We start from the raw sequence: 56,492 nt of genomic DNA, 5'->3' as shown, positions 1-56,492 counted from the left end.
CCTGCAACCGGGCGACCTGCAACTGTTCAAGGGGCGCTACTCGCTGCACCGGGTGAGCCCGGTACGCGGCGGGATCGCGCGCCACTCCGCGATCTTCGCCTACAGCGAGCGCCCCGGCGTCATCGGGAGCGTGGAACGGACCCGGCAGCTCTTCGGCCGCGTGCTGCCCGAGCACCTGGCGGCCGAGGGCCGGGCGGTCCGCGGCGACCAGCTCCTCGACTAGCGAGAACGCGTAGTCGCCCCAGGCCGTTTCCCCCTGCGCGATCCCACCGAGGAGTAAGCCCCGTGCGTTTCGACGTGACCGGAAAAGTCTCACTCGACCACATCTACGACCAGCCCGATCCGCGCACCTACTTCACCGCGCTGCGCCCGCTCGACTACGGCGTCCCGCAGCAGGCCAAGCCCTACTTCGCCAAGATCATCACCGAGTACCGGGAGTCCCGGCACGTCGCGGTACCGAAGGTGCTGGACATCGGCTGCTCGTACGGGATCAACGCCGCCCTGCTGAAGTACGACGCCACCATGGACGAGCTGTACGCGCGCTACGGCGACGAGGAGCGCGCGGGTGACAGCCGCGCGGCCCTGCTGGCCCGCGACCGCGAACTGGCCCGGTCACGCAGGCCCGCGCGGGCGACCCGCTTCGTCGGCCTCGACACCTCCGGCAGCGCGCTCTCCTACGCCCTCGAGGCCGGGTTCCTCGACGACGCGGTGCACGCCGACCTGGAGGAGCACGAGCCCACCCCGCGACAGCGTGCCCAGCTCTCGGGCACGGACCTGGTGATCTCGACGGGCTGCGTCGGCTACGTCACCGAGCGGACGCTCACGCGCGTCGTCCGGGCGCAGGGCGTCCACCGGCCCTGGATGGCGCACTTCGTGCTGCGGATGTTCCCGTTCGACCCCGTCGAGCGCGCGCTGGCGGATCTGGGCTACCGGACCGTCCGCGTCGACGAGGTGTTCAGACAGCGGCGGTTCGCCTCCCCGCAGGAGCAGGCGCTCGTGCTCGACGGCATGTCGGCCGCGGGGGTGGATCCGCAGGGCCTGGAGGCGGAAGGCTGGCTCTACGCACAGCTCTACCTTTCCCGGCCGTACGACATCACAGGTACCGACGATCCGAATCGAGAACAGAGTTGAAGACCAGTCAGGATGCGTCAGGCAACGCGACCTTCGCCCAGGAGGACAGCCTCCCGCGCGTGCCGCTGCCCACGCTGGAGGCGAGCTGCGAGAGGTTCCTCGCCTGGTGCACGCCGCTGCTGACCGCCGAGGAGCGGTCGGCGACCGAGGCGGAGGTCGCCGCGTTCCTCCGGCCCGGCGGCCCCGGCCGGGTACTGCACGCCGCGCTGGAGGAGTACGACTCCACGGAGGGCGTGCACAGCTGGCTCGACACCTTCTGGCCGTACCGATACCTCGGCCGCCGGGACCGGATCGCCCTCAACGCCAACTTCTTCTTCCTGTTCCAGGACTCCGGCCAGGCACAGGTGGAGCGGGCGGCCGGGCTCGTCGCCGGGGCCCTCAACTACAAGCGGCAGCTCGATCAGGGACTGATCGCACCGGTGGCGCAGCGCGGAGCGCCCCAGTCGATGGTGCAGAACAAGTTCCTGTTCTCCACCACGCGCATCCCCGGCGCGCAGCAGGACACCGTCCGCGCCCCCTACACCGAGGAGTGGCCCGGCCCGTCCGAGGCCCGGCACGTCGTGGTGTTCTTCCGGGGCGGCATGTTCCGGCTGGACGTACTGGGGCCGGACGGTGTCCCGCACAGCCTGGACGACATCGAGGCGGGACTGCGCGCCGTGACGAAGGCCGACCCGGCCGGCACGGACACCTCGGTGGGCCACCTCACCACCATGGCCCGCGCGGAGTGGGCGGCCGCCCGGGAGTCCCTCCTCGCCTGCCACCCCCGCAACGCCGACGCCCTCGACGACGTCGAGACCGCGCTGTTCTGCGTCGCCCTGGAGGACTTCGCCCCCGCGGACGTCCAGGACGCCTGTGACCAGCTGCTGTACGGCGACCGCGGCAACCGCTGGTTCGACAAGGCCGTGACCTTCGTCGTCTTCGCCGACGGACGGGCGGGCATCAACGTCGAGCACTGCGAGCTGGACGGGACGACGATCCTGACCTTCACCGACGCGCTGCTGAACACCCCTGCCGAGGAGCAGTCCCGGCAGTCCGGAGCCCGCTCCCAGGGGCTGCCGGCGCTGGAACCGATCGTGTTCGAACTGGACGACGCGCTGCGGGAGAAGGCGCGCTCCGCCGCCGAGGCGTTCGCGGCGTACGGGGAGAACACCGCGACCAGCACCCTGTCGTTCACGGACTTCGGCAGCGGCGCGGCCAAGGCGCTGGGGGTCTCGCCGGACGCGTTCGTCCAGGCCGCCTACCAGCTCGCCCACCAGCGCGCCAAGGGGCACCTGGGCGCCACGTACGAGTCGATCGCCACCCGGCAGTACCGGCACGGGCGGACCGAGGCGATGCGTGTCGTCACCCCCGAGATGCCGGCTTTCGTGGCGGCGATGGAGGACCCGGCGGCGGACGCGGACACCCGGCGCGCGGCGTTCCGGGCAGCCACGGACGCCCATGTGGCGCGCGCGAAGGCCTGCCAGGCCGGACAGGCGCCGGAGCAGCACCTGTGGGAGCTGGAGCTGATCCAGCGCCGGCGCGGAGCCGAGCTCGGGGTGAGCGAGCAGCCCGCGCTGTACCGGACGCCGGGCTGGCTGACCATGCGGGACGACTACCTGAGCACGAGCTCGGCGCCGTCCGTCAACATCCAGTACTTCGGCTTCGGGTCGACCAGCAGCCAGTGCATCGGCATCGCCTACGTACTGCTTCCCGAGCGGTTCAACCTCTACCTGAGCACGCCGGAACCGGTCGCCGCGCAGATGCGGACGTTCGCCGACCGGCTCCGGGAGGCGATGGACGAACTCCGGGAGCTCCTGGCCTCCGGGCGGTCCGAGGACTGAACGGCCGGGGGCTGCCGACAGGCGCGGCAGCCCCCGGGCTCACCCCTCGTGCGACGCCTGGGGCGGCACTCCTTCGAGCAGGACGTCCCGCAGCGCGGCCACCAGCTCCAGACCCCGTGCGCGGACCGCCGACGACGGCTCCTCGTGGCGCCGGTCGGTGATGACGGCGAGAGCCGCCGCGGCCTGACGGGCGAACAGCGCGAGGAGGTCGAGTTCGGAGAGGCTGGACCTGGACTGCTGGGCGGGGTCGAGGACTTCGAGGACGCCGAGCACCCGGTCACGGTGGGCGAGAGGCGCCGCCATCAGCGCGTCCGGCACGTACCCCGTCGCCTTCGCGACGTCCTTGGCGAACATGCCCTGCTCCCGCAGGTCGTCCGCGATCATGGGCTCGCCCGAGACCAGCACCCAGCCCGCCAGGCCCCGGGCGGCGGGGAACCGCGACCCCACGAGGGACTCCTCGCCCTCCCCGGCCACGGCCTGGAAGACCAGCTCGTCGGTGTCCCGGTCGTGCAGCAGCACGGAGCTGGCCGCGGCGCCGAAGATGGCCCGCGCGGTGTCGACGACGGACTGCAGCAGATCGTGCTCCGCGCTGCCGGCGCGTGTCACGGCGCCCCCGTCGGTGGCGGGGACGAGGCCGGGGGACTGGGTCATCGGATTCCTCCGTGGATACTCCGCCCTTCAGGGCGGAGGGGAAACGGACTCCTGCGGAGCAGGGCGAAGAGCTGCGATCCGCTGCCGGGGCGGATCGCAGTGCTGTGGACAGCAGGTTTGATCGGCCCCTGATACCGGGCTAATTTGCGGACATGCCCAAGTACGTGAAGCGGGCGTACAGGTACCGCTTCTACCCGACGGACGCGCAGGCGGATGAGCTGTCGCGGACGTTCGGGTGTGTGCGCAAGGTCTACAACATGGCGCTCGCCGCTCGTACCGAGGCATGGGCGCAGCAGGAACGACTGAACTACAACGCCACGTCGGCGATGCTGACAGCTTGGAAGAAGACCGAGGAACTGGCCTACCTCAACGAGGTCTTGTCGGTTCCGCTGCAGCAGTGTCTGCGGCACCTGCAGACCGCGTTCACGAACTTCTTCGGCAAACGGGCGAAGTACCCCAGGTTTAAGTCGCGTAAGAAGTCCCGCAGAAGCGCGGAGTACACCACCAGCGGATTCCGGTTCCATGACGGGAAGCTGACACTGGCCAAGATGGCGGAGCCGCTGGACATCGTCTGGTCGCGTCTCCTGCCAAAAGGTATGAACCCGTCGACGGTGACCGTGTCCCAGGACGCGGTCGGCCGCTGGTTCGTCTCTCTCCTGGTCGAGGATCCGACCGTAGAGCCACTGCCCGCCACGGACACGGCGGTGGGGATTGACGTCGGCTTGATCCACCTGCTGACCCTGTCCACCGGTCAGAAGATCGCCAACCCGAGACACGAGTGTCGTGATCGGGCCCGGCTCGCGCTCGCCCAGCGCCGCCTGGCGAAGAAGGCGAAGGGCGACGGCGCCAACCGGGCCAAGGCCCGCCGCAATGTTGCCAAGATCCATGCCCGCATCGCAGACCGGCGCCGCGACCACCTGCACCAGCTGACCACCCGACTCGTGCGCGAAAACCAAACGCTCGTGATCGAGGACCTCACCGTCCGCAACATGGTCAAGAACCGGAGACTGGCCCGCGCAATCAGCGATGCCGCGTGGTCGGGGTTCCGGAACATGCTCGAATACAAAGCCGCCTGGTACGGAAGACGCCTGGTCGTGGTCGACCGCTTCTTCTCTTCCACCTGGCTGTGCTCCCACTGTGGCACCCGAGCTGAGAAGCTGTCGTTGGACGTTCGTGAATGGACGTGTGGTTGCGGCACGGTCCATGACCGGGACGTGAACGCGGCGAAGAATCTGCTGGCCGCCGGACTGGCGGTGACAGCCTGTGGAGCTGATGTAAGACCTCAACGGGAGTCCTCCCGGACGGGCGGTCGGCGATGAAGCAGGAAGACCTACGGCGCGAGCCATAGGAATCCCCTTCTTCAGGAGGGGGAGGACGTCAAGAGTCACCTCTGATTCCTGGTTCGCCGATGCGCACGTTCGCGGCGGAGAGGTAGAGCGCGTGTTTGATCTGGAACGGCGTCAGCTTCGGGCGGGTGCCGAGCAGGCGTGCGCACATCCCGCTGATGAACGGGGTGGCGAAGCTGTTGCCCGTCGTACGGATGGTCCTGCCGCCCGTCCAGGCCACCTGCACGTTCTGGCCGGGTGCGAAGAACTCCACGGGTGGCGCGGGGTTGTACAGGAAGAGACCGGAGTCGTCCTCGCGGTGCGTCCCGACCGAGATGACCGACGAGAACCGCCAGGGGAAGCTCTCCACCGGTGTGTTGTGGGCGGACGCCACCAGCGTGGTCCCGGTGAAGAACGCCTGGTCGGCCAGCGCCCGCAGGGTTTCGAGGAACTTCGGCCGTGTCGTCGACAGACTGAGGTTGACCACGTCGAAACCCTGGTCGACGGCCCACCGCAGCCCGGTGAGCAGGGCCTCGCCGCTGCCCGTGAAGCCCTCGCCCAGCACCCGCACGCTGTACAGCTCACAGCCCGGCGCCTGGCGCCGGACGATGCCGGCGCACGCCGTTCCGTGCCCGCAGGCGTCACCCGCCCCGTCCGGCAGCGGGCCGCTGTCGACGACGCGCAGGGTTCCGTCGGGGCCGGGGGTCACCTCGTAGGAGCCCTGGACGGCGCCGACCGAGGGGTGGCCGCACTCCACGCCGGTGTCGACCACGCACACCCGCACCCCGCCGCCGTCCGACCACGCCGAGGGGTCGGCGGGCAGGTCCGGCACCGTGTCGGCGAGCATCGTGAGGTCTTCGGGGGAGCGGTCGCGCAGGCTCCAGGTGAGCCCTCCCGCAGTTCCTGTGGTCATCCGGTCCTGCCTTCCCGTCCGGCCGGGCGTTGCCCGCCCCGGGCCGTGGCCGTCGTCTCGTCGGCGAACGCGGACGCGCGGTCCGCGCCCGGCCGGTGCCCCTTGGCGGCGAAGTGCCCCCGAGCCGTACGCGCCGCGCGCGCGGCCTCCGCGGTCTGACCGAGCGTGCGCAGCGTGTGAGCCAGGTCGAGGGCCGCGGTGCCCCGGACGACCGGGGAGTCCGTCTCGTCCGCCGCCGCCACGGCCCGGCTCGCGCAGGCACGCGCGAGTCCGGGCTCGCCGGCCAGTGCCAGGGCGCGGGCCCGCAGTCCGCAGGCGTCGGCGGATTCGGCCGGAGGCAGGACGGACCGCTCGGGGTCCGGCAGGGCCAGTGCCTCCGCCGGCTCTCCGCGGTCCAGCAGGATGCGGGCCCGCTCCCGGGCGATGCCGGGCAGGGCGCCACCGGCGCCGAGTCCGCGGCCGGCGCGGGCCGCCTCCTCCAGCAGGGCGAGGCCCCGGGACGGTGTACCGCTCAGCGCCTCGACCTCCGCGGCGAACAGCGGGACGAACAGCGCGCTCTCGGCGTAGCCGAGGCCGCGGGCCAGGCGCGCCGCCTCGTCCAACCGCTCGTGCGCCTCGGTCCGGCGGCCCTGCAGGGCCAGGAGCACGGCCAGCGGGCAGCCCAGCGCGGCCCGGACGGTCGGCCGGCCGGCGCCGTGGGCCGTCAGCAGTTCCTCGCAGCGGGCCACGGCCCGGGCGACCGGGGTGGGACCGCGCCACAGGGAGATGCCGACCGCGCCGAGGGCCAGCGCCCGTTCGGGTTCGGCGTCGGCGCGGTCGGCGTGGTCCAGGGCCCGATGGAGCAGTTCCTCGGCCTCGGCGTGCCGTCCGCGCCGCTGCCGGTCCTGGGCGATACGGACACAGGCACGGGCGATGCCCTGCTCGTCGCCCGCCCGCGTGAACAGCGGCAGCGCGGCCTCGGCCACCTCGGCCACGGATCCGTGCCGGGGGTCGAGCGCGGTCAGCGCGAGCCGGGCGTGGGCGGCGCCCAGCGGATCACCGGCCCGGTCCGCCGCGTCGAGCGCCCGTGCCAGCAGTTCCCGGCCGCGGTCCGGCTCGCCGCGGGCGACCTTCGTCTCGCCGAGCCGGCGTGCGGCCTCGCCGGCGGCGCTCTCGCCCGGAGCGGCCAGGCCGAGGGCCTGGGTGAGCAGGTCGTCGGCCCACGGCAGGTCGGAGCGGGCCAGGGCGGCCGCTCCGGCCCGGGTGAGCAGGTGGGCGGCGCGGGACCGCAGCGTGTCGGTGTCGCCGTCGTGGACACCCAGTTCGGTGAGGAGCCGGTGGGCGTGGGCCAGATGGGAGCCGACGGCGGCATCACCGGCGTCGTGCCGGACGAGGACCTCGGCGGCGTGCTCGTGCCGCCGGGCACGGACCTTCTTGGCCATCCCGCGGTACGCGGTCTCCTGCACCAGGCCGCTGCCGAAGCGGAGCACGGGGCCGGTGGACCGGGCGCGGCCACCGGCCTCGATGAGCCGGCGTCGGACCAGGCCGCGCAGCAGACCGCCGGGGGAGCGTGCCGGGTCCGCGGGCTCCTCGGCGCCGGCCAGTTCGGTCAGGTCGGCGCGCCGGAACTCCCGGCCCAGGACGGCGGCCACCTGCAGCAGGCTCCGCTCCTCGGGCGGCAGCGCGTCGATGCGGGCGCCGAGCAGGGCGTGCACGGTCAGCGGGAGATCGTCGCCCTCGGCGGCCATGGCCGTCAGATGTTCCAGGTACAGCGGATTGCCCTCGGCGCGGTCGAGTACGCCCTCCAGCACGCCGTGGCGGTGGGCCGCCACCTCGACCAGTTCCCCGGCGAGAGCGGCGGCCTCCTCCCGGGTGAGCGGTGCGAGCAGCAGCGAGGCCGACCGCATCCGACCGCTGCCCCAGCCCGGACGGGTCTCCAGCAGTTCGGGCCGTGCGATGCACACGAGGGCCACGGGGGAGCGGTCGAGCTCGTCCAGCAGCCGGTCGGCCATGTCGAGCAGCGGTCCGGACGCCCAGTGGCAGTCGTCGAGGACCAGCACGACGGGCCGCTCGCGGGAGAGCGCGTCGAGCAGGCAGGCCAGGGCCATGAGCGTGTCGTCGGCCGAGGGACTGGGGGTGCCGTCCGCGAGGAGACCGGACCGCAGCAGACGCAGCGCCTGTTCGGCCTCCGTCCGCTCGGGGGCGGGCAGTCGGGCGAGGGCCGCGTCCGCGCCGACGGCCGCGAGCACCTGGCGCACCGCTTCGGCGAGCGGCGACAGGGAGCCGGTCTCGCCGTAGGGGCGGCACCGGCCTTCTCCGTACGCCGGGTGGTTCCGCAGCCACTCGCGCAGCAGCCGGGTCTTGCCGAGACCCGCCTCGCCGTACACGGTCACGAGGTGTGAGCGTTGATCGTTCTCCAACTTGCGTGACAGCAGGCGGAGTTCGGCCAGTTCCTGCTCGCGCCCGATGAACGGCGTGTCGAACCGGCGCACCCGTTCCGGGTCGTCCTCGTGCAGGGCGATGAGGCGGTGGGCCGGGAAGGGGGGCGTGACTCCTTTGAGGGACAGTGATCCCGCGGACTCGGTGACCGCCGTGGGACCGGCGGCGTCCAGCGTGGCCGGGCCGACGAGGACGTCCCCCGCGCCCGCGTGCTGTTCGAGCCGGGCTGCGATGTTGACGACCTCGCCGGAGACCAGGGCCTGCCGGGCCGCCGGGTAGACACCGACCACCACCTCGCCGGTGTTCACACCGATGCGGACGGCGAGCCGCACGCCGTGTTCCCGCTCCAGCTCGGCGTTGAGCCCGTCGAGGCCGGTGACCATGCCGCGCGCGGCGGCCAGCGCCCGGTGGGCGTCGTCCTCGTGGCGCACGGGCACGCCGAACACCGCCATCACGGCGTCGCCGATGAACTTCTCCACCGTGCCGCCGTGCTCCTCGATCCGCGCCCGCATCAGCGCGAAGTACCGGAGGGTGACCGTGCGCAGGGTCTCCGGGTCGAGCCGCCCGGACAGGGCCGTCGACCCGACGAGGTCGCAGAAGAGCACGGTCACCACCCGGCGCTCCTCGGCCGCGTCGGTGTCGCCGGCGGCCACGCATGCCGTTCCGCACCGGGGGCAGAACGCCGCTCCCTCCGGCGGGGGTTCGGGACACCGGGGGCACTTCATGCGCGCGCCGCCGGTCAGCACGCCGGTCATCAGAACAGCGCTCCGCCGGCGATCTCGCTGTGCGCCTGCACCTCCGGCTCGGCCGCGTCCAGCCGCTCCTTCAGACCCAGCAGCAGGGTCAGCTCCTGCGCGCTGAGGTCCTGGAGCACCTCCCGCTGTTCGGGGGAGAGGCTGTGCAGCGGGAACCCGGCGTCCTCCAGCGCGCGGAGGCGGTCACGGTCGGGTGCGGGGTCATTCATGCGGGCTCTCCCCTTCGGTTGGTGCCGCGGTGATGCGCTCGAACAGCTCGGTGAGGGCGGCGACCGTGTGCAGTGCGCTGACGGCGACCAGGGAACGCTGTGCGGCGTCCAGCGGCAGGCGGTCGATCAGCAGGTCCAGGTCCGTGCTGTGCCCGTCGTCGAGATCCGCGTGGAGGCGTACGGTCTCGAAGGCGGCCCGCGGCAGCCCGGTCTCCCGTGCCAGCCAGCCGGCCAGCCCCGGCGCGGGCGCGTTGCCCTCCAGCACCGCGATGTAGCCGAGCAGGGCCACCGGGTGGCTGTGCTCCAGCCAGTAGTACTGCGCCCCCACCAGTGCGGCCACGGGGGCCGGGGGCACGGTGCCGGTCAGCTCGCCCGGCGCCGTCCCGGTCGCCGCCGCGTCGGCGAGCAGCCAGTCGTCGTGGCCCCGTTCCTCCTCGGCGTGCGCCCGCAGGTAGCGTGCGAGCGGCCCCGCCACCGGGTCCCCGGGCAGCGCCTCGCAGCGCCCGGCGGCCCGCTCCATCAGCGGAACGGAGGCGCGGATCACCTGGTGCATGGCGCGCAGGTAGCGCCGGTAGCGGTCGGGGAGCCCGGGGCCGGAGTGCCACATGCGGGCGGTCGCGGTCCGCAGCACGGGCTGTACGAGGGTGAGTTCGAGGCGTAGGCGTGCGAGGGCCGACGGGCTCACGCGGGCACCTCCCCGTCCCCGGGACCGCCCAGCAGGACGAGCGGTGCGTACCGGTCGCTTCCGTACCGGCGCAGCAGCGAGGCGGCTCCCGCGTCGTGCTGGAGCCGGGCGCCGAGCGTGTCCATCGCGCCGGCCGCGGGGCGCGCGCCGGACCGTTCGGCAGCGTCCAGGGCCGCGGGCCGGCGGGCCAGGGCACGGCAGTCCGCGCACGAGCCGACTCCGGCGGTACGGATGGTGCGCAGGACGGGCGAGTCCTGGCAGCGGCGGCGTATCGCGGCCCAGTCGTCCTGGGCGATGTGCCCGAGACGCAGGTGCTCCGGCACGGGGCGGGCGTCCACCACCCGCTGGTTGCAGCAGGCCGCGACGGTGCCGTCGAAGGCCACCGTCGGCCAGGCCGCCATCGCGCACGGGGTCGGGGGTGCCTCGGCGGGACCGTCGTACACGGCGTCCCGGAGCGGGACCGTTCGGGCGGCGGCCCAGCCCGCCGCCCGTCCCACCGGCCGGATGTGATTGACGAGTACGGCCGCCTGGTCCCGGAATTCGGTACGAATGGACGTGGTGACGTCCGCGAGATAGGCGTCGTCCGACGCGGTTCCCGCCACGTGGAAACTCACGTCGATTCCGCTGTCCATGATGCGGTGCATAGCGCGAAAGACGGCCGCGCGCGGAATCTCGCGTTCGTGGAACACGTCGATGCTCGCCGAGAAGTGGGCGACGTGCCGCAGCGCGCCCATGACGCGGGCCGGCACCCGGCCCTCGGCCGCGAAGAACATGCCGCTCAGGACCGACGTCCGTGTCCCGGCCGCCTCGGCGCGGGCCGCGAGGTCCGCCACGAGCGCGGGGCGCAGCAGCGGCTCACCACCCGTGAGCATGAGGACCTCCGGACGGTCCGCGGAGGTGAAGCCGCCGACGAAGCGGCGCAGCGCCCCGGCCGGGGTGTCCTCGCCGCGCGGCCCCGACGAGGTGGAGCAGTGGGCGCAGCTCAGCGGGCAGCGCCTGGTGAGGGTGGCCAGCAGCCCGGCCGCCGGCACCGGACGCAGCGCGATGATCTCCGCCAGTCGCATCTCGTCACCTCCGTAGGCCACCGGGACATGCGGGCTCAGCGTGCGCGGCACCGGTTCGGTCGCGGTTGGCGGGCGGTTCGAGGCCGGTACGCGGTGCGGGGCCGACCAGCCGAAGGACGGAAAGGGTCACGGGTGGTCGATTCACGACCGTTTGCGAGCATGGTCGCTCTTTGTCCCGGCGGGTGCGTTGCTGCATGCACCTTGAGCCATCCTCGAGTCCATGGCCCCCGAACCGGTGCGTGCGCATGCTGTGAAGGCCGAAGGAATTCCACAGAATTCCCGAAGGGTTCACGGCTCCTCGCGGATTCCCTCACCCCCTGCCGCTCCACGGAGGCTTTCGTGCACAGAATTCTTTCCCCCTGCTGTCAGAATTCCGACGACACCGGCTGGGGAAGGGGCTGAGAGGGCGAGATGGCCAACTCGCTCACGGAAAACCGCGGCGTGGCGTCGGATCCCGCGATTCCACGAGAGCCCGCGGTCGAAATCGGCGGCGAAAGCGCCACCGCCACTCTTCTGCGATTGGACGTACTCGGTCCTTTACGGGCCTCCCGCGGCGGTCGGCCCCTGGCACTCGGGCCGCTGAAGCAGCGTCTCGTCCTGGCGGTCCTGCTCACCCGCCCGAACACGCCGGTGTCCGTGGAGGAACTGACCGACGCCGTCTGGCCGGACGACCCGCCCCGTACCGCCCGCAAGAACCTCCAGGCGTACGTGTCCACCCTGCGCCGGGTCCTCGACCCCGACGACCTGGGCCGGCTGCGCCACGGCCCCGGCGGCTACGTCCTGCACCTCACCGCGGAGGAATGCGACACCCTGCGCTTCGAGGAACTGGCCCGGCGCGGCGACAGCGAGGCACGCGCGGGCGCGCCGAGCCGCGCGGCCCGGACGTACCGTAAGGCGCTGGACCTGTGGCGGCACGACCCCTTCAGCGACCTGGCCCCCCGTGCCGACGTGCTGCGCGCCGCCGTCGAACGGCAGCACACCCGGCGGCTGGCCGTCTACGAGGCCTGGGCGGAGGCCCAGTTGGAGATCGGGGATCCGGGCCCGGTCGCGGACACCGTGGACGAGATGGTGCACCGCCATCCGCTGCGCGAGCGGCTGCGTGCCGCCCAGCTCACCGCGCTGCACCAGGTCGGCCGCACGACGGAGGCGCTGGCCTCCTACGACGACTGCCGCCAGCGGCTGTCCCGGGAACTGGGCCTGGAACCCGGAGCGGCGCTGCACAGTGCCCACCGCTCCCTGCTCGACGGCATGGCCCCGTCCCGGCCGCGCGGCGGCCCCACCGGGGCACGGCTGCTTCCGCCGGACCTTGCCGACTTCACCGGGCGAACCGGGGAACTGGACCTCGTGGCAGCGCACTTGGACATCGAGGGCGGGCCCCCGGTCCTCGTCACCGGCGCGGTCGGCGCCGGCAAGACGGCCTTCGCCGTCCACGTCGCGCACCGCCTCGCCGCGCGCTACCCCGACGGCGTGGTCGCCACCCGGCTCTGCGCCGAGGACGGCTCGACACGCCCCTGGGCCTCGGTACTGGCGGAGCTGGCCCGCGCCCTCGGCCGCACCGAGCGACTGCCCGCCGACCGGGAGGAGGCCGCCACCGCCTGGCGCTCCTGGCTGTCCGGGCGCCGGATCCTGCTGCTCCTGGACGACGCGCCCGACACCACCGCCCTCGCCCCGCTGCTCCCGCCGTCGGGTACCGCCGCCGCGCTGGTCACCTCCCGAGGCCGGCTGCCCGGTCTGGAGCCCGCGCACCGGGTGGAACTTCCGCCGCTGTCCCCGAGGGAGGCACTGGACCTGCTCGGGGGAATCATCGGGCGGACCCGGCTGACCGCCGAGCACACCGCCGCCGTACGCATCGCCCGAGCCACCGGGCACCTCCCGTTCGCCCTGCGCGCGGCCGGAAACCGCCTGTCCGTGCTGCGCCACATGCCGCTCGGCCAGTACGCGGACCGTCTCGAACATCCCCTGGAGGCCCTGGACGAACTCGCGTCCGGCGGCCTCGGGGTCCGCGCCCGCCTCGCCGGGGCCTGGACCCGGCTGCCCGCTCCCGTCCGCGACTCCCTCCGGGCACTGGCCGCGCTGCCGGACGTCTCCTTCACCCTCCCCGCCGCCGCCCGCGCCCTGGGCAGGAACGGGCGGGACGCGCAGCGCGCCCTGGAGGAACTGATCGACGTCGGTGTCCTGCCACCGCCGTCCCCGCCCGAGGTGACCGCGCACACGGCCGCGGCCCCGGAGGCGATGCGCTACGAACTGCCCTGGCTGTCCCTGCTCCTGGCGCGGGAGCAGGCGGCCGCGCCGGAAGAGCGGTGCTAGAGCGTGTCCGTACGACAAGGCTCCACGCACCGCCCGCCCCGGCGGGGGACGCCCCGCCCACTCATGCCCACGGGCAGGCCCTGGTGCCGTGCCCGCCCCGGGCGGTCCCGTCGCACCCGGTGCCCGGGCCGCCTGCCGGGGCCGGACGGGGTCCCGGGGCAGGGCGAGATCCGGCCGAGGAGGTGCTCCCGGCGCTCTCAGGCGCCGCCCGCGGCCGCCGAGGCCGGACCGGAGGACTGCACGCGGGCCAGATACCCGGCCTGGAAGCGGCTGGCCGCGCCCAACTGCTCCATGATCTCGGCGATGTGCTTGCGACAGGTACGCAGCGACATCCCCAGCCGCCGGGCCACCATCTCGTCCTTCATGCCCTCGGCCAGCAGCCGCACGATGGCCTGCTTCACCTCGTCCCGGGCCGAACTCTCCGTCCACGCCGGGTGGTAGGGCTCGGCCAGGGACCAGGCGTGGTCGAAGGTCGCGCAGAGGTAGGAGACCGTGGACGGATCCTGGATGACGATGGCCGCGTCCAGGTCGTCCTGGTGCGGGATGAACACCGTCTCCCCGTCGAAGGCGACCATGCGGCCGAACAGTTCGCTCAGCGTCCTGATCTCGGCGCCCTCGTCGGTCATCCGCCGCGCGTACTCCTGGGTGGGCAGGTGGTAGCGGGCCGTGTGCTGGTACAGAGTGCGCATCCGTATGCCCCGCCGCAGCATGTCGCGGTCCTGCACGAACGCCTGCTCCAGCAGCGCCGGGGAGCGGCCGCCGCCGGGGTGACAGGTGCGGACCTCCTTGCGGCACCGCATGGTCGCCTCGGTGATCATTCCCACGACGGTCTTCAGGTCCGTGATCTCCGTCAGCGGCGCCCGCCCCTGCCGCCGGCCTTCCGCGTAGAACGGCGCCAGGAGGGAAAGCTCTGCCCGCAGCCGGTCGATCTCGGCGAGCTGCCGGCGCAGTCCCGCCTCCCGCGGCGCGACCAGTGCGGCGAGGGCCGCGTCCGGTGCCATGGCCACGAACTGGTCGGGGTTCCCGGGCAGTCGGCGCAGCAGCAGGAGTTCGGTCAGCGTCGCCACCGCCGCGGCCGCGCGGCTCTCCGGCAGCCCCAGCGTCGCGCCCAGCGTCACCGCGTCGCACGCCCCCTGGTCGCTCACCCACCGGAACACCCGGACGGCGTCCTCGGACAACCGCGCCTCGTGCGCCGGCCACCCCGCCGCCGTACGAACGTCCGGAATCCGGCCGTTCTCACCGATGCCGCCCACCCAACCCCCTCATCGGCCAGATGACCTCAACAGCCGCTGCCGTGGCCATTGTTCAGATGTGCGATGGAGTTTCCCAGACCCGCCCGGAAGGAATCACTGTGAAACAGGCCAAAGGAGCATTCGTCCTGCTCTTCGAGCGCTTCACCGTCCTCGGCCACCGGGTGCGGGCCCGGCAGCGCCGGCCCGGCGGTGACGGAGCCGCGGCCCGCGAGGTCCTCGACCAGCCGCCGCGCCCGGTGCGCGAGGGCGACGACGACGCGCCGACCGTCCCCACCCCGCACTGGTGACCGTCCGGTGACGCCGACCGCACGCCCGCCGAGCGGCCCGTTCCGCGTCGCGGTGGAGCGTATTCCCGTCCCGGCATTCCATGGGCACGGGACGGCGGGTTAGGGTCGGGTTCCGCGAGGATCTTGCACGGAGGTGTCCGGGGATGGAGAAGAGCGCGCCGGCACGGCGGGGACGTCCCCCGGGCGTACAGACCGTCGAAGGCGAGCTGACCGCCCGCCAGGCGGCCATCGTCCGGTACATCACGGAGTCCGTCGCCCGGCAGGGCTACCCGCCGTCGATGCGGGAGATCGGCCAGGCCGTGCAGCTCTCCAGCACCAGCTCGGTCGCCCATCAGCTGGGCGCACTGGAACACAAGGGCGTTCTCTACCGCGACCCCCACCGTCCCCGCGCCTACCGCGTGCGCCCTTCCTGGGCCCCCGATCTCGGCGCACGGAGTTCGGCTCCGGCCGAGGTGCCGCTCGTCGGACGGATCGCCGCCGGCGCGCCCCTGCTCGCCGACGAGATGGTCGAGGACGTCTACTCCCTGCCCCGACAGGTCGTCGGCGAGGGCGAGCTGTTCGCCTTGACCGTGTCCGGCGACAGCATGATCGAGGCGGCCATCTGCGACGGCGACATCGTGACCGTCCGCAAGCAGGACAGCGCCGAACACGGCGACATCGTCGCCGCCCTCCTGGAGGACGAGGCCACCGTCAAGGTCCTGCACCGGCAGGACGGACAGGTGTGGCTGATGCCCCGCAACCCGGCCTTCGCCCCGATCCCCGGTGACGGCGCCCGCATTCTCGGCAAGGTCGTCGGCGTGCTGCGCCTGCTGTAGAGCAGGGCTCCCGGTACCGGGCCGTGCGAGGCGCCCGGCAAGGCACCCTGGACTCAAGCACCCTGGACTCAAGGCGCCCGAATTCAGGGCACCCCGGACTCACGGCACCAGAACCACCTTGCCGAGGTTCCGGCGGGACTCGATGACCTCGTGGGCGCGCGCCGCTTCGGCGAGCGGGATCTCGGCGCACACCCGAGGGCGCAGCGTGCCCTCGCGATGGAGCTCCCACAGCTCGTCGAGCCAACGCGCGTACACGTCCGGCTCGTCCCTGGCGACGGCGGCCATCTGGAAGCCGATGACCGAGGCGCCGCGGACGAGCAGTTCGTACGCGTCGACGGTGCCGCCGCCGGAGCTGAAGGCGACCAGACGGCCGCCGGGGGCCAGGGAGCGCACCGCGGGACCGAGCAGTTCCCCGCCGACGCCGTCGAGGACGACATCGACGGGATCGCCCCATGACGCGTCCCCGTAGAGCACGACCTCGTCCGCGCCGAGGGCGCGGACGAACTGCGCCTTGTCCGCGCTGCTGACGGCCGCGACCACGCGGGAGGCCCCGCCCGCCTTCGCGTACTGCAGGGCAAGGGTGCCGATCGCGCTGGCCGCCGCGGTGACCAGGACCGCGTCGCCGGGACGCGGTCGGCCGGCCGCGTGGGCACCGCGTGCCACCAGCCCGCTGCGGACCAGGGCCACCGCGTCGACCGCGGTGGCCCGGTCGGGGATGCGGGAGGCCATCTTCTCCTGGACGACGGCCAGTTCGGCATAGGCGTGCGAGAAGCAGAGACCCGTGACACGGTCGCCCACGGCGTATCCGGTGACGCCTTCGCCGACGGCGGCGACGACGCCCGCCACCTCGCCGCCGAGAGGGACGGGCCCGGTGCCCTCGCGCACCTTGCGCACGGCCGGCAGCGTGACACCGACCGCTTCGGCCCGGACGAGCAACTCTCCCGGGCCGGGCTCGGGGACGGGGACCTCCTCGAGGAGAAGAACCCCGGGGCCGCCGCCGGCCTCATGGCGGACACGACGCATGGACACCTCCAGCTGTGGCATGGACGCGAAGAGAATCGTTGGGATTCCCTACGGATGTCAGCCTAGGTGGATACCGTTGGGAAGTCCAACGAGTTCGGGATACGGTGCTCCCATGACGCGTATCGAGGGCACGGGAGCCCTGGCACACATCCAGTCACTGCCGAGCTGGCTGGTCGGCCGGGTGGCGGCGCGCGGCCGGAGCCTGGTCGCCGAGGCGATCGCCGAGGAAGGACTGAGACTGCCGCAGCACGCCGTGCTCGCGGCGGTCGCCGAGTACGGCCCGGTGGCCCAGGCGGATCTGGTGCGCCGACTGGGCTTCGACGCCAAGGACGTGGTTCTGCTGCTCAACCACCTGGAGGAGGCGGGACTCGCGGTACGGCAACCCGATCCGCGGGACCGCCGCAAGAACGCGGTGACGGTGACGTCGGCGGGCGTGCGGACGCTGGAGCGCTGCGCGGAGCTGGCGGAACGGGCCAACGCCGAGCTGCTGGCGCCGCTCGGCGAGGCGGAGGCCAGGCAGCTGATGGAACTGCTGGGCCGGGTGCATCAGGCGTAGTTCCGCCCTGCGCCTCCTCACCGGAGCGTCTGGCGTTCGAGGAGGGGGAGGGCGCCCTGGGAGGCCGGGCGCCAGCCCAGTTCGGGTGCGATCAGGTGCCGCGTGTCGTGCAGGATCTGTTCGTACTCCTCCCGGTGGAACTCGTACGGCAGCTCCAGGCGCAGCTCCGACACCTGAGCGAGGACCGGGTCGGCACTCAGGTGTTCCAGGATCTGCTCGGCGGTACCCACCACGTCGGGAGCGAACAAGGTGCGCTTCGGGCCCTGGGGAGACAGGGTCCGGGCGTGCCGGGCGGCCGCGTAGGCGCGGTAGCGGGCCCGTCCGGCCGCGTCCGCGCTGTCGAAGGGCACGATCACCCGGCCCAGCGCCACCCGTGCCGGACGCTCCGCGCCCTGCGGGGACAGCGCCCGGTGGTACTCGGCCAGCAGATTCAGCTGGGCCGTGGTGAAATCGTCGGTTCCCTCACCGGTGACGATGTTGCCGGACAGCAGGCCGAGGCCGCTCTCCGCGGCCCAGCGGGCCGAGCGCAGGCTCCCGCCGCCGTACCAGATGCGCCGGGCCAGACCGGGACTGTGCGGCTGCAGACGGGGGCGCTGGACGTTGCCCGGCGAGTGGATCACCGTGTCCGGGCCGCCGAGGCGGTCGCCGCGCAGGTTGTCCAGGACGCGGGTGATCCTGCCGTACGACAGGTCGAAGCGGCGCCAGTCCCCGTCGTACACGAGGTCGCCGAGCAGGTCGGCGTGCGGCATGCCGGTGCTGAAGCCGATCTGGAGCCGGCCCCGGGACAGCACGTCGGCGAGCGCCAGATCCTCGGCGAGGCGGAACGGACTCTCGTAGCCGATCGGTATGACGGCGGTGCCGAGTTCGATCCGCTCGGTGCGCTGGCCCGCCGCGGCGAGGAACACGGCCGCCGAGCCGACGCCGTGTTCGAGGTGCCGCTGCCTGATCCAGGCCCCGTCGAACCCCGACCGTTCGCCGTACTCGAAGAGCTGGAGCGTCTCCTCCAGACCGGTGTACGGGTCGTCGTCGGCGAAGTTGCCCGGGGTGAGGAAGGCCAGGGAAGTGATCGTGGGAGTGCTCATGTGACGCCGGCCCTTCGGCTCGTGATGGTGGCGGTGGCGGTCGAGGTAACGGTGGAGGTGGAGAGGACCCGCCTGCCGGGGATCGCCGCGGGCAGTCCGCGGGAGTACTCGTGGCGGGGGCGGGCGGAAAGGCCCCCTCGCGGGGCCCGTCTCACGCGGCCCCGCGCCGTGACCACCAGGCACTGCGCCCGGTCGGCGGCGACCCCGCGGTCGTGGGTCACCAGCGGGATCCCCGTGCCCGACTTCTCGTTCTCGGCGAGCTGCTGGAGACGGTCGGCCACCGTTCAGGAACCGCCGCGTTCGCGCGGGATCTTCAGGCCCGCCTCGATCGCCACCGGCAGCCGGTTCTCCGCCGGGGGGAGCGGGCAGGTGGCCAGGTCCGTGTAGGCGCACGGCAGGTTCGCGGCGCGGTTGAAGTCCAGGACGACCGTGCCGTCGGCGGCGGGCGGTTCGACGGCCAGGGACCGGTTGGCGGCGTAGGTGGTGACACCGGACGTCGCGTCGGTGAACAGCACGGTCAGCCCGCCTAGACCGTGCCCGGGGAACGCGGTCAGCGCCAGCCGGTGCCCGTCCAGCTCGAACTCGATCCGGCCGGGGGCCTCGTACACGTGCTCAAGACCCTCGACCGCGGCGCCCACGGTGGTGGGGCGCGGCGCGTCGAACGGGACGTAACGGCCCGTCACCGCCCAGCGCGGGTCGGGGGCGTAGGCGGGCGTTCCGGTGAAGGCCGTACGCAGCGGCGCGTCCGGGTGCCGGGGGCGCACGATGTCATGGCCGCCCCGCTTGGCGACCTCGATGACGGCGTCCTTCCAGATCGCGTCGACGCCACCGCGTTCGGGCAGCACGCCGAACCGGTGCTCACCGCGCACCGGCGTTCCGCCGACGACCAGTTCCTCGCCGTCGTCGAGGGTGACGACGACCCCGTCGCGGCCGGTGTACCAGGTGCCGGGCGCGTCGGGGAAGCGCTGCGGCCGGTCGTCGAGCCAGTGCAGGCCGGTGATCGCCAGGAACCCGTGCGGGTGGGCGAGTCGGGCCTCCTGGGCGCGGTACCACTCCAGCCACCGCTCGGTGAAGGCATGGAGGTCCGCTGAGGTCGCCTCGGTGGTCATGAATGCTCCTTCGGTGTACGAGGACCGCCCCCGCGCGGGGACGCGGGGACGCGGGGACGCGGGGACGCGGGGACGCGGGGACGCGGGGACGCGGGGACGCGGGGACGCGGGGACGCGGGGACGCGGGGATTACGGGATGCAGGAATGCGGAAACGGGGGACTGCGAGGGGAGGACGGGGCTCAGCCGGCCAGTGCGCCGAGGAGTGCCCAGGTGCGGCGCCGGTCCGCCGCCCCCGCCAACGCGGTTCCCGAGAAGACGACCTCGGTGGCCCCGGCGTCGCGGTAACGCCGTACCTCGGCCTCGACCGCCTTCTCGTCGCCGATCACGGCCAGGTCCGCGGCGCGCCGGCCGCCGGAGAGTTCGATGACCCGGGCGTAGGACGGGATCTGTTCGTAGAAGGCGAGGTTCTCGGTCGCCTTGGCTCGCACGGCGTCCACGTCGTCCGTGACCACGCCGGGCACGAGTGCCACGATCCGGGGCGCGGGCCGTCCGGCGGACTCGGCCGCCGCGGTCAGGGCGGGCACGATGTGTTCCGCGAGGGCGCGCGGTCCGGCGAGGTAGGGCAGGATCCCGTCCGCCAGTTCACCGCTGACCCGCAGCGCCTGCGGGCCCATCGCGGCGACGAGCAGCGGAACACCTGTCTCCGCGCCCGGTACGCGTGCGGGGAACGGGGTGGAGGCGGTGAGCAGTTCACCGTGGAAGTCGGCCGTGCCGGTGTCGGTCAACTGGCGCAGTGCGGTGAGGAATTCGCGCAGGCGGGCGACGGGCCGCTCGAAGGGCAGGCCGAAGCCGGTCTCCGTCAGCAGTTTCGTGCCCAGGGCCAGTCCGAGGTGGTAGCGGCCGTGGGTGGCGGCCTGGGCGGTCTGGGCCTGGCTCGAGACCAGCAGCGGGTGGCGGCCGAACACGGGGATCGCGGAGGTGCCCACCTGCAGTTCCGGTACCGCGCGTCCGACGATCGCGGCGAGCTGCGGTGAGTCCGCGCCGAAGGTCTGGCCGAACCACACGGACCGCAGACCGGCGGCCGCGGCCTCCCCGGCCAGTTCCACACTGGCGTCGACCTGGTTCCGCGCGTCGGATGCGTCGAGTGCTACTCCAACAGTCATGTCAGGGGGAACGGGCGGTCGGTGAGCCCGCATTCCGTTCGTGTGTGACGGCTGGATGTCAGTCGTGTGATGCCGGTCCGCCGGACGGAGCCGTTCGGGCCCCGGGACGGGATCCGGTCCGAAAGCGGCCGGGGTCCGGCTTGTGGCGGCCGGGGCCCGACCCGAAAGCGGCCGGGGTCCGACCCCGAACCCGTCGCCGGTCTGCGCGACTTGGAGGCAGCAGGCTGTACGGATCAGGACGTTAGCCACCGGTGGTGTCGGGGCCCCTGTACGCCGTCGGTGGTCGGCCGAGGAGTCTTTTGAACGCGGCCGTGTAGGCGGCCGGGTTGTCGTAGCCCAGCATGGCCGCGATGCGCGTGACGGGCGTTCCCGTGGCGAGGTGCTGCACGGAATGCAGGACGCAGGCGCGTTGCCGCCACTGCGCATAACTCAGACCGGTGCCGCGCCGGAACAGGCGGGCAAGGGTTCTTTCGCTGATGTTGAGGACAGCGCACCAGCGTGCGGGAGGGGCGTGGATGTCCGGCTTCCGCAGGAACGCCTCGCACAGGCCGCGCAGTCGGGGATCGGACGGCAGCGGCACATCGAGGGGCAGCGGGGTGAGGCTCTTGAGCTCGTGGAGGAGGAGGGTGACGACCGCCGCGTCGCGGCTGTGCTCGGGGTAGCGCGGCTCCATTCCGACGGCTTCCAGAATCAGGGCCCGGAGCAGGGCGGAGACGTCGACGGCCGTGCAGCGGGCGGGAAACCACGGCACGGCGGCCGGTTCGATGTAGAGGCTGCGGGTGCTGACGGCTGTCATCGTGACCTGATGTCTGGTCATGGGCGGGATCAGTACCGCACGGGCCGTGGGGATCGTCCAGCTGCCGTCCGCCGTTTCGACCCGCATGACGCCGCTGGCCGCGTACAGGACCTGGGCGCGGCGGTGCTCGTGCCAGACGAGCAGGTGGTCACGGGGGTAGTCGGTGCCGATGGCCAGGACGGCGCGATCGAGGCCGTCCACCTCCGCGACCGGGATGTTGCGCATCCCGCGAGGGTACGCGGGACCGTGCGACCTGTCTGCTGCGCGTAGGAGGACGGCAGTTCATCGATTGCCCGACAGGCCTCATGATCTCTAGCGTCTTGCCCGTGCTCACCTCGTTCCTCACCCTCTTGTCGTTCGGGTGCCTGACCGGCATCACGACCGTGCTCTTCGGCTTCGGCGGCGGCTTCATCGCGGTGCCCGTCGTTTACGGCGTCCTGAGCGCCGCGGCGCGTCCCGGGGCGGACGCCATGCACGTCGCGGTGGCGACCTCGGCGGCGGTCATGGTCGTCAACGCCGTGACAGCGGCGCTGGCCCAGTGGCGTCAGGGCCGGCTGCATCGCGCGTACGTCTGGCCGCTGGCGGCGTTCATCACGATCGGCGCCGCTGCCGGATCGTTCGCGGCCACCTTCGTCGGCGGTACGGCGCTGCGCGTGCTGTTCGTCGCCTACCTGCTGGTGACGATCACCGACAGCCTGCTCCGGAAGGGCTTCCTCTCCGTGGCCGATCAGACGCCTCCCGAGCCCCTGGGGCGGGGCGTCACCACCCTCGGCGGAATGGGCATCGGCCTGGTGGCCGCCGGTCTGGGGGTGGGCGGCAGCGTCATGACGGTCCCGCTCCTGCGACGCAGGGGCCTTCCCATGGCCGAGGCGACCGCCATGGCCAACCCCCTCAGCGTCCCCGTCGCCCTGGCCGGGACCCTCGTCTACGCCCTCGCCCCCGACGCTCCCGTGGGCACAGGACAGTTCGGTTACGTCGATCTCACGGCGGGCGCCGCCCTGCTCATCGGATCGCTGCCCACCATCGCCGTGGCGAGGCGAGTCGCCGGCCGTGTCCCGGACCGCGTCCACTCCGCCGCGTACGTCCTCCTGCTCCTGGCCGTCCTGATCGTGATGACGGTCACGGGAGCCTGGCGCAGTGACCTCCCCGGCCCGGGGTCGTGAGCCCGGCGCAGCGATGAGAAATCGCGGTGCCGCCGTCCGGTCGAGCCGCCTGTGGTGCTCCGGTGAAAGATCGCGAACTGATGGCCGGCGGAGTGAACCAGGTCGTCCGGGAAGGAGATCGCGCCCCGCATCCCGGTGACATCCGCACCGCCCCGGCCGCACCAGGATCGTCCCGGTCACCTGGGACGGCGCCACCGCCCGCCCCGTCGGCGGCCACCGCCCCGCCTTCCTGCACGGCGCGGCTCTCGCGGACGCTCTCGCCGCCGTGGCCCCCGACTGGCAGCCCGGACAGCCGACTCCGCTGATCCCGCTCGCGCGGTGAACGCGTTCGTGGCTCAGGGGCACAGCAGCCAGGAGATCTCCGCCCCGGGCGGATCCGACGCACGCCGACCGTCCTGAAACTAGGTGTAATTTGGTTCACTTGAGAGTCCACTGAAATGTACTCTCGGGGCATGACTGATCACGAACGCACGCGCGCAGTACGACTGTTGGAGGCCCAGGCGAAGGCCGAGCGGCTCTTCGCGGAGATCGAGGCGCGCGGGCTGGTCGCGCCGGGCAAGGGAGAGCGGGCGGTCAGCGACGAGGTCCGGGACCTGGCGAACGAGATGTTCGGCACCACCCGGCACTGGCACAAGCGGATCGTGCGCTCGGGGCCGAACACGCTGAAGCCGTACCGGGAGAACCCGCCGGACCGGGTGATCGGCGCGGACGACATCGTGTTCGCCGACTTCGGGCCGATCTTCGAGGAGTACGAGGCCGACTTCGGACGGACCTTCGTCCTCGGCGACGATCCGGTCAAGCGCCGACTGCGGGACGACCTGCCGCAGATCTTCGCCGCCGGCAAGCGGTTCTTCGCCGACGCCCCCGACATCACGGGCAAGCAGCTGTACGCCGAGGTCGAGCGGCTGGCCGCCGACGCGGGGTGGGAGCTGGGCGGCTGGCACGCCGGGCACCTGGTCGGCGAGTTCCCGCACGAGTCGATCGACGGGGCGGACACCGAGTCGTACGTCGCGCCCGCCAACGGCACCCCGCTGCGCCGCACCGACAAGGCGGGCTGCGTCTGCCACTGGATCCTGGAGATTCATCTCATCGACCGCGAGCGGGAGTTCGGCGGCTTCCACGAGGAACTGCTCACCCTCTGACCCGCGACGACCGCGGTGACGCGCCGGCCGATGTGGCGGACGGTGTCGTCGAGGACGCGGGTGCCGCTGACGCCGAATCCGGAGCACTGACCCGGAGCACTGACCCGGAGCACTGACCCGGAGCACTGACCCGGCGCAGGAAGCCGGTGGCGGCGCGGCCCCGCATTGTCGGCCAACTCACTTCAGTGGAAGCCCTGTTGTGTTCTCGGTCACGGTCGCCTGGGTTCCATGGAGTCCGAAACCGACGCTCGGAAGCCGGGGTTCTCGACGCCGGGCGGTGATGCAGGCGGCCCACAGGCCCGGCCCGGTCACGCTCCAGCGGCTTTGATCCCAACCGGCTTGCCACACAGGGCCGTTCGGCCCCACGCCGACGGCCCTTCGGCATCGGGCGTCCGATGACGCCCGGGACGACAGTGAGACACGTCAGGCAACGACCCGACTCTCTCGAGGGGATTCCCACGATGGCCGTTCACGAACACGCGCACCGCGGTTCCGGCTTCCGTCTGTCCGCCTTCTTCCGCGGGCACCGGACCGTCTCCGCCTCCGGGACCTCCGTTGCGGCGGACACCGTCCCGGCCTACGCCCTCGCCTCCCTGCGACTGCTCACCGGATTCGTCTTCCTGTGGGCCTTCCTCGACAAGACCTTCGGCCTCGGCTACGCGACCCCGTCCGGCAGGGGCTGGGCCGACGGCGGCTCGCCGACCAAGGGATTCCTCAGCACGGTCGCCGCCGGACCGATGGAGTCGACGTTCCACGCGTGGGCCGGCGCCGCCTGGGCCGACTGGCTGTTCATGCTCGGTCTGCTCGGCATCGGTGTGGCCCTGGTCGGCGGGGTCGCGATGCGGCTCGCCGCCGTCGCCGGTACCGCCATGACGGCCCTGATGTGGATGGCCGAATGGCCGCCCGCCCGGCATCTCTCGGACGGTGCCCCGAGCATGTCGACGAACCCGTTCGCCGACTACCACCTCGTCTACGCCGCAGTCCTGATCGTCCTGGCCGCCACCGCCGCAGGCGACACCCTGGGCGCGGGCCGGCTCTGGGCCCGGCTGCCGTTCGTCCGCGACCACCGCTGGCTGCGCTGAACCTCTCGACCGGAGCCCCGGGGCGGGGCGGGGCCGGTCGGCGCCGACGGGAGGGCCGACCGGCCCCGGGGCGGCCCGTACAGCCCATGGGCCTGCGCCCCGTTCCGCCGGACGATCGAAGTACCGAGTCATGGGAGGAGATCCGCGATGACGGACGACCTGCTCGAACGGCACCCCGTCCACGCCCTGCTCGCCGACGGCACCACCGCACGCATCCGGCCGGCGCTCCCGGGCGACCACGACCGGCTGCGTGGCTTCTACGAGGAGATGGCCCCGGAGAACCTCCGGCTGAGGTTCTTCTCGGCCGGCCGCCGCTCGGGCACCCTGGCCGCGGACCGGGCCTGCGCCCCCGTCCGTCCGGGCCACCGCGCCCTGCTGGCCGAGGCGGACGGCCGGGTGATCGGGCTCGCCGAGTACGACACCGGCGGAGCCGGAGACACCGGGGAGAAGGGGGCCGGAGACACCGGGAAGAAGGCGGAGGCGGAGATCTCCGTCGCCGTCGCCGACGGCCTTCACCACCGGGGCGTGGGCACCCTGCTCGTCGAGCATCTCGTCTCGGCCGCCCGGTGCGAAGGCATCACCACCTTCACCGCCGACGCGCTCAGCGAGAACCACGAGATCCTCCGGCTCTTCGCCGACCTCGGCCTGCGCACCACCCGCCGCTTCGAGGGGCCGGAGGTGCGCTGCACCATCCACCTCGACCAGGACAACGCCTATCTGACCGCGGTCGAGGCCCGCGGCCGCGCCGCCGACGTGGCCAGTCTGGTGCCCCTCCTGCGGCCCTCCACGATCGCCGTGGTCGGAGCGGGACGCACGCCGGGGTCGGTGGGCCGGGCCGTCCTGCACCACCTGCGCACCGGTGGCTTCACCGGCCGCCTCTTCGCCGTGAACCCCCACGTCACCTCGGTGCTCGGGGTGCCGTCCCACCCGTCGGTCGCGGCGCTGCCGAAGACACCCGATCTCGTGGTCGTGGCCGTACCGGCCGCCGGGGTGCCCGCCGTCGCCGAGGAGTGCGGCACGTCCGGGGTCCGCGCTCTCGTCGTGATCACCGTCGGCCTCGACCGCGCCCAGGCGCAGGCCCTGCTGACCGCCTGCCGTACCTACGGCATGCGGCTGGTCGGCCCCAACTGTCTCGGTGTCTCCAACACGGACCCGGAACTGAGCCTCGACGCCACCTTCGCCGCCGAGCATCCCCGCCCGGGGACGGCCGGTGTCGCCGTGCAGTCCGGCGGGGTGGGCATCGCCCTGCTCGACGGACTCTCCCGGCTGGGCATCGGGGTCTCCTCGTTCGCCTCGCTGGGCGACAAGTTCGACGTCAGCGGCAACGACATGCTCCAGTGGTGGGAGAGCGACGGCCGCACCGGCCTCGCCCTGCTGCACCTGGAGTCCTTCGGCAACCCGCGCGCCTTCTCCCGCACCGCCCGCCGGGTGACCCGCCGCATCCCGGTACTGACCGTCGACGCCGGCCGCACCGACGCGGGCCGCAGGGCGGCCGCCTCCCACACGGCCGCCGCCGCCACCCGCACCATGACCCGACAGGCCCTGTTCACCCAGGCGGGCATCACCGCGACACGCTCGGTCGGCGAACTCCTCGAGACCGCCGCCCTGCTGCACTCCCAGCCGCTGTCCGAAGGCCCTCGCGTCGCCGTCGTCACCAACGCGGGCGGTGCCGGGGTGCTCACCGCGGACGCCTGCGCGGAGGCCGGGCTCGTCCTTCCCCCGCTCACCCCGGCGGTGATCGACGAACTCCTCGCCGTCCTGCCCGACGGCGCCACCGCCGGCAACCCGGTCGACGCGACCGCCGCGGTGTCCGAGGAACAGCTCACCGAGTGCGTCGACCGCCTCGTCCGGTGCCCCGGCATCGACACCGTCGTCGTGGCGCTCGTCCCCACCGCGGTCGCCGCGGCCACCGGCGACGACCTGGTCCGGGCCCTCACCAGGGCTCCCGGGCGAAGGGCCCGCCCGGTGATCGTCGTACGTCTGGAGCAGGACCGGCCCGTGCGGCTGCTGCCCGCCGACGGCGGCGGCACCGTCCCCTCGTACGCCGAACCGCAGTCGGCGGCCCGCGCCCTGGCCCACGCCGCCCGGCGCGCCGCCTGGCTCGCCCGGCCTGCCGGGACCGTCCCCGCCTTGGACGGCATCGAGTCCGAACGGGCCCGCACGGTCGTCGAGGACCACCTCGCCGCCCACCCCGACGGCGGCCGGCTCGACCCGCGCACCTGCGCCGAGCTGCTCGCCTGCTACGGCGTCCCGCAGATCCCGTGGGCCTGGGCCGAGACCGAGGACGACGCCGTGCTCGCCGCCGACCGGCTGCGCGGCTTCGACGGCAGGGTGGTCATGAAGGCCCACTGGCCGGGCCTCCTGCACAAGACGCAGCAGCACGCCGTCCACCTCGACCTGCGCGGCGACGCCCAGATCAGGGCCGCGTTCCGCGATCTGGAGACCCGTTTCGCGGGCCTCATGACCGGTGTCGTCCTGCAGCCCCTCGCCGACCGCGGCACCGAACTCCTCGCGGGCGTCGTCCAGGACGAGGTCTTCGGCCCGCTCGTCCTGTTCGGACTCGGCGGTACGGCGGCGGAGGTGCTCGCCGACCACGCCGCCCGCCTCGCCCCGCTCACCGACCGGGACGTCCACGAACTGATCACCTCTCCCCGGTGCGCCCCGCTGCTGCTGGGCGCGAACGGGCACACCCCCGTCGACCTCGAACGGCTGGAACAGCTGCTGCTGCGGCTGTCCCGGATGGCTGCGGACCTTCCGCAGCTCGCCGAGGTCGATCTCGATCCCGTCCTGGCGACACCGGGCGGCGTCACCGTGCTCGACGCACGGGTACGGCTGCTGCCGCGCCGCCCCCAGGACCCGTACCTGCGCAGACTGCGCTGAGGAGGAACGGCCATGCGGTACGACAAGATCGGCTCCGTGATGACCACGGACGTGGTCCGCGCCGGGTACGGCACACCGTTCAAGGAAGTGGCCCGGCTGCTCGCCGCGCACCGGATCAGCGGACTGCCGGTGGTGGACGAGGACGACAAGGTCATCGGTGTCCTGTCGGAGACGGACCTGCTGATGCACCAGGCGACCACGCCGGACCCGTACGAGCCGGAGCACCATCTGAGGTTCGCCGGCCTCACGCCCGGTGCCCGGCGTCAGGCCGCCAAGAACAAGGCCCGTACCGCCGGTGGACTGATGACGGCACCGGCCGTGACCGTGCACGCCGACGACACCATCGTCCAGGCCGCCCGCACCATGGCCCAGAAGCACGTGGAACGGCTCCCCGTCCTCGACGAGGAGGACCGGCTCGTCGGGATCGTCACCCGCCGCGACCTCCTCCAGGTCTTCCTGCGGCCGGACGAGGAGATACGACGCGAGGTGATCGACGAGGTGCTGGTGGGCTCGCTGTGGCTGTCGCCCCGCAGCATCGAGGTCTCCGTGACGGAGGGCGTCGTCACGCTCGCCGGGAGCATGGAGCGCAAGAGCGAGACCGAGATCGCCGTGTCCATGACGCGCCGGATCGACGGTGTGGTCGACGTGGTCTCCCACCTCACCCACCGGTTGGACGACGCGTATCTGCGCCCCGACGATCGCGCACCGCACGGCGTGGCCGAGGACTGGCTGCGCCGGTTGTGAAAGGAGGCGGACCGTCATGACCGGCACCGTGTTGGTCACCTACGGAACGACGAACGGATCCACGGCGGAGATCGCCGAAGCGGTCGCCGACACCCTGCGGGGAGACGGGCTGACCGTCCGGGCCCTGCCGGCCCGGTCCGTGACGAGCGTGGCACCCTACGACGCCGTCGTGGTCGGCGGCGGGCTCTACGCGGGACGCTGGCACAAGGACGCGCGGCGGTTCGTACGCCGCAATCGAGATGTACTCGCGGAGCGTCCGGTGTGGTTCTTCAGCAGCGGCCCGCTCGACGCCTCCGCCGGCGACCGGGACATCCCGCCGGTGCCCGGGGTGCGGCGGGCAATGACCCGGCTGGACGCCCGGGGCCACGTCACCTTCGGCGGATGCCTGAAGGAAGGAGCCAAGGGGCGGATCGCCAAGATGATCGTCAGCTCCGGGAAAGGCGGCGACTTCCGGGACTTCGACGCGGTCGAGCGGTGGGCGAAGGGCATCGCGGCATCGCTGACCCGCGTGTAGGAGGAAGGAGCGGCAAGCGGACCCGGCCTGCCGGCCCCGGGCTTTCGGGCCCGGCCCCGGGCCGGGCCCGTACGGCGACTCCACCTTGCTTTCGGGTAGGGTGCCCGGTCCTTCAGGGCCGGGGTGAATGCCCGCTCCCGCAAAGCGGGTTAGAGGAAGCCGAATCGCCGTCAGGGCAGTTCGGCGTCTCGGGAGAGACGGTGGTGAGGCCGGCCTCAAGCCGGTGCGGCAGCTCGGAGCCAACGGTGGCTGACTGACTGGTGGTCAGTGGCTGGGAAGGGTCGCTCGCACGGGTGGTGTCGGTCGATGGTGTGGGCGGTCAGGGAACGCGCGGGCTAGGTTCACGGTCGTGGCGCGGTTTCGGATGTATCCGACGGGTGAGCAGGCGGGTGTCATGCTCGGTCACTGCGCGCATGCCCGGTATGTCTGGAACCTGGCCGTCGAGCAGCACACGCACTGGTACAAGGGGCGCAGGGCGACGCCCGGTTTTGCCGAGCAGTGCCGTCAGCTCACCGAAGCTCGGCGTGAGAACGTCTGGCTGGCCGCGGGCAACGCGGATGTGCAGCAGCAGGCGCTGAAGGACTTTGCCGCGGCGAAGAGCGCCCGCTTCGCGTCCGGGTTCGGTGAGCCGACCTGGCGCAGGAAGCACGTGCACGAGGGCTTTCGTGTCATCGGCACCGACCGTGTTCCGGAGTTTGAGGCGGATGGCTCACCGCAACTGAACGCAAAGACCGGAAAGCAGATCATGGGCCGGTCCGTGGTGGTGCAGAGGCTCAACCGCAGGTGGGCGCGGGTGAAGGTGCCCGGCTGCGGCTGGGTCCGCTTCCGGCTCAGCCGCAACGGCAAGGGCTCCCAGCTGCCGAAGGCCAAGACTTTCCGCGTCACCTTCCGTAACGGTCGATGGCACGTGGCGTTCGCCGTCGTCCCCGCCCCCGTGGATGGCCCCGGCACGGGTGAGGTCATCGGTATCGACCGGGGCGTGGCCATCACCGCCGCCCTCTCCGACGGACGGAAGCTGAACTGCCCGCAGCTCACCGTCAAAGAACGCGCCCGGATCCGCAAACACCAGCGCCGGGCCGCCCGCGCCCCCAAGGGAAGCGAGCAAAAGAGCACCGAGTACGCCAAGGTGGCCAGGCTCAAGGCCCGTGAGGCGGACCGGCGCAAGGACTGGTGCGAGAAGACCAGCACCATGCTCGCCCGCACCTACGACCTGGTGCGATTCGAGAAACTGAACATCAGGAACATGACCGCCTCCGCGAAGGGAACGGTCGAACAACCCGGCAAGAACGTCCGGGCCAAGGCCGGGCTGAACCGGGCGGTCCTCGCCCAGGGCTGGGGCCTGCTGCGGCAGCGCACCGGGCACAAGGCACCCGGCCGCATCCAGGACGTCCCCGCCCCCTACACCAGTCTGCGCTGCAGTGCCTGCTGGGGGCACCTCCCACGCCCTTAAGGCAGTGGGGGAGGATCGACAAGAACTCGCGCAAGAGCCAAGCCGAGTTCGTCTGCTCCTCCTGCGGCTTCACCTGCAACGCCGACACCAACGCAGCAAACAATGTCGCGGCAGGACAGGGCGGGATCCCCCGCCCCCGGCGAACAGCCGGTGCCGGAGGGGTGACAACGGCCACCGGCCGCTCGAACACCCGTGAACCCCAACCCACACGGGCTGAAATCCCCCTCATTTAAGAGGGGGAGGATGTCAACGAGGTGTCCGCGTCGCCCGCGAGACGATGGCGGGCCTTGCGCGCCACGGCCGCCGCCGCGGCCCCCGAGCCGACCGGAAAGGTCTACGCGGTGCGCCGGGACAGGGGCGGCGACGCCCGTACGCCGAAGTTCCCCGTCGCCGCGTCGGCGGGCAAGGAGGTCCCGCGGGGCGGGCGGTTCGTCCGGTCGGGGGTGCGCATGCGACTGCCGAGGGCCACCCCCAGCTGAAAGCGGTTGTCGACGCCGAGCCTGTCCATGAGCGAGCGCAGGATGTTCGTCACCGTCCGGGGGCTGACACCGAGTCTGCCGGCGGCACTCGCGTCGGTGTGTCCCGCGAGCAGCAGCGCGACGAGTTTCCGCTGGCGTTCGTCGAGCGGCATGACGGCGGCGAGCCGGTCCTCGACGCTCGGCCGCACAGGGGCGGGCCGCTGTTCGCCTGCGGGTGTCCGAAGACCGCCGCGGCGCAAAGATATGGGGTTCGGTGAGGTCAGCACGGGACTCCCCTGGTCGATGTGATCTGGCGTGACGTGCGGTGGCAGAGCGCGCCGCGCGGGGGCCGTGGCCGCACCGCTCGGCGTGGCTGGGACACCGAAAGAGCTAAAGGCGGGGTCCGGGGTCCCGGAGTGGAACCGAGCCCCGGAAACGGTCATTCATGCCCTTTCGAGCGTTCGGTGGTTGACAGCAGGAGTGACTGCGGTCAATAACTCGTGCCCGCCGGGGTCAAAACTGCTGAAAGCGGAATCCGACCGCCGGCGTGAGGTAGCGCTCCCACGGTCGGGGTGAACCCCTCGACCCGTGTGTCCAGCTGCTGTGATGGTCATCGCGGTGGTTTCGGGCGGGGAAGGAATGGCCGCCCGCCGGATGTGTGGCTCGTGAAGACAGTTCACCGTCGGGCAATGGTTTGAGCTAAACTTGACTGATCGGTAATACCCGTCAAGTTGGCGAGGAGCAGGTGTGAAGATCTCGGGTGAAGTCGGTACGCGTATCCGACGCCTGCGCCGATCCGCCGGAATGTCCCAGGCCGACCTCGCGGGCGGAGATCTGTCCGCGAGCTACATCTCGCTGCTGGAGGCCGGCAAGCGGACGCCGTCGGCGGAAGTGCTCGCACAGCTGGCCAAGCGGCTGGACTGCGACCTGTCCGATCTGACCGGCGCCCCTTCCGAGGTCCCGGTCAAAGAGCTCGAGGTGGAACTGAACTACGCCGAGATGGCCCTGAACAACGGGGACCCGAACGCGGCGTTCGAGGCGTACCGGGTCGTCCAGGAGAAGGTGACGGTCTCCGCCCAGCCCGAGGTCTGGTACAGGGCGGAGCACGGAATGGCCCGCTCCCTGGAGCACGGAGGCCGGCTCGAGGAGGCGGTCGCCCGCCTCGAGGCGCTGCATTCCGCCTCCCTGGAGCGTCCCGACCTGGTGCCCCGGCTCACCACCGTGATCGCGTTGTGCCGCTGCTACCGCGAGCTGGGCGACCTGTCCCACTCCATAGAGGTGGCCGAGGCCACCCTCGCGGAACTGGAGAAGCTGGAACTCGGTCCGACGGTCATCGGGGTCGAGCTGCTGTCCACCCTGGTGGGTGTGTACATGGAGCGCGGTGACATGCACCGGGCGTCGTACCTGGCCACCCGGGCGATCGAGCAGGCGGGCGCGATCACGGACTCCCGCGCGCTCGGCGCCGCGTACTGGAACGCCAGCGTGGTCATGCACCGCAACGGGAACACCGCGGACGCGCTGACGCTGATCGAGAAGGCGCTGGCCATCTACGCCGAGGGCGACGACCAGCGGGCCCTGGCGCGGCTGCGCAACGCCTACGCCATGGTGCTGCTGCAGTCGGAGACGGCGCAGCCGGAGGTCGCCCGCGACGTCCTCGGCCAGAGCCTCGCGAGCCTGCGCGACGTCGGCAGCAGTGTGGATGTCGCGTACTGCCTCTCGGCCCTGGCGCAGGCCGAGTTGCGCCTCGGGAACGGCGCCGCCGCCATCGAGCACGCCGAACACGCGCTGGAACTGCTGGGCCCCGATCATCGTCTGCAGAGCGCCCGCAACCATCTGGTGCTGGCCGCGGCCCGACTGGCCCGGGGGGAGAGGAAATCCGCCCAGGACGCCTATGAGCGGGGTGCCCTGATGCTGGAGGCGTCGGAGTCGAACCGCCAGGCGGCGTTCGCCTGGGCCGAGTTGGCCGAGATTCTGAAGCTCTGCGGCGAGGACGAGCGTGCGGTGTGGGCGTACCGGCAGAGCATGCGGTGCATGGGGCACCGGGAGACCTTTCTGACGGGGCAGAAGCTGACGTCGCGCACGTAGCGCCGGCGCTGGGCCGAGGGCGACCGCCGTGGGGGCGGCGGGAGGATGCCACCACCACCCCCACGTGGTGCGGACGGGACTGTCAGCAGCACAGGGGGATGTCCGTGTCCGTCTTCTCGTTCGGCTCGCCGGTCGAGGACGTGGCGACCACGCGGGTGGTGCCGGTCCGTGCTCCGGAGTGACCCGGCTGTGCGGCCTGGGCGGTGACGGCCCCCAGGGCGGCCGCACACAGCAATACCACAGCGGCTGTCGAAAAGCGCCTTGAGTGAATCATTCCTGCTTCTCCCCGTCGTATCTCTCACGAGTGGCTGAAGTGGTCGGCTTCAGCCAGTGACTCGTTTTGTGACTGACTTGACTGGCTCGGTGGAAAGATGCTGACACGCCATGACTGCGCCGGTCAACACGGAGATCAGGTGGAGCGAAATGTGCGTGTCGCACTATCAGACACCTTTGCGGCTTTTCTGTAAGGGTGTAAAACGGAACGATTCGGCAGAAAATTCAGCTCGCGAAAAACCTGGATGCGGCAAATTGAGGGGCGTGACTAATATTTGTGACAGCTGGTCAAGTTCCGTAAAGGTGAAAGCGGGGGGTGGTGCGAGTGCGCGGGAGCGTGCCGCAGGGAGGGCCGGCCGGGGCGGATGTCCTGGCCGCTTCGGCGTTCGCCGAATGCCTGGTCGGACTCGGTTACGGCCGACGGCCGCCCGGCCCCCTGCTCGCCGAGGACGGCGGCGCCACCCTCTTCACCTCCGTCGCGTCGCCGGCCTGGCGGAGATCCCTGACCGGCCATCCGAGGCCGGAACCGGGCGGCGCCGTCGTCCTCCAGTGGGTGCTGAACACCAGCCGGCTGCTGGCCCTGCCGCCCGCCTCACCGCCCAGCGCCGGGCGCACGGTGGGGGCCGTCTGGACGGGTGCGCGTGATTACGAGGAGGCGCTTCACGACGTGCTGGAGGCGTTGCGGGAGGCCGGTACCGGACCCGGTGACCTGACGTTCCTGCTCCGTGCGCACGCGCAGGACGCGGCCCGGGTGACAACCGCCCTGAGACGGCTGGGCGTCGGACCGGAGCGCATGGCGCACGGCCCGCGACTGCCGGACACCCCGGTGCGCATGGACGCCGAGCTGGGGCCGTGCCTCACCCTGCGGAGCCCGTCCTGGGGGCCCGCGTTCGCCCACTGCGACGGCCGGTGCGCGTGCGGCTGTCATGTCTCCGTTGCGCACATCCAGTTCGTGGAGCGCCGGCGGACGGCGGGACGCGTGGTGCCGCTGCGGCACCCGCTGTTCGAGACGATCGTCTCCGAGCACGCGCTGACCCACGGCCCGCGTGCGGGATCCCCGGCGCCGGCCGATCCGGCGCTGCCTGCCTCGCCGCCGTTGCTGAGGCCGCTGATCGCGGGCATCTCCGAGCTGCTGGTCGGGGCGAGCGCATCGCAAGGCCCGAGTCCGGTCTTCCTCGCGGACCTGTCGAGCGCCGCTTCGCTGCTGCTCGGAGAGGGGTTGGCCCCGGGGCCACGGGGCGGTCCCCACGTCCTGCGCCGGCTCCTTCGCACCATCGGTACCGAACTGGCGGTGCACGGTCTTCCGCCGGCGCTGCTGACCTCGGTCGTGGCCGCCGCGGAACTCGTCTACCGGGCCCCTCTCGGCTTTCCCCGGATGTCCGCCGGCTCCTGGGTGCACATGGCGGACGAACGGGACGCCTTCCTCAGGGTGTTGAGCAGGGGACGCAGTCAGGTGATGCGGCCCGGAGTCCTCTCGGACCGGCCCTGGGAGACGGCGGGGCAGCTGATGAGGCTCCGCTCGGAGCGGGGCGTGCCGCTCGCGCTGTCGCTGCGCTGGTGCCGGGAAGCGGGGATGGAACTGCCCCTGGTGCATCTGGCGCTCGCGGACCTCTGGGACACCCGGGCGCCCGCGCTGCCGCCCGGCGTCCGGGTGTGACCTCCGGCCGGCCGGGGCCGGAACGCGGCGGGAGAAGCGCGGCGGCACCCTCGGCCGGGGAAGGGGGGTGGTTCCGGCCGAAGGTGCCGCCGCAGCCTGGGGGTGCGCCCCGCACCGGGGGCGCGCCGCGCGGTGGGGTTGCGCCGCGCACCGGGGTTGCGCGCCGTGGTGGGGCGCGCCGCGTGGCAGGGCTGTGCAGTGTGGAGGGGTGCGCCGCGTGGCGCACCCCCGGTCAGGGCCCGTGCTGCGGACTCGTGGTGAGGGCCGGGTCCGTGAGCGCCACGGGGGCGAGGACGGCGTCCACGGCCTCCCTGAGATCGTCGTCCAGGACGACGTCGCAGGCCGCGGCGTTGGCGGTGATCTGCTCGGGTCTGCTGGCCCCGATGACGGCGCCCGCCACGTTCGGTTCGCCGAGGACCCAGGACAGGGCCAGGACGGGCAGCGCGATGCCGGCCGCCTCGGCCAGGGGCAGCAACCGCTGGACGCGGTCGAGGATCTCGTCGCGCAGCACCTTCTCCATGAAGTGCCCCCCGAACCCCTTGGTGTCTCTCGCCCGTGACGAGGGCGGCGGCGGCCGGCCCGGCACGTACTTTCCGGTGAGGACGCCCTGAGCCAGCGGGGAGAAGGCGAGCTGGCTCAGGCCCAGTTCCCGGCAGGCGGGTATCACCTCGGCCTCGATCACACGGTGAAGCGCCGAATAGCGGGACTGGTTGGACACCAGCGGCACCCGCAGCTCCCGGGCGAGGGCCTGTGCGGCGCGTATCTCCTCCGCCCGCCACTCCGAGACCCCGATGTAGAGGGCCTTGCCCGAGCGGACGACGTCGGCGAACGCGGTCATCGTCTCTTCCAGCGGGGTGCCGTGGTCGAAACGGTGGGCCTGGTAGAGGTCCACGTAGTCGGTGCCGAGCCGCCGCAGCGAGACGTCGATCGTCTCCAAGATGTGCTTGCGGGACAGACCCCGGTCGTTCGGCCCGGGGCCGACCGGCCAGTACACCTTGGTGAAGATCTCGACGCCGGAGCGGCGCTCGCCCGCCAGCGCGCGGCCGAGGATCTCCTCACCGGCGCCGAACGCGTAGCCGTCGGCCGTGTCGAAACTGGTCACACCACAGTCCAGCGCGGCCCGCACGCAGGCGAGCGCCGCGTCCGTGTCGATCTGCCCGCCGTGAGTGATCCAGTTCCCGTACGCGATCTCGCTGACGTGCAGACCGCTGCGGCCCAGCCGGCGATGCCTCACCGTCGGTCTCCCTTCACGCCGGGCCGTCCTTCGCCGGGTCGGTCCAGAAGTGGACGGTGACGGTCTTGCGCAGGACGTGCGCCGGGGCGTGCACGGCGGACACCCCGTGCAGCGAGCGGGCCGTCGTCTCGATGAGGACACTGCGGTTGAACGCGGGCAGGATCCGCACCGGGGACCGGCCGTGTACCGGCTCGCCCAGTTCCAGCCAGCCGCCGTCCTCCGGGCGCCAGCCCTCGCTGAGGTAGGTGAACAGCGAGTACCGGCGCAGCCGGCCGGTCTCCGGGTGGCGGTTGGAGCCGACATGGGCATGATGGACGGCGCCCCGACCGGCGAGGCGGTAACTGCCCCAGTCCCCGTCGGGCTCCGTGCGCAGGCCGTGCACGCCCGTCACCTTCGAGAGGAATGCGGCGAGGTCGTCCCCGAGCAGTGCCGTGCACAGCTCCCGCAGGGCGGGCCCGGCCAGGCCGCGGTCCTGCGAGTGCCAGCGGGGGATGCCCGGTTTCGCCGTCATCACGGAGGTGTCCGGGAAGGCCCGCGCGGCGGCGCGCAGGGCCTCGGCGGGGAGGATCTCGTCCCACACGTGGTGCGGGAAGGGTTCGGCGCGAAAGCAGGGCGCGTGCCCCGTGGCCGCCCCGGACGCGTGCGCCGCTCGCGAGTCCGGCTCGTGCGCCGCGTTCGAGCCCGGCTCGTGCGCCGCGTTCGAGCCCGGCTCGTGTGCGGTGTCCGTGCCGGGCCCGTGCGCCACGTGCGCGACCGGTTCGTGCGCCGCGTTCAACTGCCGTTCCATGGCCGCGTAGTTGATCAATTCCGTTCCTGCCTTTCTTCAGGACGCCGGGAGGGCGTCCGAGAGGGTGTCCGAGGGGGCGTCCGGGGCCGGTGCCTCCGGCGGGCCCTCCGCAGGGCCCGCCGGAGCGATGTCGAGCCGTGCGCGGCCGTTGGAGCAGGTGCCGTCCGGCAGGGCGAAACGCCAGCCGTGCTGGGGGCAGACCACCGCCCCCAGCGCCGGGTCGTAGTCCTGCGGACCGAGCCGCGCGCCCAGGTGGGGGCAGGTGTCGGACACGAGGTGGGCCCCCGTGGCCGTCTCCAGCCGGAACGTGCCGGGCTCGCGGTCACGGGCCGTCCGTACCAGGTACTCGGCCAGGTCGTCGGGCGCGCTGCAGCGCAGCACCGACATGAGCTCCTCGTTGTAGGCCCCGATGCCGGGACGCCAGGCCCGGAAGCGGAAGGAGAAGAAGAACTCCTCCCAGCTCGTCCCGCCGCCGAGGATGTCCGGGAGGAACCGTGACGGCAGGGTGAAGCGGTAGTCGTACGTGTCCGTCCCGGACCCGGTTCCCTCGCGGACCTCGAGAGACCGGAAGTCGACGAGCCAGAAGCCCCCGCCGGAGCCGGTGATGTCGAAGGCGACGACGGCGTCGACGGCCCGGCACAGGCTTTCCCCCGCCGCGAACAGTGCCGCGAAGTGGGCGGCGAAGTCCCCGAAGAGACTGCTCCGCGGTTCCGGGTGGCGGGCCAGCACCTCGGCGATCGCGGGTGCCCGTCTGCGGGCGTAGTCCTCCACGTAGGCGGGCAGGTCCGCCCAGTCGAACTCCTCGCGGATCTTCGGATCGGGGCTCAAGTGGCCCGTTTCCACGTCGAGTTCGTCGCCCGGAAGTGGAGCCACGGTGCGCTCCGCCAGATCGGGGTGCTCCTGGCGCAGCCAGGCCGTCAGTTCGGGCGGTGTCGTGAACACCGAGGAGTCCGCGAAGAAGTGCGGGGTGAGCTCCGGGTCGAGCAGAGCCGGCGGCCCGGCGAACGCGACGGCGCTGCGCGGGTTGAGCGCCTGCATGTAACGGGTCCACCGGCGCATGGAGTTGACCTTCTTCCGCTCCGCCGCGTCCACCTGTTCCTCCTTGGTGAACGAGTACGCGAACGGGAACCACGTGGCGCCGGAGAACTGGGCCATCACGACGTCGATGCGCGGGTGCAGCCGGCGGATGGCGCGCAACTGGTCGCGGTCGACCTGGCAGTCGTTGAGGTTGACCACGACCTGCCCGGTGGAGGTGTCCTCGATGACCAGGGCCGAGTCCTGGTGCCGCGGCGTGGGGGAGTGGACCATCCGCAGGCGGAGCGGACCGGCCTGGTGGACCTCCTGGTCGCCGAGCAGGACGGGGGCCGGACCGCGCATCGCCGCGACCAGCCGTTTCCAGCTGGGCAGCGGGTAGTCGGGCATCAGCAGGGTGACCGACGGGTCGAGTGCGTTCAGCACGTCGGCGTCGAAGTGGTCCTGGTGGTCGTGCGAGACGTACACATGCGTCGCGTCGTACGCGAGCGGCTCGTACGGGCTGTTGTCGGGGAGCTGGTGCCAGCCCGAGAGGAAGGCGCCGCCCCGGGAGAACCACGGATCGCAGACCAGCTTCACGCCGTCGGCCTCCACTAGGGCACCGGCGTGCCCCAGGAACGTGATCTTCATGGCTGCCTCCTGGCATGCGGGCGGGGAGTGGAGTACGGCTTGCGGGCCGCGACGAGATGCCGCGCGAGGTTGGGATCGGCGGAGCCGGCGAACGGCCGCCCCCGCACGCACACGTCGAGTCCGGCCGCAGCGAGATGGGCGGTGATCTGTTCGGCGGTCGGCACGTGCAGGACGGAGTGGAAGACTTCGGGCGGCGGGCCGTCGCTGCCGTCGGACACCGCGATGATCCGGTGGCCGAGCAGCGCACCGCCCGCGGCGACGAACCCCTCGCTGAGCAGCAGGTGCGGGCCGTCCCGGAACACCGATCCGCCCCGGCGCCGATGCACTCGGCGTCCCTCGTCGAACCCGGCGGTGCCGTCCTCGGCGAGCCGCAGATCGAGGACGGCGGTACCGCCCTCGCGGAGGTTTCGCGCGAGCGGGCCGAGCAGCGCCCGCAGAGCGTGCGGTGCGAAGAAGTTGGCCGCGTCGTAGGTGAGCAGCAGGGTGTCGTACTCCTGATCGGCCGTCAGAAGTGCCGTGTCCGCGGCGTCCGCGAGCAGGAAGCGGGTGTCGTCCTGGCCGGCGAACCGGCGCCGGGCGTGGTCGACGACGGCGGGACCGGCGTCGACACCGACGTAGGAGGTCAGGCCGTGCTCGCGCAGGGCGGCCGTGTAGTTCCCCGGACCGCACAGCGGATGGTGCACCCGGCCCGCCCGCCAGTTGGGCAATGCCGCGCCCAGCCAGGCGAGTTGACGCGCCACGACGGCCGGGGGGCGGGAGGAGTCCGTCGTCGTGGCGTTGGTCTGCTCCCGGAGCAGACGGCCGCTGAACGCGAGGTCGCCGTAAGGCAGCGGCGGAAGCGCGGCGATGTCGTCCGGGTCCATGCCGGCGATGTCGGGCAGGTCCGGCCGGAGGGACCGGGCGCCGTGCTCGAGGAATTCCGCGGTGATTTCCCGCGGTGTTCTGTCGACGAGTTCCATACTGACTCCATAGCCTGCGGAACGTGCCCGCCCCGCGCTCCATTTCGCGTTCAGGTTCTGTGCGCGGGATCGCCGTGGTCAACGAATGTGCGGATAACCGCGAATTCTTGGACTCCGCCGCCCGGCCCCGGCATGATGCGCGGCATGTTTGCCCATTCATGCACCGTTGTTCTGGATCTGGTTCCTCATTGCGCCTCCTCCCCGCGTGAGCGGTGGAGCGGTGACGACGACCTGCGACCACTGAGCGAGGAGGGAATGCGGCAGGCGGACGTCCTCGGCGAGGTCTTCGAGCAAGGGGTCGACGCCGTGTACAGCAGTCCCGCGCTGCGCTGCGGCCAGTCGGTCGCCCCGCTGGCGGCGGCCCGCGGAGTTCCCGTCGTGACCGACGACCGGTTGCGCGAGGCCCGGGGGTTCGCGCAGCCGGCGGCCTGGATCCAGGGCGTGTTCGAACCCATCGGCCCGTCGCTCGGCGGCGCGTGGGCGGCAGGCCGCGCCCTCGGTGCCCTGGTGGAGATCGCCGGCCGTCACCAGGGCGGCCACGTGGTCGCCTGCTCCCACGGCGACACCATTCCCGCCGTCCTGGCGTACCTGGCGGCCGCGTACGACTGCGAACTGCCGCGGATCGTCGGGCGGGGCAGCTGGTTCCGGCTGCGGCTGGAGGACGGCCGGCTGTCCATGACCGGCCTGCGCCCCACCGACCTCGCCTGACCGGCTCACACCCGACGGATCCCGTCCGGCCGGCCTCGTCCTGCGAGGTCGGCCACGGGTCCCGTAAGGCCGAGTCGCGAAGTGGGCCCCGTACGGCCAGGGCGGTCAGGCGGGGCCGTACGACACGGGGCACGCCGGCGTCCTCACCCGCCCGCCGGGCCCCGCAGGTCCGGTTGCGCCCGCTCCACCAGCGCCGCCATGACGGCGACGCGCCGCCGCGTGTCCGGGGCCTCGGCCGCCTCGCCCCGGGACCTGGCGTCCAGGGCGAGCAGCCGGTCCGCGACCCGGACCAGCGGGAGTCCGAAGTGGTACGCGGCCACGAGCCGGAACGCGAGCGCCACGGCCCCCGGATCGCACGGACCACCCGCTGCCGCCATCCCCGTGTGATGGCGCTCGGCGGCCGCGGCACCGAGCGCGAGGACGGCGTCGGGCTCCAGGTCCGCGGCCGCCGCCGACGACAGGGTGAGGGTGGCCAGGTCCTCGCCGGCCGGCCCCAGCCCCACCTGACCCCAGTCGATCGCGACCGTGCGCCCGGCGGTCCGGAACAGGTTGCGGGGGGTCAGATCCCGGTGCACCAGGGAGGCCGGCAGCGCCCGCAGTGTGCGTACGGCGTCGTCGTGACGCTGCGCCAGCACCCGCAGTGCCGCGGCGGTCTCCCGGGGGAACAGCCGGCGCACCGCCGGGTCCGCGCTCGTGGCGGCCTCCGCGACCCGGTCGATCAGCGCGAACCGCTCGTGCAGCGCGGCCTGTTCCAGGAACGGCCTGCACCACCATTCCCGGTGGGCGGGCCGCTGCCGCAGGGAGCGGGCGTGGAAGCCGCCGAGGCACTCGGCCGTGTCGAGCAGTTCGCCGGCCGTCCACGCCTCCCCGGGCGTTCCGTCGACCCGCTCCAGCCACAGCCGGAGCCGCTCACCGGGCAGCGGCACGATCCCCAGACACCGGACGGCGGCGAAGTCGCCCCCGGCCGCGGCCGGCAGCGGCGAGGCCAGGGCCAGGGCCTCGCGCCGCCAGTACGCCCAGTCCGCCGGGCCGTCGCCCCCGTCGTCGATCTGGCGGGCCAGGTCACGCCGGCCGGGCTTCCAGCGGCGGTACCGGACCTGCTTGAGCACGAGCTCCCACGCGCGGTCGCCGGCGTCGGTCGAGGCCGTGCCGCGCAGCGCGTGGAGACCGTCGCTCGCCCGGCTCCAGCTCTCGTAGCCGACCGGTTCGCCCGTGAAGCCGCTTACCCGGGCCGTGGGATCGGCCAGCAGCGCCCGTACGGGCTCCCGCAGGTCCTCGGAGGTGAGGCGGGGCAGCGTGCCGTCGTGACGGTAGGGCGGTCCCGACACCGGGTGCCGCCCCTCAGACCGTGCGTCGCGCGTCGGCGACGGCGGCCCGCAGGTACGTGCGCAGGCGCTCGCTGTGGACCTGGTCGAAGCAGGCGAGGGCCGACGCGTGGCCGGTCTCCAGCGACTCCGTCTCGACGGCGAGGCGCCGGCGCAGGACGGCGGCGAGCCGGGAGTCGTCGTCGCTCGCCGGCTGGATGCGGGCGAGGTACTGGATGACGTTCGCGAAGGCGAGAGCGGCGTGCACGATGCCGAACACCGGCCGGTCCTCGTTCTTCCACGGCGAGTGGAAGAGGGGGCCGCCGTCCTCGAAGACCACCCCTTCGGACTCCAGGGACTCGTTCAGCCATGAGTGGGTGGCCTCGTGCACGAGGGTCTCGCCCAGGCGCAGCGGTTCGTCGGTCCAGTTCAGGACGACGGTGCCGGGCAGGAAGTCGAACGTGTAGCTGCGGCAGGTCGCGCCGAGCGGCACGGCCTCGGTCCAGATGACGACGGCGGTGGAGGAGCGCAGCACCTCGCTGCCGACGGCGAGGGCGGCGTCCACGGCCTCGTTCAGGGTGCGTGCGACGCGCTCCCGCTCCGCCGCGTCCTGTTCGGGTGACGATCCCAGCAGGTACATCTGGCTGCCGAGGCGGTCGTCGTCCACGGCCTCGCAGTCCGCGGCCCGCACCACCATGACCGGCCCGACGGCCGTGGGCACGGCCTCGGCGCGCAGCGCCGCCCGGTTCTGCCACAGGCGCACCGCGCGCCGGGCCCGGTCGGCGTCCCGGGTCCGCGCGGCGATCTGTGCCTGCTGGAAGGCGTGGTGCAGGACGGCGTTGTCGAAGGCGTCCAGGGTGTCGTCCAGGCCGCCCAGGTCCGTGCCCGGTACGAGCCTGCCGAGACTGGCGAGGATGGTGTGCGCCCGCTCGGCGCGGCGTGTCACCAGCCGCGCGGTGAGGTCGGCCTGCAGCGGCGCGGCGGGTGCGACCGTCTCGACGGTGTCGGTCTGGGTCATGGTGGTTCCCGGTCCTTTCGGGGCGGTGGTCAGCGTACGGCGCTCGGTGCGGCCCACCGGTCGAGGTGTTCCCTCTTCTCGGCGTCCGTCAAAGGCCTGATCTCGCGGATGTAGTCGAACGGGGACTTCACGGCGAACTGCCGCCGGTTCCAGCAGGGGTAGGTGGTACCGATGAGCTCGGCGACGATCCCCATGCCGACCGTCGCACCGACCCTGGCCGGCAGCTCGGCACGCAGGGCGCCGAGCCGGTCGTGGATCTCCCGGCGACGGGCGACGGACACCCGTGCGTCCTGCTCCTGGCGCAGGGCGAGCCGGTCGTGGAGCTGGAACGCCAGGGAGTCGGCGAAGACGCCGGTCAGCCACTCCCGGTCGGCCGCGGACAGTGGGCCGGTGCGTGCGCCGACGGCCTCCTCCGTGCGCAGCCACTGGCCCATCCAGGACCGGGCGCCCTCACGCAACAGCGCCTCCGCGAACGACAGCGGGTCGGGTCCGGGCCTGCCGGGAACGGCCACGTCGCACACGTCGGCGAGCGAAGCGGTGCCGGGACCGTCGCCGAGGACCACGGCGCCCACGGCGAGGTCGACGACATAGCGCAGGCCCACGTCGTCCAGCAGCCGAGCGGCGTCGCCGACCGCCTCGCGGTCGCGCGCTCCGGCCGGCCGGAGCGAGAGGAGACCGGCGTCCGCCACGGCGTCGAGGACCGCGATCCGGGGACCGTCCGGCAGGGCCAGCGGCGCGGTGACCGCCTCGGCGGGGTCGAGGGCGACGGCCGGGCTGCCGGCGAGGCCCACGAGGGCGCGGCCGAGCGCGTGGAGCTGTTCGGACGCGGGCTCGGCCGCCGGGTCCGGTGAGCCGTCACGGGCCCCGGCGGCGCGGCGGGCCCAGGCGTTGCTGTGCGGCTCGACCCACAGCAGGAAGGAGTGGACGGCACGGCCGTCGAGCGAGGCGTTCCAGTAGCGGTTCTGGGTCTCGTCGTCATCGATGACGGGGAGGAGGAACATCGGGTCTTCCCTTTCAGGCCGCTGCCGGCAGGGCCGCGGCCACGTGGTCGATGACCTTGCGGCGGTAGTCGCAGTACTCCTCCTCGAAGCCGGTTCCCTCGAAGCGGAGCCGGTCGGGGAGGGCGCCACCGCGGCACGAGGCCTCGTGCGAGCAGCCCGCGCACTTGCTGAGCAGGGCGGACAGATCGGTGCGCAGCCCCGGGTTGCTGTCCAGGGTGAGCAGTTCGTCCATGCCGGTGGCCGTGTCCACGGAGCCCAGCAGCGCGCCGGGCATGCTCAGTTCGTCGGAACTGCCGATGCGCCCGTCGGGGTAGAGCGTCACGACGAAGGGTTCCTTGCGGTCGCTGAAGCTCGTGTAGCTGGTGGGCAGTCCGGACAGCGACCGGATGACGCTGAAGAACGGTTCCAGCACGTACGACCCGTAGGCGCGGGTCGACGACCAGTGCTCGAAGGCCTCGATCAGGAAGTCCGCGTACTCGTCGGGAGTCGTCGCCCACCCAGGCATGCCGACCCCGTCGGGGTTGAGCACCTGCAGCGACTGCCGGTTGGGCGTTCGATAGTCCTTGGTCTTCACGTTGAAGTCCAGGCACCCCGAGAGCTTCACGACCTTGACGGCGTCGAACTTCTGGAGCGAGTCCAGTACGTCCGCGGCGCGGCCGAGGATGCGGCGGGTGACCACGACGATCACGCCGACGTTGCGCCCCCGGTCGGCCATCATCTCCAGCGCCTTGGTGACCTTGCGGTACGTGGGCCGGTCCCGGAAGTCGACGCGGTGGGCGTTGCCCTCCTCGTCGCCGTCCAGGCTGATGCCGATCTCGATGTCCGGCCATTCGCTGTCGAAGAAGTCGAGCCACGCCTTGTCGAGGAGGATGCCGTTGGTCTGCATCGAGACCGTCACCGGCCCCTCGTACCCCCGCAGTTCCGCGAACAGGTCGGCCATCCTGCGCCGGCCGATCAGCAGTGGCTCCCCGCCGTGGAGTTCGACCGCCAGCGGCCGCCCGTCGCACAGGGCGAGGAATTTCCGCAGCACCTCCGGCTTCAGCATGAGGGCATTGGGGTACGGCTTCCGGCGTTCGTAGCAGTAATGGCAGTTGATATTGCACATTTCTCCGGGGAGTTTCAGCATCGCCAATATGGTTTCCCCGTGAGCCGGCAACTGAAGTTCCATGGTGCAGCTCCTCACATCGAATGGCTGCGAAAAGATTCTCGTGGCCGTGGAAACGCGTCAACGAAATACGGTTCTTCTTGCGCGAACCCGCATGTCACCGCCCGGCGGTGACCGCACCGCCCTGCCGCGCCTCCGCCGTTCTCCGTACGAGTTCGGCGGCCGAGAGCCAGTCGGTCCCGCCGACGGCCGAGGTCAGCCGCTCGACGCGGGGCACGCGGCCGGTCACGTCGGTGCGGCCCGGGAAGACCGACTGGTAGGGCACGTGGACGACCCCGGCGGTGCTGCCGGTGGCCTCGATGACCAGGCGGGCCAGGTCGCCGATCGCCGTCTCGGTGGTGGAGCCGATGTTGAACACGTTGGCGTCCGGCCGCCAGGCGGCGTCGGACGCGGCGAGGTCGAGCAGACGGCTCGTGAACTGGTCGACGTCGGTGAAGCAGCGGCGCTGCGTGCCGTCCCCGTGGACGGTCAGCGGCGTGCCGGTCTCGGCCTGCCGGAAGAAGGTGGGCAGGACCATGCCGTAGCGGCCCGACTGGCCCGGTCCGACGACGTTGAAGGGGCGCACCACGAGCACGGGCCGGTGGCGCCAGGCCTGCCGCCCCAGCCGTTCCATCTCCCACTTGCCGGTGGCGTACCCCGGGGCTCCGCCGTCGTACGCGAGCGGGACGGTCCGGTCCAGGGGCACGTCCTCGCGCAGCACGGCGGAACTGTCGCTGAGCCCGTAGACGGCGGAGCTGGACACCAGGACGACGGGCGTGTCGCCGGAGCGGGCGAGGACGTTCGCGGTGCCGTCGTGTCCCACGGCGTACGCGAGCCCGGCCTGCCGTGCCGCCAGCCGCATGCCGACGACGCCCGCGAGGTGCAGGACGAGGCCCGTGCCGCGCGCGGCCTCGGCCACCGCTTCCGGGTCCAGCACGCTGCCGCGCACGAGGGTGACGCCGGGGACGCCGCCGACGGACTCCGCCCGGCCGGTCGTCAGGTCGTCCAGGACCCGGACGCGGTGGCCCGCGGAGGCGAGGGACCGTACGAGCCGGCTGCCGATGAAGCCGGCACCGCCGGTGACGAGGACGGGCTGGGAGGTTGCGGTGGAGGACCACATGCCGGTGTCTCCTTCGTGGTGAACGGGAATGGTTTCGGCGGACCGGGGGCCGGGCGGCGCCGTGCCGGGGTGGGCGCGATCCGGTGGTCCGTGCGTCCTGGCGGGGCCGAGGGGCGGGCGGTCCCTGAGTCCCGGCGGGCCGGGGCACCGGTGGCGGGGCCGCCCGGCGGCAGCGCGGCGGACCGTGCGCCCCGTGGTCCCGCGGATGGCCGTCGGGGCCGTCGGGGCGCCGCGATCGGGCAGCCCCTGAGCCCCGGTCACCTCCGCACCGCGTCCTCGACCGTCCGCGGCAGCCTTCGGGCCCACCACAGCAGCCGGGGAGCCCAGCCCGCCCGCTCCTCCGGTTCCGCCTCGGCGAGGAAACGCGCGTACGTGACGATCTGGTTGAACACGGCGACCGGTTCGGCGAGTCGCCACACCGCCCGGCACCGGGCGGGCGACATCAGCGGCGACCAGCCCGAGAAGTACCGGTCCAGGGCCCGGCCCCGGGCCCCGGGGTCCGGACAGCTTCTGAGGGCCGCCACGACGTCCAGGAACGGGTGGCCGACGGCGGCCTCCGCCCAGTCCAGGAGCACGATCTCGCCCGTGGCCCGCGCCACGCCCCAGTTGCCCGGGTGGAGATCGCCGTGCACGAGGGTCTCGCCGGGTGGTGCCGCGGCCAGCGCGGCGCACAGTTCGGGCAGCCGGGAGCACGCGCCCGCGAACCGGAACCGCTCCTGGGGGGAAAGCGCGTCCGGGAGCCCCGAGTCGGGTTCGAACAGGCCGCTCCGTGCGACGGACGGGACCGCGTCGGCCAGCGCGCGCGCCGTGCGTACCCAGCAACCCGCCGCGGCGAGCTCGGGCGTCCGGCCCAGCCAGTCGCGCTGCACGTCGCCGAGGACGGCCAGGGCCCGGCCCCGCGCGTCGTGCGGCAGCTCCGTCCCGGGCCGCAGCCGGACCTCCCGGGTGCACCAGCCGTCCTCGGGCGGCGCGTCGGCGACGACGGCGGGCACGAGCCGGGGGCGGCGGCCCGCCAGCAGGGACAGCACCCGGCCCTCGTGCGCCAGGGACGGGAGGGACTGCTTGTAGAACACGGCACCGCCCGTCGTGGGGCAGCGCAGCACGACCGACAGCGACCATCGTTTGACGTCCTCGACGGGCCCGGTGCGCCGCAGGCCCGCCACCGCCAGTTGTGCGTCCACGACGGAGACCGCCCGGTCCCGCCAGCCGGGCAGGAGCCAGGGCCGGACCACCGGGCCGGTACCGGTACCGACGAGGGCACCGACATCGACAGGGGTACCGGTACCGGCGCTGGTGTCGGTGTCCGCGCCGGTGTCAGTGCCGGAAGAAGCGTTCACCGGTCACGACCCAGCTCATGCCGTGTGTCGCACAGGCCTCGCGCAGCGCGTCCGCGTCGGTCGAACCGCCGGGTGTGACCAGGTGGGTGACACCGAGGCGGGCCGCGAGTTCGACGACCTCGACGAACGGGAAGTGGTTGTCGGCGGCGAGCGTCACCCCGGACAGCGGCGGTGTCGCGCTCCAGTCCGGCTCCCGGCCGGCGTCCTTCGGATCGGCCAGCACCCGGGCGAACGCGGCGCGGACCGAGGGCGTCAGGTCCCCCTCGGCGAGACGCGCCCGCCACACCGCGCGCTCGGCGGGCCCGACGCCGTCGCGGAACCGGAGGCCCAGGACGTCCGGATGGCGGCGGCGCTGCCAGGTACGGGCGCGGGCGGCGGCCAGCCGGGTGCAGTCCAGGCGGTTCTGCTGCCCCATGCCGATCCCGATCGTGGCGCCGTCGACGACGAAGGCCATGGCGTTCGACTGGGCGTGCCGGACGGCCGTGACCGCCACGGCGAGGTCGTTCGCGCGGCCGGGCGTGCCGTACTCGGTCCGCACACCGCCCGCGAACCCGGGCAGCGGCGCGGCGCGGCGCGTGAGACGCAGCCCGCCCGTCTCCACGGTCTCCCGCGCGGCCGCGCTCCCCGCCCGCGGCGGCCCGGCCGGGTTCCCGCGCAGCACGATGAAGCGGCCCTGGTGGAACCGGGAGAGCTCCGCGAGCGCGTCGGGGGCGAAGTCCGGGGCGATGACGCCGATGGCGTCGGCGAACAGATGCGCCTCCGCGAGCGAGACGGGCTCCGACACCGCGACGAAGTCGCCGTAGGAGCACTTCGGCGCGGTGTGCCGGGCCCGCAGGACAGCCCGGCCCAGGGCACCGGCCGGCAGCGCTCCCACGTCGTGGAAGGCCTCTTCGCCCGGCGCGAAGGGCACACCGAGCGCGATGCCGGCCGGGGAGGTGTGCTTGAAGGACGCGCAGGCCGCCGTACCGGTGTGGCCGCGCAGAGCACGCACCGCCTCCCAGGCGCCGAGCGCGTCGAGCACATTGATGTACGACGGGCTGCCACGCAGCAGTTCGAAGGGGGGCTCGCCCGGTACGACCGGCTCCGCCAGGGCACTCTCGTGCGGGTTCAGCCCTCGGGACAGTTCGATCACGGTGTCTCCGGACTCGGTAGGAGGGAGGGGGCGGGCAGGCCGGACCGGAGCGCGTCCAGCACGCCCGTCTGCCAGCCGAGTTCCCACATCAGGGCGGACAGGGCGGCCGGCGCTCCGGCGCGGGCCGTCGCCGCCGGCAGCCGCAGCCAGTCCGCCAGGTACGCGCGCCAGGTCACCGGTGGAACGCCGTGCGGGGCGAACTTCCGGCGCAGGGCCACGATGTCGCGGCCCTGGAACCGGCCCCGGCGGAATCTGCCGCGGTGCGTGCCGCGGACGCTGACCGACACGACGGTGTCCGCGACTCCGATGGCCCGGCCTGCCAGCTGGGCGCGCCAGGAGATGTCGATGTCGGCGAGGGCGGGCAACTGCTCGTCGAAGCCGCCGAGTTCGTCGAACAGTGTCCGGGAGATACCCATGAGGCCGCCCAGGACGTGCGGTTTGAACAGGCTCGCGGTCAGGATGTCGCAGAGCTGGTCGGGGGGCGTGCCGCGCAGGACGGCGGGCGGGTTCAGACGCCGGTAGTCGATGCCGGCGGTGACCAGTTCGGCCTGGTCCAGAGCCGCCGCCATCGCGGCGATGTGGCCGTCGGCGATCTCGTCGTCGGCGTCCAGGAACAGCAGCCGGTCGCCGCGGGCCGCGCGGGCGCCGGTGTTGCGCGCGGCCCCGGTGCCACCGCGCCGGGAGCGGGTGACGATCCGGACGTCCGCGGGCAGGGTGTTCCGGTGGCTGTCGACGACGGCGGCCAGGTCGTCGGTGGAGCCGTCGTCGACGACCACCAGACCCCAGTCGGCGTCGGTGCGCTGACGGCCGAGGGCGGCGAGCTGACGGCCGACGCAGTGCGCGCTGTTGTAGCAGGGCAGGACGACGTCGATCCGGCTCACGTGGTCTCCAGCAGCTGACGTACGGGAGCCGGATCGCCGTCGACGGCGCGGAACAGGTCCGACAGACGGCTGTCCTCGTGCGCGCCGGCGGTGTTGCGGAAGACGTGTACCGGCGGGAGGTACGGCGGCGGGTCGTCGAGGAGGAACGAGCGGTACACCTTGCTGACCTTGTCGAGGGTGTAGCTGTTCTCGTAGTGCCGCATGCTCTTGCCCCGGGCGACGACACGGTCCGCGGCCAGGCCGACGGGGACGTCGAGGTAGACGACGAGGTCGGGCAGCAGCGTGCCGTGCGCGTGGTGGCGGTCCAGCGTCTCGCGCGCCGGGATGCCGTACAGCACCTCCAGATAGGCCGCGTCGCTGAAGACGTAGCGGTCCGACAGCACGGTCCGGTCGCGCAGCAGGTCGCCGATCGCGCCCGCCTGCAGCTGCTTGTCGCGGAAGTACGCCTCCGTGATCCGCCGGTGGCTGTGCCGGTGCGGCCGGTCCTCCCGGACGTCGATGATGACGCGGGCCGCCTGAGGGTCGAGCCAGGAGTGCTGGCCGATGCGGGACAGGGGACGGCCCTGGGCCCGTACGTGTTCGGCGATCAGCCGGGCGGTCGTGGTCTTCCCGGATCCGTCGACGCCTTCCAGCGCGAGGAATCCGTGGTTCGTGGTGCTGGGCAAGGGGATCTCCCTGTCTGCTGTCCGGGCCGTGTCGTCTGTCCGGGCCCTGTCTGCCGTCCGGACCACGTCGTTCGTCCGGGCGGTGTCTGCTGTCCGGTTCATGTCGTCGTGAGAGCCGAGCGCTCCGCCCCCCAGGCGAAGGCCTCCTCCATGACCTGGGACATGGAGGAATAGGTCCAGGTGCCGTAGCGCCCCATCGGGGTGACGCCGCGGGAGGTGAGGAACCGGGTGGCTTCGGCGGCGGTCTCCCGGGCGGTGTCGGTGAACACGACGTATCCGGGGTCGGAGGTGAACACCCGCGATCCCACGATCCGGCTGCCGGGACCGAGCAGGCCGACCTCCTCGACGCCGCGTACCACTTCGGCGATCAGCGCGTCGTCCGGCGCACGCGGTCCCTCGGAGGGTTCGAGCACCTCGGCGAGGACGCCCCAGCCGTCGGCGGGCGCCATGTCAGGGTCGAACTCCGTCATGAAGACGAGGCGGGTGAACGGAACGTCCTCCCGCGTGTAGTAGCGCCAGTGCCCGGTGTCGCGGGGCCGGGGGCCCTGCACGGCGAGGGCCACCGACCGGACCCGGTTGCGCGGCAGGGCGCGGCACCGTTCGACGAGCGCGGAGGGTGCCGCGCGGCACAGCGACACCGTGGTGGGCAGGGGGAGCGTGGAGACGCAGTCGTGCGTGTAGTGGAAGTCGGTGATGCCCTCGGGGGAGCGGGTCCGCACCGTGCGGGCCTCCGTGTCCAGGGCGGTGACGACGTGCCCCGGCCGGAGGTCGGCCACCCGGCCGGCCAGTGCCCGGGAGAGCACCTCCATGCCGCGCTGCCCGTCGCCCGTGGGGCGCGGGTACCAGCCGCGGGAGTTGTAACCGGGGGCAGGGCGCTGGGAGTTCGCGCCGCGTTCGATCTCCGCGATGCCGGGCCGGGTCAGGTTCCAGTGGAAGCCGGAGGCCGACAGCGTGCTGAGCGGGCGCCGCCAGAGCTTGCGGTTGTACGGGAAGAAGAACAGCTCGCACAGGGTGCGGCCGAAGGCTCCCAGCAGCAGTTCCTCGTAGGTGCGCGGCGGCGTGGTGTCCTCGTGCGCGGCGCGCAGGTCGGCCAGGCAGGCGGCCCGCACCTCGGGCGGGAGACCGAAGAGGTTCAGCTGGACGGGGAAGCGGGTGGTCCCGCGGGCCGTCTCGACCCGGGCGTCCGGGGGACAGGGGCGCAGGACGTCGCCGAGCAGCGAGCCGATGCGGGCCTCGACGTCGGGGTGGCTGAAGTAGAGCAGATGGATGACGTGGTCGAACCAGTACTCCCCGATGCGCTCGGTGCGCACCAGACCGCCGGGGCGGTCCTCGGCCTCCACGACGACAGCACGGCCGTCGAGCTGCGATGCGGCGGCCAGGCCGGCCAGTCCGCCGCCGAGGATCAGTACCTCGGTCTCCACTTCACGGTCGGCGGAGTCCGCCCACGGGGACGGGTTGAGCATGACGGGCCACCTCGCAGTGCCGGCGGGGACGAACGCCGAGCCGCTGGTGCGCGGCGGGCGCGGGGGACCGGCGGGCGGCGGCGAACCGCCGCCCGCCGGTTCGGGCTGTGCAGGTCAGACGGCGTCCGAGGTCTGCTCGGTGACGTGCTCCCACGGCTTCACCGAGACCGCGGACGAGTGGGCCGTGTCCTTGGCGCTGACGGACTCCAGGTCGTAGGACTTGACGGCGTCGACGAAGGCGTCGAAGGAGATCTCGTTCTTCTCGGACATGATGTACCTCTTTCTCTGGAGACAAGGGAAATTTGATTCCCGGGAATGAAATTAGCAATGCCCCGGCGGTCGAATCAATGAAATGCGGAACCGTTGATTGCGGATATCCGCAGTGCCGATATCCGCAGCGGTGGGATCCATGGTGCTGAAATCGGCAGTGCTGAAATCGGCGGCGCCGGATTCCGGAAACGCGAATGTCCCGGCCGGCATCCCTTTTCCTGCTCGGATGCCGGCCGGGTGACGGTGCGGGCCGGGTCAGAGATGCACCACGCGCGCGCCGACGGTGCGGCCGCTGGTGTCGAACAGCAGGGGTGCGATGTCCGCGATGGCGGCCAGGTCGTAGTCGAGGTGCGGCTGCAGCAGTACGACGAGATCGGCCCCCGAGACCGCGTCCTCCAGCGAACCGGCCGCCGTGACGACGTGTCCGTTCAGGCGCAGCGTGCCGATGTGCGGATCGTGGAACCGCACGTCGGCGCCGAGGTCCAGCAACCGCTCGGCCACAGGGACCGCCGGTGAGTTGCGGGCGTCCGCTATGTCCGGCTTGTAGGTCGCCCCGAGCAGGAGCACCCGGGTGCCGCGGACACTGCGCCGACGCTCGTTGAGGAGGCGGACGACGCGGTCGACGACGTAGGCCGGCATCCGGTCGTTCACCTCCTGTGCCATCTCGGGAAGGCGCAGCGGACGGCCCGAGGCCCGGCCGCTGAAGGCCAGGTAGCCCGGGTCCACGGGGATGCAGTGGCCGCCCACCCCGGGGCCCGGCGAGAACGTCTGGAAGCCGAACGGCTTGGTGCCGGCCGCGGCCACCACCTCCCACACGTCCACACCGAGTCCGTCGCAGTACACGGCCAGCTCGTTGACCAGTGCGATGTTCACCTGCCGGTACGTGTTCTCCAGCAGCTTGGTGAGTTCGGCGGCGGCCGGGGTGCTCACCGTCACGACCTTCTGCACCATGCGTTCGTACAGCGCGGTGGCGGCCGCCGTGCACCGCGCGGTGACCCCTCCGACGACCTTCGGTGTGTTGTGCAGGCCGAACGCCGGGTTTCCGGGGTCGACCCGCTCCGGCGAGAAGGCGAGCAGGAAGTCCTCGCCGACGGTTCTGACGCCCTGCGACAGCACGGGCAGCAGGACATCGGTGGTGGTTCCCGGATAAGTGGTCGACTCCAGCACCACGAGCGCTCCCGGCCGCAGCCGCGGCGCCGCCAGGCGAGCGGCGTCCAGCACGGCCGTCAGGTCGGGCACGCAGTCACGCAGTGGCGTCGGTACGCAGATGGTGACGGCGTTCGCCCCGGCGATCACGTCGGCATCGGTGGTCGGCGTGAATCCCGCGGCCAGCGCCTCGGCGATCTCCTCGTCGGAGATGTCGTCGACATGGCTGATCCCACGGGCCAGGGACTCGATACGGGCGGCGTCGACGTCGAGGCCGGCGACCCGCATGCCGTTGCGGGCAGCCGCGACGACCAGCGGAAGCCCGGCGTAACCGAGTCCGACGACGGCCAGGTCGTAGTTTTCAGTCACGGCCCCGGCTCCTTCCAGTGCGCAGGCAGAGGAATCTGCGATCCGCCGCGAATGCGGCACGTCCCTGCAGGATGACCGAGGCGCCTCTCCGGGTGCCAAGAAATTGCGGAAATGCGAACGGGGGACGGGGAAGTCCGTCGGACGGTACTGCGGGAATGCGCATTCCTGGCCCGTCGGCGGCGGAAGCGGACCGCTGCGCCGTCCCCGGTCGTTAGGATCGCCCGACCGCCGCCAGCACCCGGAAACCGGAGGGGAATCGTGCCGAGCACGCAGGAGAACTCGGGAGTGAGCCCGGAAGAGAACTCGGACGGGAAATCGGAAGGAAGCTCGGAAGGGAGATCAGAAAGGAACCCGGAAGAGAGGACCACCGCGGGGGCGTACGGGCCGCTCGCGCACTGCCGCACGCTCACGCACCGCCCGCGATTCCCGAACGTCATGCCCGACGTCGGGGAGTTCCTCGGCCGCTGGAACGCCCCCGGGGCGCCGCGCCGCGCCGCCAGGCTCCGCACCAGCGCGGACGGCAACATCAACACGGTCGGGCTGCCGGGCATCCACGAGGCGGACGACGTCGACCCCGCCCACCCCCAGTGGCGCGCGGCCATCGAGGAGGGCGTCTGGCCCCTGGTGGACGCGCTCACCACGGGTGACTGGCGGCTCGCCACCTACGACAGCTGCCAGGGGCACGACTACGACTCGCCGTCCCTCACGAACGGCTGGCGCCGCGTCGGTGTCCTGCCGCGCACCCGGGACGAGTTCGCGCACGCCGGGGCGGCCCTGTGCCGGTCCGTGCGCGCGGCGTCCCCGGACGTTCCCGCGCCGGTGCGGATCACGCTGAGCACCTGTGACCTGACGTGCGGGAGGACCGGGCGCACCTACCCGGTGCTCGACCTGGGGCTGGAGCCCGCGCCGGGTGCCGGCGCCGACGCCTACTTCGCGACGGTCGACACGGCGACCGGGGTGCTCACCGCCCGGCTGCTCGCCCGGCGGCCCGCCGCCGACGAGCCGTGCGGCTGCGTGGGCGGCGGGCACCGAGCCGTCGACCGGACCGCAAAAGGACATGCCAGCCGGGAGCGCATCCCCCGCTCGGCCCGGTCCTCAGACGTCTCGCATCCGACGGCGAAGGAGCGCAACGGAGCTGGACGAACAACCCCGTGACGTCCGCGCCGTCCAGCCCCCGCGATGGGGGAGCGGGCACGGGCGGTGCCGCAGTCAGCCGGCGGCCGGTGAGGACGGATCAGCACCCAGCATCGAATACATGATCATGTCCCGGCGTTCCTCGCCCACCTGCTGCCAACCGCGGAGCAGGCCCTCACGCTGAAAGCCGACATGCTCAGCCGTCCGCCGTGAGGCTACGTTCCACGGCTCGACATACAGCTGAAGACGGGGAATCCGCAGGTCACCCAGGGCCCAGCGGACAACCGCCCGGAGGGCCTCCGCCGCGACCCCCTGGCCGCGGGCCGACCCGGCAAGCCAATATCCCAGCGACGCACGTCCCTCGCTCCGATCCCTCACCCAGAGACCGACCATCCCCAGCGGACGTCCGTCCTCGATCCGCACGATGACGAACGGATACCCGCCACCGGTGGACGCCCGCTCCCACTGCCGCCGGACGAACGCCTCGCCCGCCGCTTGCGAATACGTCGGGGGAACAGTCGTGATCAACGGGATGTAGTCGTCGCTCGACGCCTCCTGGACGAGGGGCAGATCACCGAGCTCCCAGGCACGGAGCACGAACCTGTCACCAGCGGTCAAGCGCGGGACGTCCAAGGGGGCAGCCATGCGTGCATCCTGCCGGGACCACCGCCTCGATGCACGCAAGTTTCCGCTGTCACCAGGGCATTCAAACAGTTCACGACCGGCTCACCGACCGGTGCTGCTCCGAACTACCGGCGGCAGCGCGTCAGCGGCTGCCGGTAAACCAATGGCCTCTGCGTGGACGAGCCTCATAACTTGTGCGTTCGTGGCTGACGATCCGAAGACGCGCCCGAATCGACACGACCTCGGCCGAGTGTTCAACGAGGTGCCCGAGCTCTACGACCGGGTCCGGCCGGGATACCCCGACGAACTGTTCGAGGACCTCGGCGCCATCACCGGCATGGACGAAAGGTCGTCGGTGCTGGAGGTGGGCTGCGGTACCGGTCAGGCTACGCGCACACTGGCAGCGCTCGGATGCCCGGTGACCGCCGTCGAGCCGGGTGCGGACATGGCCGCACTCGCTCGCAGGCGGCTCGCCTCCTTTCACGACGTCGAAGTCGAGACGTCGACGTTCGAGGAGTGGGACGATCGCGGCCGACGCTTCGACGTTCTCGTGGCTGCATCGTCGTGGCACTGGGTCGACCCGTCGGTTGCCTGGCAGCGAGCGCACGACGTGCTCTGTCCTGGAGGATGGACGGCGTTGCTCGGCCACGTCGTCGTCCGCCGGCCGGGAGAGCCGGAGGTGTATGCCGAGACCGCCGATCTCCACGAGCGGTTCTGCCCCGAGAACCCCGACTGGAGGCATCCGCCGCTCGAGGAGGACGTGCGAACCACCGACGGGGGCTGGGGACCGGTCGACGATCCCGGAGGATTGTTCGGCCCGACGACCGTGCGCTGGTATCCGACCGTTCAGTGGTTCAACGGCGACGGCTTTGCCGATCTCCTTCGTTCACAGTCGCTGTACCGGAAGCTCGACCGGGATGTCCGCGAGCCTCTGCTCGACGCCGTCGCCGAGCGCATCCGTATGCGGATGGGCGATCGGGCATCACGCCGTTGTCTGAGCGTCCTGCGTGTCGGACAGCGCGCCGAGTGAGGCCGGGGACCGATCTCTGAACTATTGGCCGCGGTTCGTCCACCAGCCCGTCCGGCCGGGCAGCCGGAAACCGGCGACGCCACGTGCGGACCGTGTCCGCCGCGATCCCCGACTCCCGTGCCACCCCGACAATCGGCGGCTATGTTCTTCGCGGTTTGCGCGGCCTGCCCCAGCTGCCGTGCGGCCGGTTCCGTTCCCGGGCCAGCGCAGCGGCGTCGAACTGGGCCTTGCCGGTCACTGCTCGTGGTTCGGGTACGAGCGTGGTCGCAGTCGACCGCCACGGGACAGCCGACGCCCAGCCGACCAGGGGCATGGTCTCGTCGTAGTGCGGAGCGAACTGCGCGACGACGATGGTGGGCATCCGGTAGTTCAGGCCGCGGACGTGTTCGACGAACGCGTCGGGCAGCGATACATGGTGCGTTTCCACGTAGTGCGGGAAGTCCTGGCGCCACAGCCAGGAACCGTCGGTCACCAGGGAAGAGCATCCCGGAGAGTGCCGGTGGGCGCTCCCGGTGATGACGTCGTGCCCGCCTTCCATGACGTCGATCAGGACGTGGCCGGCGTCCAGGTAGGCCACCAGGTCCATCTCGTCCGGCTCGCCGACGAGCCGGACGGCATCGCGTATCGATCCGTTCGGCCGGCCGCAGCAGTTGTCCAGTTCGTCGTAGAAGCCCAGCAGTCCCAGCACGACGTCTCCTTCGACGAGCCTTCCCCTCCCGCCGGCACCCGTAGACGCGGCCACCGTCGACCACC

53 protein-coding genes and 1 pseudogene (1 of these 54 only partly in view) are annotated in these 56,492 nt (G+C 72.4%); 21 read left to right on the top strand and 33 right to left on the bottom strand.

From position 1 onward, the window contains the following. The 3 genes from ACH4S8_RS05345 to ACH4S8_RS05335 form a co-directional block, all read left to right on the top strand. A protein-coding gene (locus ACH4S8_RS05345; protein WP_398391112.1) for an arpA protein crosses the window boundary here: on the top strand, window positions 1-223 show its final stretch. 647 nt of this gene lie to the left of the window's left edge; only the last 223 of its 870 coding nucleotides appear in the window; the start codon falls outside the window, past its left edge; the stop codon is at window positions 221-223. Between the two features lie 62 nt (window positions 224-285). Beyond that, window positions 286-1,131, top strand: coding sequence for a class I SAM-dependent methyltransferase (locus ACH4S8_RS05340; RefSeq protein WP_398391111.1), 846 nt, complete (start codon window positions 286-288; stop codon window positions 1,129-1,131). Between the two features lie 59 nt (window positions 1,132-1,190). Continuing rightward, complete coding sequence (locus ACH4S8_RS05335) at window positions 1,191-2,951, top strand: choline/carnitine O-acyltransferase (RefSeq protein WP_398391109.1); 1,761 nt, start codon at window positions 1,191-1,193, stop codon at window positions 2,949-2,951. A gap of 39 nt (window positions 2,952-2,990) precedes the next feature. Here ACH4S8_RS05335 and ACH4S8_RS05330 read toward each other — a convergent pair whose 3' ends face one another. Beyond that, window positions 2,991-3,602: a GAF domain-containing protein gene (locus ACH4S8_RS05330; RefSeq protein ID WP_398391107.1), complete on the bottom strand. Its 612-nt coding sequence runs from the start codon at window positions 3,600-3,602 to the stop codon at window positions 2,991-2,993. A 152-nt stretch (window positions 3,603-3,754) separates the two neighbouring features. Here ACH4S8_RS05330 and ACH4S8_RS05325 point away from each other — a divergent pair. Continuing rightward, window positions 3,755-4,950 (top strand): annotated as a pseudogene (locus tag ACH4S8_RS05325) (RNA-guided endonuclease InsQ/TnpB family protein). Window positions 4,951-4,979: 29 nt separating this feature from the next. Here ACH4S8_RS05325 and ACH4S8_RS05320 read toward each other — a convergent pair. Genes ACH4S8_RS05320 through ACH4S8_RS05300 form a run of 5 tightly spaced genes read right to left on the bottom strand, consistent with a single transcriptional unit; the run spans window position 4,980 to window position 10,971 of the window. Next, entirely contained in the window at window positions 4,980-5,840 is an 861-nt protein-coding gene (locus tag ACH4S8_RS05320; protein ID WP_398391105.1) for a S8 family peptidase, read from the bottom strand. Beyond that, window positions 5,837-8,983 carry an AAA family ATPase gene (locus ACH4S8_RS05315; protein ID WP_398391738.1) on the bottom strand — a complete coding sequence of 1,049 codons (3,147 nt, stop codon included), beginning with the start codon at window positions 8,981-8,983 and terminating at the stop codon, window positions 5,837-5,839. Before ACH4S8_RS05315 ends, ACH4S8_RS05320 begins: the two co-directional genes overlap by 4 nt. Before the next feature lie 29 nt (window positions 8,984-9,012). After that, the gene (locus ACH4S8_RS05310) at window positions 9,013-9,222 is read right to left on the bottom strand and encodes an aroma-sacti cluster domain-containing protein (protein WP_398391104.1); all 210 of its coding nucleotides are present in this window, start codon (window positions 9,220-9,222) and stop codon (window positions 9,013-9,015) included. Continuing rightward, complete coding sequence (locus ACH4S8_RS05305) at window positions 9,215-9,907, bottom strand: iron-containing redox enzyme family protein (RefSeq protein ID WP_398391102.1); 693 nt, start codon at window positions 9,905-9,907, stop codon at window positions 9,215-9,217. Before ACH4S8_RS05305 ends, ACH4S8_RS05310 begins: the two co-directional genes overlap by 8 nt. After that, window positions 9,904-10,971, bottom strand: coding sequence for a radical SAM protein (locus tag ACH4S8_RS05300; protein WP_398391100.1), 1,068 nt, complete (start codon window positions 10,969-10,971; stop codon window positions 9,904-9,906). Before ACH4S8_RS05300 ends, ACH4S8_RS05305 begins: the two co-directional genes overlap by 4 nt. Window positions 10,972-11,490: 519 nt before the next feature. Between ACH4S8_RS05300 and ACH4S8_RS05295 the strand changes: the two genes are divergently transcribed. Then, window positions 11,491-13,278: a BTAD domain-containing putative transcriptional regulator gene (locus ACH4S8_RS05295; protein WP_398391098.1), complete on the top strand. Its 1,788-nt coding sequence runs from the start codon at window positions 11,491-11,493 to the stop codon at window positions 13,276-13,278. A 197-nt stretch (window positions 13,279-13,475) separates the two neighbouring features. Here the strand turns inward: ACH4S8_RS05295 and ACH4S8_RS05290 are convergent, their stop codons facing one another. Beyond that, the gene (locus ACH4S8_RS05290; protein WP_398391097.1) at window positions 13,476-14,531 is read right to left on the bottom strand and encodes a LuxR C-terminal-related transcriptional regulator; all 1,056 of its coding nucleotides are present in this window, start codon (window positions 14,529-14,531) and stop codon (window positions 13,476-13,478) included. Window positions 14,532-14,629: 98 nt separating this feature from the next. Between ACH4S8_RS05290 and ACH4S8_RS05285 the strand changes: the two genes are divergently transcribed. Both ACH4S8_RS05285 and lexA read left to right on the top strand, forming a co-directional pair. Continuing rightward, window positions 14,630-14,818 (top strand): hypothetical protein, encoded by a 189-nt coding sequence (locus ACH4S8_RS05285; RefSeq protein ID WP_398391095.1) that lies wholly within the window; start codon window positions 14,630-14,632, stop codon window positions 14,816-14,818. 143 nt (window positions 14,819-14,961) lie between these two features. Next, entirely contained in the window at window positions 14,962-15,633 is a 672-nt protein-coding gene (gene lexA / locus ACH4S8_RS05280; RefSeq protein ID WP_398391094.1) for a transcriptional repressor LexA, read from the top strand. 99 nt (window positions 15,634-15,732) lie between these two features. On the opposite strand, the gene ACH4S8_RS05275 is transcribed toward lexA, so the two are convergent. Continuing rightward, window positions 15,733-16,656 carry a zinc-binding alcohol dehydrogenase family protein gene (locus tag ACH4S8_RS05275; protein ID WP_398391737.1) on the bottom strand — a complete coding sequence of 308 codons (924 nt, stop codon included), beginning with the start codon at window positions 16,654-16,656 and terminating at the stop codon, window positions 15,733-15,735. 112 nt (window positions 16,657-16,768) lie between these two features. Here ACH4S8_RS05275 and ACH4S8_RS05270 point away from each other — a divergent pair, with 112 nt between their 5' ends. Then, window positions 16,769-17,212, top strand: a complete 444-nt coding sequence (locus ACH4S8_RS05270) for a MarR family winged helix-turn-helix transcriptional regulator (RefSeq protein ID WP_398391093.1) — start codon at window positions 16,769-16,771, stop codon at window positions 17,210-17,212. Window positions 17,213-17,229: 17 nt separating this feature from the next. On the opposite strand, the gene ACH4S8_RS05265 is transcribed toward ACH4S8_RS05270, so the two are convergent. The 5 genes from ACH4S8_RS05265 to ACH4S8_RS05245 all read right to left on the bottom strand — a co-directional run bounded on the left by ACH4S8_RS05265 (window position 17,230) and on the right by ACH4S8_RS05245 (window position 21,528). Next, window positions 17,230-18,294 (bottom strand): LLM class flavin-dependent oxidoreductase, encoded by a 1,065-nt coding sequence (locus ACH4S8_RS05265; RefSeq protein WP_398391092.1) that lies wholly within the window; start codon window positions 18,292-18,294, stop codon window positions 17,230-17,232. Then, a complete protein-coding gene (locus ACH4S8_RS05260) occupies window positions 18,291-18,575 on the bottom strand; it encodes a hypothetical protein (RefSeq protein ID WP_398391090.1) in 285 nt (94 codons plus the stop codon). Before ACH4S8_RS05260 ends, ACH4S8_RS05265 begins: the two co-directional genes overlap by 4 nt. Before the next feature lie 3 nt (window positions 18,576-18,578). After that, window positions 18,579-19,403 (bottom strand): DUF1684 domain-containing protein, encoded by an 825-nt coding sequence (locus tag ACH4S8_RS05255; RefSeq protein ID WP_398391088.1) that lies wholly within the window; start codon window positions 19,401-19,403, stop codon window positions 18,579-18,581. A 180-nt stretch (window positions 19,404-19,583) separates the two neighbouring features. Beyond that, entirely contained in the window at window positions 19,584-20,507 is a 924-nt protein-coding gene (locus ACH4S8_RS05250; RefSeq protein ID WP_398391086.1) for an LLM class F420-dependent oxidoreductase, read from the bottom strand. A 241-nt stretch (window positions 20,508-20,748) separates the two neighbouring features. Next, complete coding sequence (locus tag ACH4S8_RS05245) at window positions 20,749-21,528, bottom strand: AraC family transcriptional regulator (RefSeq protein ID WP_398391084.1); 780 nt, start codon at window positions 21,526-21,528, stop codon at window positions 20,749-20,751. A gap of 101 nt (window positions 21,529-21,629) precedes the next feature. Between ACH4S8_RS05245 and ACH4S8_RS05240 the strand changes: the two genes are divergently transcribed. From ACH4S8_RS05240 to ACH4S8_RS05205, 8 genes are all read left to right on the top strand, one after another. Next, complete coding sequence (locus ACH4S8_RS05240) at window positions 21,630-22,466, top strand: sulfite exporter TauE/SafE family protein (protein WP_398391082.1); 837 nt, start codon at window positions 21,630-21,632, stop codon at window positions 22,464-22,466. Window positions 22,467-22,918: 452 nt separating this feature from the next. Then, complete coding sequence (locus tag ACH4S8_RS05235) at window positions 22,919-23,608, top strand: M24 family metallopeptidase (protein WP_398391080.1); 690 nt, start codon at window positions 22,919-22,921, stop codon at window positions 23,606-23,608. A gap of 461 nt (window positions 23,609-24,069) precedes the next feature. Beyond that, window positions 24,070-24,690, top strand: coding sequence for a hypothetical protein (locus ACH4S8_RS05230; protein ID WP_398391078.1), 621 nt, complete (start codon window positions 24,070-24,072; stop codon window positions 24,688-24,690). Window positions 24,691-24,837: 147 nt separating this feature from the next. Then, window positions 24,838-27,570, top strand: a complete 2,733-nt coding sequence (locus tag ACH4S8_RS05225; RefSeq protein ID WP_398391076.1) for a GNAT family N-acetyltransferase — start codon at window positions 24,838-24,840, stop codon at window positions 27,568-27,570. A 12-nt stretch (window positions 27,571-27,582) separates the two neighbouring features. Beyond that, complete coding sequence (locus tag ACH4S8_RS05220; protein ID WP_398391074.1) at window positions 27,583-28,314, top strand: CBS domain-containing protein; 732 nt, start codon at window positions 27,583-27,585, stop codon at window positions 28,312-28,314. A 16-nt stretch (window positions 28,315-28,330) separates the two neighbouring features. Then, window positions 28,331-28,828 carry a flavodoxin domain-containing protein gene (locus ACH4S8_RS05215; protein WP_398391073.1) on the top strand — a complete coding sequence of 166 codons (498 nt, stop codon included), beginning with the start codon at window positions 28,331-28,333 and terminating at the stop codon, window positions 28,826-28,828. 349 nt (window positions 28,829-29,177) lie between these two features. Next, window positions 29,178-30,278 carry an RNA-guided endonuclease InsQ/TnpB family protein gene (locus ACH4S8_RS05210; protein WP_398391071.1) on the top strand — a complete coding sequence of 367 codons (1,101 nt, stop codon included), beginning with the start codon at window positions 29,178-29,180 and terminating at the stop codon, window positions 30,276-30,278. Further along, window positions 30,161-30,511: a zinc ribbon domain-containing protein gene (locus tag ACH4S8_RS05205; RefSeq protein WP_398391736.1), complete on the top strand. Its 351-nt coding sequence runs from the start codon at window positions 30,161-30,163 to the stop codon at window positions 30,509-30,511. The genes ACH4S8_RS05210 and ACH4S8_RS05205 overlap by 118 nt, the downstream gene beginning before the upstream one ends. Before the next feature lie 101 nt (window positions 30,512-30,612). On the opposite strand, the gene ACH4S8_RS05200 is transcribed toward ACH4S8_RS05205, so the two are convergent. Beyond that, window positions 30,613-31,023: a helix-turn-helix transcriptional regulator gene (locus tag ACH4S8_RS05200; protein WP_398391069.1), complete on the bottom strand. Its 411-nt coding sequence runs from the start codon at window positions 31,021-31,023 to the stop codon at window positions 30,613-30,615. A 460-nt stretch (window positions 31,024-31,483) separates the two neighbouring features. On the opposite strand from ACH4S8_RS05200, the gene ACH4S8_RS05195 reads away from it, so the two are divergent. Next, window positions 31,484-32,821 carry a helix-turn-helix domain-containing protein gene (locus tag ACH4S8_RS05195; RefSeq protein WP_398391067.1) on the top strand — a complete coding sequence of 446 codons (1,338 nt, stop codon included), beginning with the start codon at window positions 31,484-31,486 and terminating at the stop codon, window positions 32,819-32,821. Between the two features lie 82 nt (window positions 32,822-32,903). On the opposite strand, the gene ACH4S8_RS05190 is transcribed toward ACH4S8_RS05195, so the two are convergent. After that, window positions 32,904-33,062, bottom strand: a complete 159-nt coding sequence (locus ACH4S8_RS05190; protein WP_398391065.1) for a hypothetical protein — start codon at window positions 33,060-33,062, stop codon at window positions 32,904-32,906. Between the two features lie 348 nt (window positions 33,063-33,410). On the opposite strand from ACH4S8_RS05190, the gene ACH4S8_RS05185 reads away from it, so the two are divergent. Next, window positions 33,411-34,751 (top strand): hypothetical protein, encoded by a 1,341-nt coding sequence (locus ACH4S8_RS05185; RefSeq protein WP_398391063.1) that lies wholly within the window; start codon window positions 33,411-33,413, stop codon window positions 34,749-34,751. A gap of 232 nt (window positions 34,752-34,983) precedes the next feature. On the opposite strand, the gene ACH4S8_RS05180 is transcribed toward ACH4S8_RS05185, so the two are convergent. The 4 genes from ACH4S8_RS05180 to ACH4S8_RS05165 are packed head-to-tail and all read right to left on the bottom strand — an operon-like array spanning window position 34,984 to window position 39,393. Further along, a complete protein-coding gene (locus tag ACH4S8_RS05180) occupies window positions 34,984-35,985 on the bottom strand; it encodes an aldo/keto reductase family protein (RefSeq protein ID WP_398391061.1) in 1,002 nt (333 codons plus the stop codon). 13 nt (window positions 35,986-35,998) lie between these two features. Further along, the gene (locus ACH4S8_RS05175; protein WP_398391059.1) at window positions 35,999-36,790 is read right to left on the bottom strand and encodes a 2OG-Fe(II) oxygenase; all 792 of its coding nucleotides are present in this window, start codon (window positions 36,788-36,790) and stop codon (window positions 35,999-36,001) included. An 18-nt stretch (window positions 36,791-36,808) separates the two neighbouring features. Then, window positions 36,809-38,434, bottom strand: coding sequence for an MBL fold metallo-hydrolase (locus ACH4S8_RS05170; protein WP_398391058.1), 1,626 nt, complete (start codon window positions 38,432-38,434; stop codon window positions 36,809-36,811). Further along, on the bottom strand, window positions 38,431-39,393 hold the full coding sequence (locus ACH4S8_RS05165; protein WP_398391056.1) for a class I SAM-dependent methyltransferase: 963 nt from the start codon (window positions 39,391-39,393) through the stop codon (window positions 38,431-38,433). The genes ACH4S8_RS05170 and ACH4S8_RS05165 overlap by 4 nt, the downstream gene beginning before the upstream one ends. A 144-nt stretch (window positions 39,394-39,537) precedes the next feature. Here ACH4S8_RS05165 and ACH4S8_RS05160 point away from each other — a divergent pair, with 144 nt between their 5' ends. Next, complete coding sequence (locus ACH4S8_RS05160) at window positions 39,538-40,101, top strand: histidine phosphatase family protein (RefSeq protein WP_398391054.1); 564 nt, start codon at window positions 39,538-39,540, stop codon at window positions 40,099-40,101. 143 nt (window positions 40,102-40,244) lie between these two features. Here ACH4S8_RS05160 and ACH4S8_RS05155 read toward each other — a convergent pair whose 3' ends face one another. The 12 genes from ACH4S8_RS05155 to ACH4S8_RS05100 all read right to left on the bottom strand — a co-directional run bounded on the left by ACH4S8_RS05155 (window position 40,245) and on the right by ACH4S8_RS05100 (window position 52,951). Beyond that, window positions 40,245-41,429 (bottom strand): hypothetical protein, encoded by a 1,185-nt coding sequence (locus ACH4S8_RS05155; RefSeq protein WP_398391052.1) that lies wholly within the window; start codon window positions 41,427-41,429, stop codon window positions 40,245-40,247. Window positions 41,430-41,442: 13 nt separating this feature from the next. Next, window positions 41,443-42,423 carry an aKG-HExxH-type peptide beta-hydroxylase gene (locus ACH4S8_RS05150; protein WP_398391050.1) on the bottom strand — a complete coding sequence of 327 codons (981 nt, stop codon included), beginning with the start codon at window positions 42,421-42,423 and terminating at the stop codon, window positions 41,443-41,445. A gap of 29 nt (window positions 42,424-42,452) precedes the next feature. After that, window positions 42,453-43,424, bottom strand: a complete 972-nt coding sequence (locus tag ACH4S8_RS05145; protein WP_398391048.1) for a hypothetical protein — start codon at window positions 43,422-43,424, stop codon at window positions 42,453-42,455. 13 nt (window positions 43,425-43,437) lie between these two features. After that, window positions 43,438-44,529: a radical SAM protein gene (locus ACH4S8_RS05140; protein WP_398391735.1), complete on the bottom strand. Its 1,092-nt coding sequence runs from the start codon at window positions 44,527-44,529 to the stop codon at window positions 43,438-43,440. Window positions 44,530-44,686: 157 nt separating this feature from the next. Continuing rightward, window positions 44,687-45,688 carry an NAD-dependent epimerase/dehydratase family protein gene (locus ACH4S8_RS05135; RefSeq protein ID WP_398391046.1) on the bottom strand — a complete coding sequence of 334 codons (1,002 nt, stop codon included), beginning with the start codon at window positions 45,686-45,688 and terminating at the stop codon, window positions 44,687-44,689. 257 nt (window positions 45,689-45,945) lie between these two features. Continuing rightward, a complete protein-coding gene (locus ACH4S8_RS05130; protein WP_398391045.1) occupies window positions 45,946-47,025 on the bottom strand; it encodes a phosphotransferase family protein in 1,080 nt (359 codons plus the stop codon). Beyond that, complete coding sequence (locus tag ACH4S8_RS05125) at window positions 47,003-48,157, bottom strand: hypothetical protein (protein ID WP_398391044.1); 1,155 nt, start codon at window positions 48,155-48,157, stop codon at window positions 47,003-47,005. The genes ACH4S8_RS05130 and ACH4S8_RS05125 overlap by 23 nt, the downstream gene beginning before the upstream one ends. After that, window positions 48,154-49,038 (bottom strand): glycosyltransferase family 2 protein, encoded by an 885-nt coding sequence (locus ACH4S8_RS05120; RefSeq protein WP_398391043.1) that lies wholly within the window; start codon window positions 49,036-49,038, stop codon window positions 48,154-48,156. The genes ACH4S8_RS05125 and ACH4S8_RS05120 overlap by 4 nt, the downstream gene beginning before the upstream one ends. Continuing rightward, the gene (locus tag ACH4S8_RS05115; protein ID WP_398391041.1) at window positions 49,035-49,703 is read right to left on the bottom strand and encodes an AAA family ATPase; all 669 of its coding nucleotides are present in this window, start codon (window positions 49,701-49,703) and stop codon (window positions 49,035-49,037) included. The genes ACH4S8_RS05120 and ACH4S8_RS05115 overlap by 4 nt, the downstream gene beginning before the upstream one ends. Before the next feature lie 98 nt (window positions 49,704-49,801). Continuing rightward, window positions 49,802-51,166 carry a protoporphyrinogen/coproporphyrinogen oxidase gene (locus ACH4S8_RS05110; protein ID WP_398391040.1) on the bottom strand — a complete coding sequence of 455 codons (1,365 nt, stop codon included), beginning with the start codon at window positions 51,164-51,166 and terminating at the stop codon, window positions 49,802-49,804. Between the two features lie 114 nt (window positions 51,167-51,280). Further along, window positions 51,281-51,436, bottom strand: a complete 156-nt coding sequence (locus tag ACH4S8_RS05105) for a hypothetical protein (protein WP_159765597.1) — start codon at window positions 51,434-51,436, stop codon at window positions 51,281-51,283. Window positions 51,437-51,691: 255 nt separating this feature from the next. Further along, window positions 51,692-52,951, bottom strand: a complete 1,260-nt coding sequence (locus tag ACH4S8_RS05100; RefSeq protein WP_398391038.1) for a nucleotide sugar dehydrogenase — start codon at window positions 52,949-52,951, stop codon at window positions 51,692-51,694. A gap of 435 nt (window positions 52,952-53,386) precedes the next feature. Here ACH4S8_RS05100 and ACH4S8_RS05095 point away from each other — a divergent pair, with 435 nt between their 5' ends. After that, on the top strand, window positions 53,387-54,106 hold the full coding sequence (locus ACH4S8_RS05095; RefSeq protein ID WP_398391036.1) for a hypothetical protein: 720 nt from the start codon (window positions 53,387-53,389) through the stop codon (window positions 54,104-54,106). A 54-nt stretch (window positions 54,107-54,160) separates the two neighbouring features. On the opposite strand, the gene ACH4S8_RS05090 is transcribed toward ACH4S8_RS05095, so the two are convergent. Further along, complete coding sequence (locus tag ACH4S8_RS05090; protein WP_398391035.1) at window positions 54,161-54,718, bottom strand: GNAT family N-acetyltransferase; 558 nt, start codon at window positions 54,716-54,718, stop codon at window positions 54,161-54,163. Between the two features lie 193 nt (window positions 54,719-54,911). Here ACH4S8_RS05090 and ACH4S8_RS05085 point away from each other — a divergent pair, with 193 nt between their 5' ends. Continuing rightward, window positions 54,912-55,739: a class I SAM-dependent methyltransferase gene (locus ACH4S8_RS05085; RefSeq protein ID WP_398391034.1), complete on the top strand. Its 828-nt coding sequence runs from the start codon at window positions 54,912-54,914 to the stop codon at window positions 55,737-55,739. A 139-nt stretch (window positions 55,740-55,878) separates the two neighbouring features. On the opposite strand, the gene ACH4S8_RS05080 is transcribed toward ACH4S8_RS05085, so the two are convergent. After that, window positions 55,879-56,427 carry a hypothetical protein gene (locus ACH4S8_RS05080; RefSeq protein ID WP_398391032.1) on the bottom strand — a complete coding sequence of 183 codons (549 nt, stop codon included), beginning with the start codon at window positions 56,425-56,427 and terminating at the stop codon, window positions 55,879-55,881. Between the last annotated feature and the right edge of the window lie 65 nt (window positions 56,428-56,492).

The organism is Streptomyces sp. NPDC021080 (assembly GCF_044333225.1).
Classification (GTDB): Bacteria; Actinomycetota; Actinomycetes; order Streptomycetales; family Streptomycetaceae; genus Streptomyces.
The sequence above is the reverse complement of the archived record's forward strand: the minus strand, read 5'-3'. Positions and strand labels throughout refer to the sequence as shown.

Coding starts and splice junctions, on each gene's coding strand:
- ACH4S8_RS05230 (WP_398391078.1), top strand. CDS start 24,070: ATGGCCGTTCACGAACACGCGCACCGCGGTTCCGGCTTCCGTCTGTCC.
- ACH4S8_RS05215 (WP_398391073.1), top strand. CDS start 28,331: ATGACCGGCACCGTGTTGGTCACCTACGGAACGACGAACGGATCCACG.
- ACH4S8_RS05225 (WP_398391076.1), top strand. CDS start 24,838: ATGACGGACGACCTGCTCGAACGGCACCCCGTCCACGCCCTGCTCGCC.
- ACH4S8_RS05330 (WP_398391107.1), bottom strand. CDS start 3,602: ATGACCCAGTCCCCCGGCCTCGTCCCCGCCACCGACGGGGGCGCCGTG.
- ACH4S8_RS05315 (WP_398391738.1), bottom strand. CDS start 8,983: ATGAAGTGCCCCCGGTGTCCCGAACCCCCGCCGGAGGGAGCGGCGTTC.
- ACH4S8_RS05245 (WP_398391084.1), bottom strand. CDS start 21,528: ATGCGCAACATCCCGGTCGCGGAGGTGGACGGCCTCGATCGCGCCGTC.
- ACH4S8_RS05160 (WP_398391054.1), top strand. CDS start 39,538: ATGTTTGCCCATTCATGCACCGTTGTTCTGGATCTGGTTCCTCATTGC.
- ACH4S8_RS05255 (WP_398391088.1), bottom strand. CDS start 19,403: ATGACCACCGAGGCGACCTCAGCGGACCTCCATGCCTTCACCGAGCGG.
- ACH4S8_RS05110 (WP_398391040.1), bottom strand. CDS start 51,166: ATGCTCAACCCGTCCCCGTGGGCGGACTCCGCCGACCGTGAAGTGGAG.
- ACH4S8_RS05265 (WP_398391092.1), bottom strand. CDS start 18,294: ATGAGCACTCCCACGATCACTTCCCTGGCCTTCCTCACCCCGGGCAAC.
- ACH4S8_RS05095 (WP_398391036.1), top strand. CDS start 53,387: ATGCCCGACGTCGGGGAGTTCCTCGGCCGCTGGAACGCCCCCGGGGCG.
- ACH4S8_RS05235 (WP_398391080.1), top strand. CDS start 22,919: ATGACTGATCACGAACGCACGCGCGCAGTACGACTGTTGGAGGCCCAG.
- ACH4S8_RS05135 (WP_398391046.1), bottom strand. CDS start 45,688: ATGTGGTCCTCCACCGCAACCTCCCAGCCCGTCCTCGTCACCGGCGGT.
- ACH4S8_RS05105 (WP_159765597.1), bottom strand. CDS start 51,436: ATGTCCGAGAAGAACGAGATCTCCTTCGACGCCTTCGTCGACGCCGTC.
- ACH4S8_RS05310 (WP_398391104.1), bottom strand. CDS start 9,222: ATGAATGACCCCGCACCCGACCGTGACCGCCTCCGCGCGCTGGAGGAC.
- ACH4S8_RS05220 (WP_398391074.1), top strand. CDS start 27,583: ATGCGGTACGACAAGATCGGCTCCGTGATGACCACGGACGTGGTCCGC.
- ACH4S8_RS05320 (WP_398391105.1), bottom strand. CDS start 5,840: ATGACCACAGGAACTGCGGGAGGGCTCACCTGGAGCCTGCGCGACCGC.
- ACH4S8_RS05170 (WP_398391058.1), bottom strand. CDS start 38,434: ATGAAGATCACGTTCCTGGGGCACGCCGGTGCCCTAGTGGAGGCCGAC.
- ACH4S8_RS05250 (WP_398391086.1), bottom strand. CDS start 20,507: ATGACTGTTGGAGTAGCACTCGACGCATCCGACGCGCGGAACCAGGTC.
- ACH4S8_RS05270 (WP_398391093.1), top strand. CDS start 16,769: ATGACGCGTATCGAGGGCACGGGAGCCCTGGCACACATCCAGTCACTG.
- ACH4S8_RS05275 (WP_398391737.1), bottom strand. CDS start 16,656: ATGCGTCGTGTCCGCCATGAGGCCGGCGGCGGCCCCGGGGTTCTTCTC.
- ACH4S8_RS05300 (WP_398391100.1), bottom strand. CDS start 10,971: ATGCGACTGGCGGAGATCATCGCGCTGCGTCCGGTGCCGGCGGCCGGG.
- ACH4S8_RS05165 (WP_398391056.1), bottom strand. CDS start 39,393: ATGGAACTCGTCGACAGAACACCGCGGGAAATCACCGCGGAATTCCTC.
- ACH4S8_RS05150 (WP_398391050.1), bottom strand. CDS start 42,423: ATGACCCAGACCGACACCGTCGAGACGGTCGCACCCGCCGCGCCGCTG.
- lexA (WP_398391094.1), top strand. CDS start 14,962: ATGGAGAAGAGCGCGCCGGCACGGCGGGGACGTCCCCCGGGCGTACAG.
- ACH4S8_RS05140 (WP_398391735.1), bottom strand. CDS start 44,529: ATGTGCAATATCAACTGCCATTACTGCTACGAACGCCGGAAGCCGTAC.
- ACH4S8_RS05145 (WP_398391048.1), bottom strand. CDS start 43,424: ATGTTCCTCCTCCCCGTCATCGATGACGACGAGACCCAGAACCGCTAC.